The 48985-nt window shown below is 58.3% G+C and carries 45 protein-coding genes, 2 tRNA genes, 1 rRNA gene and 2 pseudogenes (1 of these 50 cut by a window edge); 21 read left to right on the top strand and 29 right to left on the bottom strand.

Annotated features, from left to right (window positions below; all coding sequences use genetic code 11):
- From rrf to ACN1C3_RS21630, 4 genes are all read left to right on the top strand, one after another.
- Window positions 1-103, top strand: a 5S ribosomal RNA gene (rrf, locus tag ACN1C3_RS21645); the annotation flags it as partial.
- A gap of 149 nt (window positions 104-252) precedes the next feature.
- On the top strand, window positions 253-912 hold the full coding sequence (locus ACN1C3_RS21640) for a paraquat-inducible protein A (protein ID WP_419117800.1): 660 nt from the start codon (window positions 253-255) through the stop codon (window positions 910-912).
- Window positions 899-1522: a paraquat-inducible protein A gene (locus ACN1C3_RS21635; RefSeq protein ID WP_419117791.1), complete on the top strand. Its 624-nt coding sequence runs from the start codon at window positions 899-901 to the stop codon at window positions 1520-1522. The genes ACN1C3_RS21640 and ACN1C3_RS21635 overlap by 14 nt, the downstream gene beginning before the upstream one ends.
- On the top strand, window positions 1515-3818 hold the full coding sequence (locus ACN1C3_RS21630) for an MlaD family protein (protein WP_419117790.1): 2304 nt from the start codon (window positions 1515-1517) through the stop codon (window positions 3816-3818). The genes ACN1C3_RS21635 and ACN1C3_RS21630 overlap by 8 nt, the downstream gene beginning before the upstream one ends.
- Window positions 3819-3899: 81 nt before the next feature.
- Here ACN1C3_RS21630 and mksF read toward each other — a convergent pair whose 3' ends face one another.
- From mksF to mksB, 3 genes are read right to left on the bottom strand one after another with little or no spacing between them, the layout of a single operon-like run.
- Window positions 3900-6740 (bottom strand): Mks condensin complex protein MksF, encoded by a 2841-nt coding sequence (gene mksF, locus ACN1C3_RS21625; RefSeq protein ID WP_419117789.1) that lies wholly within the window; start codon window positions 6738-6740, stop codon window positions 3900-3902.
- Window positions 6737-7450: an Mks condensin complex protein MksE gene (mksE, locus tag ACN1C3_RS21620; protein ID WP_419117788.1), complete on the bottom strand. Its 714-nt coding sequence runs from the start codon at window positions 7448-7450 to the stop codon at window positions 6737-6739. The genes mksF and mksE overlap by 4 nt, the downstream gene beginning before the upstream one ends.
- Entirely contained in the window at window positions 7440-8717 is a 1278-nt protein-coding gene (mksB, locus tag ACN1C3_RS21615; protein WP_419117799.1) for an Mks condensin complex protein MksB, read from the bottom strand. The genes mksE and mksB overlap by 11 nt, the downstream gene beginning before the upstream one ends.
- Before the next feature lie 217 nt (window positions 8718-8934).
- On the opposite strand from mksB, the gene ACN1C3_RS21610 reads away from it, so the two are divergent.
- Together ACN1C3_RS21610 and rimI are read left to right on the top strand one after the other, a co-directional pair.
- Window positions 8935-9669, top strand: a complete 735-nt coding sequence (locus ACN1C3_RS21610; RefSeq protein WP_419117798.1) for an energy transducer TonB — start codon at window positions 8935-8937, stop codon at window positions 9667-9669.
- On the top strand, window positions 9662-10114 hold the full coding sequence (gene rimI, locus ACN1C3_RS21605; RefSeq protein WP_419117787.1) for a ribosomal protein S18-alanine N-acetyltransferase: 453 nt from the start codon (window positions 9662-9664) through the stop codon (window positions 10112-10114). Before ACN1C3_RS21610 ends, rimI begins: the two co-directional genes overlap by 8 nt.
- Window positions 10115-10161: 47 nt before the next feature.
- Here rimI and ACN1C3_RS21600 read toward each other — a convergent pair whose 3' ends face one another.
- On the bottom strand, window positions 10162-10566 hold the full coding sequence (locus tag ACN1C3_RS21600) for a serine kinase/phosphatase (protein WP_419117786.1): 405 nt from the start codon (window positions 10564-10566) through the stop codon (window positions 10162-10164).
- A gap of 151 nt (window positions 10567-10717) precedes the next feature.
- Between ACN1C3_RS21600 and can the strand changes: the two genes are divergently transcribed.
- Window positions 10718-11362, top strand: a complete 645-nt coding sequence (can, locus tag ACN1C3_RS21595) for a carbonate dehydratase (RefSeq protein WP_419117785.1) — start codon at window positions 10718-10720, stop codon at window positions 11360-11362.
- A gap of 97 nt (window positions 11363-11459) precedes the next feature.
- On the opposite strand, the gene ACN1C3_RS21590 is transcribed toward can, so the two are convergent.
- The 3 genes from ACN1C3_RS21590 to ACN1C3_RS21580 form a co-directional block, all read right to left on the bottom strand.
- The gene (locus ACN1C3_RS21590) at window positions 11460-12626 is read right to left on the bottom strand and encodes a hypothetical protein (RefSeq protein ID WP_419117784.1); all 1167 of its coding nucleotides are present in this window, start codon (window positions 12624-12626) and stop codon (window positions 11460-11462) included.
- 113 nt (window positions 12627-12739) lie between these two features.
- Window positions 12740-14440 (bottom strand): acid phosphatase, encoded by a 1701-nt coding sequence (locus ACN1C3_RS21585; protein WP_419117783.1) that lies wholly within the window; start codon window positions 14438-14440, stop codon window positions 12740-12742.
- A 145-nt stretch (window positions 14441-14585) separates the two neighbouring features.
- Window positions 14586-16004, bottom strand: coding sequence for a short-chain fatty acid transporter (locus ACN1C3_RS21580; protein ID WP_419117782.1), 1419 nt, complete (start codon window positions 16002-16004; stop codon window positions 14586-14588).
- Window positions 16005-16207: 203 nt separating this feature from the next.
- Between ACN1C3_RS21580 and ACN1C3_RS21575 the strand changes: the two genes are divergently transcribed.
- Complete coding sequence (locus ACN1C3_RS21575) at window positions 16208-17521, top strand: MFS transporter (RefSeq protein WP_419117781.1); 1314 nt, start codon at window positions 16208-16210, stop codon at window positions 17519-17521.
- 50 nt (window positions 17522-17571) lie between these two features.
- Here the strand turns inward: ACN1C3_RS21575 and ACN1C3_RS21570 are convergent, their stop codons facing one another.
- The gene (locus ACN1C3_RS21570) at window positions 17572-18603 is read right to left on the bottom strand and encodes an SIS domain-containing protein (protein ID WP_419117780.1); all 1032 of its coding nucleotides are present in this window, start codon (window positions 18601-18603) and stop codon (window positions 17572-17574) included.
- A 20-nt stretch (window positions 18604-18623) separates the two neighbouring features.
- Window positions 18624-18902, bottom strand: coding sequence for a hypothetical protein (locus ACN1C3_RS21565; RefSeq protein ID WP_419117779.1), 279 nt, complete (start codon window positions 18900-18902; stop codon window positions 18624-18626).
- A 68-nt stretch (window positions 18903-18970) separates the two neighbouring features.
- Between ACN1C3_RS21565 and ACN1C3_RS21560 the strand changes: the two are divergent.
- The 3 genes and pseudogenes from ACN1C3_RS21560 to ACN1C3_RS21550 all read left to right on the top strand — a co-directional run.
- Window positions 18971-19933, top strand: a pseudogene (locus tag ACN1C3_RS21560) (PAS domain-containing protein); the annotation flags it as partial.
- Between the two features lie 111 nt (window positions 19934-20044).
- Window positions 20045-20476 (top strand): methyl-accepting chemotaxis protein, encoded by a 432-nt coding sequence (locus tag ACN1C3_RS21555; RefSeq protein WP_419117797.1) that lies wholly within the window; start codon window positions 20045-20047, stop codon window positions 20474-20476.
- Between the two features lie 68 nt (window positions 20477-20544).
- Window positions 20545-21144, top strand: a complete 600-nt coding sequence (locus ACN1C3_RS21550) for a flavin reductase family protein (protein WP_419117778.1) — start codon at window positions 20545-20547, stop codon at window positions 21142-21144.
- 28 nt (window positions 21145-21172) lie between these two features.
- On the opposite strand, the gene ACN1C3_RS21545 is transcribed toward ACN1C3_RS21550, so the two are convergent.
- The 3 genes from ACN1C3_RS21545 to ACN1C3_RS21535 form a co-directional block, all read right to left on the bottom strand.
- Window positions 21173-21541: a cupin domain-containing protein gene (locus ACN1C3_RS21545; RefSeq protein WP_419117777.1), complete on the bottom strand. Its 369-nt coding sequence runs from the start codon at window positions 21539-21541 to the stop codon at window positions 21173-21175.
- Window positions 21542-21617: 76 nt separating this feature from the next.
- Window positions 21618-22427, bottom strand: a complete 810-nt coding sequence (locus ACN1C3_RS21540; protein ID WP_419117776.1) for an AraC family transcriptional regulator — start codon at window positions 22425-22427, stop codon at window positions 21618-21620.
- A gap of 71 nt (window positions 22428-22498) precedes the next feature.
- Window positions 22499-22882: a DUF190 domain-containing protein gene (locus ACN1C3_RS21535; RefSeq protein WP_419117775.1), complete on the bottom strand. Its 384-nt coding sequence runs from the start codon at window positions 22880-22882 to the stop codon at window positions 22499-22501.
- 141 nt (window positions 22883-23023) lie between these two features.
- On the opposite strand from ACN1C3_RS21535, the gene ACN1C3_RS21530 reads away from it, so the two are divergent.
- The 5 genes from ACN1C3_RS21530 to ACN1C3_RS21510 all read left to right on the top strand — a co-directional run bounded on the left by ACN1C3_RS21530 (window position 23024) and on the right by ACN1C3_RS21510 (window position 26874).
- Window positions 23024-23665 carry a LysE family translocator gene (locus tag ACN1C3_RS21530; RefSeq protein WP_419117774.1) on the top strand — a complete coding sequence of 214 codons (642 nt, stop codon included), beginning with the start codon at window positions 23024-23026 and terminating at the stop codon, window positions 23663-23665.
- A 59-nt stretch (window positions 23666-23724) separates the two neighbouring features.
- Window positions 23725-24204: a GNAT family N-acetyltransferase gene (locus ACN1C3_RS21525; RefSeq protein WP_419117773.1), complete on the top strand. Its 480-nt coding sequence runs from the start codon at window positions 23725-23727 to the stop codon at window positions 24202-24204.
- Between the two features lie 60 nt (window positions 24205-24264).
- Window positions 24265-25359, top strand: a complete 1095-nt coding sequence (ddlA, locus tag ACN1C3_RS21520; protein WP_419117796.1) for a D-alanine--D-alanine ligase — start codon at window positions 24265-24267, stop codon at window positions 25357-25359.
- Window positions 25360-26027: 668 nt separating this feature from the next.
- Window positions 26028-26264, top strand: a complete 237-nt coding sequence (locus tag ACN1C3_RS21515; protein ID WP_419117772.1) for a hypothetical protein — start codon at window positions 26028-26030, stop codon at window positions 26262-26264.
- 133 nt (window positions 26265-26397) lie between these two features.
- Window positions 26398-26874 (top strand): hypothetical protein, encoded by a 477-nt coding sequence (locus ACN1C3_RS21510; RefSeq protein WP_419117771.1) that lies wholly within the window; start codon window positions 26398-26400, stop codon window positions 26872-26874.
- Here the strand turns inward: ACN1C3_RS21510 and ACN1C3_RS21505 are convergent.
- The 3 genes and pseudogenes from ACN1C3_RS21505 to ACN1C3_RS21495 form a co-directional block, all read right to left on the bottom strand.
- Window positions 26819-26995, bottom strand: a pseudogene (locus tag ACN1C3_RS21505) (transcriptional regulator); the annotation flags it as partial. The gene ACN1C3_RS21510 and the pseudogene ACN1C3_RS21505 overlap by 56 nt on opposite strands.
- Before the next feature lie 92 nt (window positions 26996-27087).
- On the bottom strand, window positions 27088-28932 hold the full coding sequence (gene ggt / locus ACN1C3_RS21500; RefSeq protein WP_419117770.1) for a gamma-glutamyltransferase: 1845 nt from the start codon (window positions 28930-28932) through the stop codon (window positions 27088-27090).
- A gap of 134 nt (window positions 28933-29066) precedes the next feature.
- Window positions 29067-29849, bottom strand: a complete 783-nt coding sequence (locus ACN1C3_RS21495) for an AraC family transcriptional regulator (protein ID WP_419117769.1) — start codon at window positions 29847-29849, stop codon at window positions 29067-29069.
- A gap of 119 nt (window positions 29850-29968) precedes the next feature.
- Here ACN1C3_RS21495 and ACN1C3_RS21490 point away from each other — a divergent pair, with 119 nt between their 5' ends.
- The 3 genes from ACN1C3_RS21490 (at window position 29969) to ACN1C3_RS21480 (ending at window position 32481) form a co-directional block, all read left to right on the top strand.
- Window positions 29969-30856: an EamA family transporter gene (locus ACN1C3_RS21490; protein WP_419117768.1), complete on the top strand. Its 888-nt coding sequence runs from the start codon at window positions 29969-29971 to the stop codon at window positions 30854-30856.
- A 111-nt stretch (window positions 30857-30967) separates the two neighbouring features.
- Window positions 30968-31279: an isochorismate lyase gene (locus ACN1C3_RS21485; RefSeq protein ID WP_419117767.1), complete on the top strand. Its 312-nt coding sequence runs from the start codon at window positions 30968-30970 to the stop codon at window positions 31277-31279.
- Window positions 31280-31374: 95 nt separating this feature from the next.
- Window positions 31375-32481, top strand: a complete 1107-nt coding sequence (locus tag ACN1C3_RS21480) for a DUF2817 domain-containing protein (protein ID WP_419117766.1) — start codon at window positions 31375-31377, stop codon at window positions 32479-32481.
- A gap of 84 nt (window positions 32482-32565) precedes the next feature.
- Here ACN1C3_RS21480 and ACN1C3_RS21475 read toward each other — a convergent pair whose 3' ends face one another.
- From ACN1C3_RS21475 to ACN1C3_RS21445, 7 genes are all read right to left on the bottom strand, one after another.
- Window positions 32566-34188 (bottom strand): diguanylate cyclase, encoded by a 1623-nt coding sequence (locus tag ACN1C3_RS21475; RefSeq protein WP_419117765.1) that lies wholly within the window; start codon window positions 34186-34188, stop codon window positions 32566-32568.
- Window positions 34189-34428: 240 nt separating this feature from the next.
- Window positions 34429-34505, bottom strand: a tRNA-Met gene (locus ACN1C3_RS21470).
- A gap of 77 nt (window positions 34506-34582) precedes the next feature.
- Window positions 34583-36046: an amidase gene (locus ACN1C3_RS21465; RefSeq protein WP_419117764.1), complete on the bottom strand. Its 1464-nt coding sequence runs from the start codon at window positions 36044-36046 to the stop codon at window positions 34583-34585.
- Between the two features lie 60 nt (window positions 36047-36106).
- Window positions 36107-37147: an extracellular solute-binding protein gene (locus ACN1C3_RS21460; RefSeq protein ID WP_419117763.1), complete on the bottom strand. Its 1041-nt coding sequence runs from the start codon at window positions 37145-37147 to the stop codon at window positions 36107-36109.
- Window positions 37148-37174: 27 nt separating this feature from the next.
- Window positions 37175-37981, bottom strand: a complete 807-nt coding sequence (locus tag ACN1C3_RS21455; RefSeq protein ID WP_419117762.1) for an ABC transporter permease — start codon at window positions 37979-37981, stop codon at window positions 37175-37177.
- Window positions 37981-38901 carry an ABC transporter permease gene (locus ACN1C3_RS21450; RefSeq protein ID WP_419117761.1) on the bottom strand — a complete coding sequence of 307 codons (921 nt, stop codon included), beginning with the start codon at window positions 38899-38901 and terminating at the stop codon, window positions 37981-37983. The genes ACN1C3_RS21455 and ACN1C3_RS21450 overlap by 1 nt, the downstream gene beginning before the upstream one ends.
- Before the next feature lie 13 nt (window positions 38902-38914).
- Complete coding sequence (locus ACN1C3_RS21445) at window positions 38915-40033, bottom strand: ABC transporter ATP-binding protein (RefSeq protein WP_419117760.1); 1119 nt, start codon at window positions 40031-40033, stop codon at window positions 38915-38917.
- A 254-nt stretch (window positions 40034-40287) separates the two neighbouring features.
- Between ACN1C3_RS21445 and ACN1C3_RS21440 the strand changes: the two genes are divergently transcribed.
- Window positions 40288-41193: a LysR substrate-binding domain-containing protein gene (locus ACN1C3_RS21440; RefSeq protein ID WP_419117759.1), complete on the top strand. Its 906-nt coding sequence runs from the start codon at window positions 40288-40290 to the stop codon at window positions 41191-41193.
- Between the two features lie 161 nt (window positions 41194-41354).
- Here the strand turns inward: ACN1C3_RS21440 and ACN1C3_RS21435 are convergent, their stop codons facing one another.
- A complete protein-coding gene (locus ACN1C3_RS21435) occupies window positions 41355-43412 on the bottom strand; it encodes a methyl-accepting chemotaxis protein (protein WP_419117758.1) in 2058 nt (685 codons plus the stop codon).
- A 334-nt stretch (window positions 43413-43746) separates the two neighbouring features.
- On the opposite strand from ACN1C3_RS21435, the gene ACN1C3_RS21430 reads away from it, so the two are divergent.
- Window positions 43747-44964: an MFS transporter gene (locus ACN1C3_RS21430; RefSeq protein ID WP_419117757.1), complete on the top strand. Its 1218-nt coding sequence runs from the start codon at window positions 43747-43749 to the stop codon at window positions 44962-44964.
- Between the two features lie 96 nt (window positions 44965-45060).
- Here ACN1C3_RS21430 and ychF read toward each other — a convergent pair whose 3' ends face one another.
- The 6 genes from ychF to ispE form a co-directional block, all read right to left on the bottom strand.
- A complete protein-coding gene (gene ychF, locus ACN1C3_RS21425) occupies window positions 45061-46161 on the bottom strand; it encodes a redox-regulated ATPase YchF (protein WP_419117756.1) in 1101 nt (366 codons plus the stop codon).
- 22 nt (window positions 46162-46183) lie between these two features.
- Window positions 46184-46768 carry an aminoacyl-tRNA hydrolase gene (gene pth, locus ACN1C3_RS21420; protein ID WP_419117755.1) on the bottom strand — a complete coding sequence of 195 codons (585 nt, stop codon included), beginning with the start codon at window positions 46766-46768 and terminating at the stop codon, window positions 46184-46186.
- 169 nt (window positions 46769-46937) lie between these two features.
- Complete coding sequence (locus ACN1C3_RS21415) at window positions 46938-47534, bottom strand: 50S ribosomal protein L25/general stress protein Ctc (protein WP_419117754.1); 597 nt, start codon at window positions 47532-47534, stop codon at window positions 46938-46940.
- Between the two features lie 141 nt (window positions 47535-47675).
- Window positions 47676-48617 (bottom strand): ribose-phosphate pyrophosphokinase, encoded by a 942-nt coding sequence (locus ACN1C3_RS21410; protein WP_003208392.1) that lies wholly within the window; start codon window positions 48615-48617, stop codon window positions 47676-47678.
- A gap of 46 nt (window positions 48618-48663) precedes the next feature.
- Window positions 48664-48738: transfer RNA gene (locus tag ACN1C3_RS21405), tRNA-Gln, on the bottom strand.
- A gap of 37 nt (window positions 48739-48775) precedes the next feature.
- Window positions 48776-48985, bottom strand: partial view of a 4-(cytidine 5'-diphospho)-2-C-methyl-D-erythritol kinase gene (ispE, locus tag ACN1C3_RS21400; protein ID WP_419117753.1) — the 3' end only. 642 nt of this gene lie beyond the right edge of the window; the window shows 210 of its 852 coding nt (coding positions 643-852); the start codon falls outside the window, past its right edge — the gene reads right to left on this strand; its stop codon occupies window positions 48776-48778.

Below are 48985 nucleotides of genomic sequence, written 5' to 3'. Positions count from 1 at the left end.
GAGCATTGGAACCACCTGATCCCATCCCGAACTCAGCAGTGAAACGATGCATCGCCGATGGTAGTGTGGGGTTTCCCCATGTGAGAGTAGGTCATCGTCAAGATTAACTTCCGAAACCCCTATCTGCATCTGCAGGTAGGGGTTTTGTTTTGCGCGCAAGAAAAGCTGACTCGCTCCTATAAAAATTTGCACAGTTATTTTCGAACCAGAACACTAGAATGGACTCAATATTTTCCCGTGCCAGAGCCTTTTATGCCGGATCCGGTTGACCCCTCTGGGGTGTCAGATTTACCGCTGGACGACTTGGTGGCGTGCCACGAGTGTGATTTGCTGATGCGCAAGCCACAGCTCGCTCATGGTGAGAAAGCCCAATGTCCGCGTTGTGGTTATGAGTTGTATGCCCATCGACACAATGTCGTGGAGCGCAGCCTGGCCTTGGTCGTCACCGCATTGTTGTTGTATGTCCCTGCGAACTTTTTACCCATCATGCAGCTCAATCTCCTGGGGCATTCGTCGCGAGACACCGTCTGGAGTGGCGTTGTCGGTTTGTTCAATACCGGCATGCAAGGTGTAGCAGGCGTGGTGTTTCTTTGCAGTATGGGTATTCCGCTGCTCAAGCTGATCTGTCAGTTAGTCGTGCTGCTGAGTATTCGCTGGAATATCGGTCGCAGCTACGGCTTGTTGCTCTATCGCATTTATCACCATCTACGCGATTGGGGGATGCTCGAGGTCTACTTGATGGGGGTATTAGTGGCCATCGTCAAATTGGCAGACATGGCAGCGATCACCGTCGGCCTCGGCTTGGTGTGCTTTATCAGTTTGCTATTGGTTCAGGTCTGGCTGGAGGTGGTGATGTCGCCTCATCAAATCTGGCAAGCATTATCAGGAGAGGATGCTCATGCGGGCGATTGATGCAGGCATTCTGATTTGTGCCGAATGTCACGAGTTGAATAGGCAGGAGCCGGACAGCGATGAGCAGATCTGCACTCGCTGTGGTGCACTGGTTCATGCACGTCGCCCGAATAGCTTGAAACGCACCTGGGCGTTGCTAATTACAGCCGCGATTCTCTATGTACCGGCGAACCTGTTGCCGATCATGACGGTCACCTCTTTAGGCCAAGGCGATCCCAGTACCATCATGTCCGGTGTGATCCAGCTGGTTCAGCATGGGATGTTTCCGATCGCTGCCGTGGTATTTATCGCCAGCATTCTGGTCCCTACCTTCAAGTTGGTCGGAATCAGTTTGCTGCTGTTCTCGGTGCAACGCCATCAGCCGCTCTCGGCTCGCCAGCGCATCATTATGTATCGGTTTATTGAGTTCATTGGCCGCTGGTCAATGTTGGATATCTTCGTGATCGCCATTCTGGTGGCGGTGGTGAATTTTGGCCGGCTTGCCAGCATCGAGGCTAATCTCGGTGCGGTGGCGTTTTCCAGCGTGGTGATTTTGACAATGCTTGCAGCAGTAACTTTCGATCCCCGACTGATTTGGGATAACACGGAGTCGGACGACGACTATGACTGATTTGCCTAAAGCTAAAACTCGACCGGCTTCTAATTGGTCGGCCATTTGGGTTCTACCCCTCATTGCCTTGCTGATCGGCGGATGGCTGGGCTGGCGTGCCTACAATGAGACTGGTATAGAAATTCAGGTCCGCTTTGAAAGCGGCGAAGGCATTCAGGCGAACAAGACTGAAGTGGTCTACAAAGGCATGCCGGTGGGTAAGGTCAAAAAGCTGGCCCTTGATGACGAAGGCGATAATAAGGGAGTGATCGCCACCGTCGAGATGAACAAGGCTGTCGAGCAATACCTGAGGACCAGCACTCGCTTCTGGCTGGTCAAACCGAGCGTGACCCTGGCCGGGATTACCGGCCTGGAAACGCTGGTTTCGGGTAACTACATTGCTGTTAGTCCAGGGGAAGGTGAGTCGACCCGCAAGTTCAAGGCTTTGGCGAAAGAGCCGCCGTTATCGGATTCCAAACCTGGCCTGCACCTGACCATCAAGGCTGAGCGTCTGGGTTCGCTGAATCGCGGTAGCCCTGTGTTCTACAAGCAGATTCAGGTCGGTCAGGTTAAAAGCTATCTGTTGTCTGAAGACCAGAACACCGTCGAGATTAAAGTCTTTATTGAGCCGACCTACGCTAACCTGGTGCGCAAACACACACGTTTCTGGAATGCCAGCGGGATCAGCATCGATGCCAACCTGTCTGGGGTGAAAGTACACAGTGAGTCTCTGGCCAGCATTGTGGCGGGTGGTATCGCGTTCGCTACTCCGGAAAACCGCAAAGATAGTCCACCCACTGATCCGAGCCTGCCGTTTCGTCTCTATGAGAACTTCGATGCGGCTCAGGCCGGTATCCGGGTCAAGGTGAAGCTCAGCGACTTCGAAGGTTTGCAGGCTGGTCGCACACCCGTCATGTACAAGGGGATTCAGGTCGGTAGCTTAAAAGCCTTGAAGATAGATCCCGATCTGTCCAGCGCGAGTGCCGAATTGACCCTCGACCCGCTGGCCGAGGATTATCTGGTAGCAGGCACCCAATTCTGGGTGGTCAAACCGTCGATCTCGCTGGCCGGTATCACTGGTCTGGAAGCCTTGGTCAAAGGTAACTACATCGCGATCCGACCAGGTGACAAGGGCGGGGCACCGCAACGCGAGTTCGAGGCGCGAGCGAAGGCTCCGCCGCTGGACTTACGCTCTCCTGGCCTGCACATGGTGCTACTGACCGACAACCTGGGTTCATTGGAGGTCGGCAGCCCGATTCTCTACAAGCAGGTTAAAGTCGGTTCGGTGCAGAGTTATCAGTTCTCACGCAAACGCAAACAATTGGTCATTGGCGTCCATATCGAGAAAGAATATGAGGGACTGGTCAACGGCTCGACTCGATTCTGGAATGCTAGTGGCATCACGCTGTCGGGTGGTTTGACGGGCGGTATTCAAGTCAAAAGCGAATCGCTGCAAAGTCTGATGGCCGGCGGTATTGCTTTTGAAACCCCAGAGACGAACGTCCCTCTGAGCAAACGTATTCCACGTTTCCATCTGTATGCCAACCATGAAGAGGCGATGCAGAAGGGCACGCTTGTAACGATCAAGGTCGATCGGGCTGACGGCTTGCGCAGTGGCACGCCGATTCGCTTTAAGGGGCTGGATGTTGGCAAGGTTGAGGATGTCGATCTCAGTGATGATCTGCAGTCGGTATTGTTGACGGCGCGCATCACTGAGGTGCCAGAGCGGATTGCCCGCGTCGGCAGTCAGTTCTGGGTGGTGAAGCCGGAGCTGGGTCTGATCAAAACCTCCAATCTTGAAACGCTGGTCACCGGGCAATACCTGGAAGTTCAGCCGGCCGCGAAAAATCTTGGTCCGCAAAAGAGCTTTGTCGCTTTGGCCCAGCCACCGGAATCAGCAGTGTCCGAGGCTGGTCTGAGTCTGGTGTTGAGCGCCGCTCGTCGTGGGTCACTGAAGATCGGTGTACCGGTGACTTATCGAGAAGTGACCGTGGGTAAGGTGACTGGTTATGAGCTTGGCCAGACTGCGGACAGGGTGCTGATTCATGTTCTGATCGAGCCGAAGTACGCGCCATTGGTGCGCAGCGGCAGCCGATTCTGGAACAGCAGCGGTTTCGGTCTGGACATCGGCCTGTTCAAAGGCGCGACGGTGCGCACTGAATCCCTTGAGACGTTGATCCAGGGTGGTATCGCCTTCGCTACGCCGGAGGGCGAGCGCATGGGCAATCCAGCACGAGCGGAGCAGACCTTCCCGTTGTTCGACAAGTTTGAAGATGAGTGGCTGCTCTGGGCACCGAAAATTTCCCTCGGCAAATAAGTCCCAAACGGCAAGCACAAAAAAGGCCGCGATCATTTGATCGCGGCCTTTTTCGTTCCTGCGGTATCAGTTCAGGTCGAGTTAAGCCTCGTCCAGTTCCGCTTCAGCCGGTTCGACGTTGACGATGGCTTTCACCTCGTCATGCCGACGGATGTACTTCCAGTCCGCCTCATCGATGTAGATCCCGTTCGGTCCGCTGCCACCCTCCAGGTCGATGGCGACATGGGCGGAAACCTGCGGCTTCACGCTGGCCAGAATCGGGACGAAGCCCAGTTGCAGGCTGGTTTCCAGCAATGCAGCCTGGTTCTTCTCGTCGATGTCCGCCGCCTCGTCGAGGTAGTACGGCAGACGCACACGCCCGGCCTGATCGCGATCCATCAGGTGCAGCAACAAGTACATGTTGGTCAGCGCCTTGATGGTCATGGTCGTGCCGTTGGAGGCTGCGCCATCGATGTCGGTGTGAATGACCGGCTGGCCATTGACCTTGGTGATCTCGAACGCGAGCTCAAACAGGTCCTTGAGGCCCAGCTGGTTATGGTTCGCTGCCACCAGACGCGCCAGGTATTCCTTGGCTTCTTCGTTCTTGTTGTCCTGATCGGCGCTTTGGCTCAGATCGAACACCGAGAGGGTTTCGCCTTCTTCATACTGACCGGCGCTGTGGATGATCTGGTCGATATGTTTGAGCGCTTCCTTGTTCGGTGCCAGGACGATGCGGAAGCTTTGCAGGTTGGACACTTGACGCTTGTTGATCTCGCGGTTGAACAGGGCCAACTGGTGTTCGAGGCTGTCGTAGTCGCTGCGAATGTTGCGCAGCGTCCGGGCGATATCGGTGACCGCCGCACGGCGCGCCTTGCCCAGGGTCAGGGCTTCGTCGGTACGGTGCGCATACGCGTTGATCAGCAGCTGCAGGCGCCGCTCCATGTCGTCTTCGCTGTCGAACTTGGCCACGCCCTTGAGGCGCACCTGAGCATACAGCGCTTCGATCTGCCCATCGCTGCGCAGCAGGCCTTGCCAGCTGTCCTGATAGTCATTGAGCAGCGGCAGCAGGTTGTCCATGGAGTCGTCGACCGGCTCCATGAACGGCGTACCGAACGGCAGATTGGCTGGCAACAACTGACGGCGACGCAGGGCATCGTCGAGGGTACGCTGCTTGGCTTCCATGTCACCGATCTGCCGACCGACCAATTGCAGTTTGGCCGACAGTTGCTGGACGCGTTCTGTGAAGGCGTCGCTGGAGCGCTTCAGTTCATCCTGAGCGGCTTCCATCTGCGCCAGGTTCTCCAGCTTCTCGCCTTCCTCGGCGCTTAGTGTCTGTGACCGACGGAAGTCTTCCAGGGCTTTTTGCGCATCCAGCACTTGCTGATACAGCGCTTCGGTCTGGGTCTTGCTGGCTGCGCGGTCCGCCGCGACGGCCGCTTGAGTTTTCAGTTGCTTGAGTTCTTTTTCCAGACGCTCTTTCTGATCGCGCAACGCGGCGCGGTCGGCCAAGGCCTGCAGCGCTGGCGGCTCGATGTGCGACAGATCAATGGACAGGCCCGGCACTTCGAAGCGCTCGCCCTTGAAGCCATCCAGAATCAGCTCCATGGATTTGACCCACTCGCCGTTCTCGTCCAGCGCGATGCCGTGCTCGCCCAGCGGCAAACTGAACAGCGCGCTATTGAACAGGCGCATCAGGCGCTCGACGTCTTGTTGCGAAAATTCCTCGCGCAGACGGGCATAGCTGTTGTTGTCGGCGTGATCGAGTTGCTGCTTGACCGACTTCAGGCGTTTTTCAAGATCCCGCAGACGCTCTTCCAGATCTTCGGCACTGAACTGCCGAGACTGCGCAAGGGCACCGGCCAATTCATCGTGAGCATCCTTGGCGGCCAACAGTTGCTGCTCCAGCACCTTCACGTCATCGACCAGCGCGAAGCGATGCTTGAGCACCGACAGTTCGCCGAGCCAGCGCTGGATGCCGCTGATTTCCCGCTCCAGACGCATCAGTTCCTGAGTGCCGCCGCGCTGGTCGTTTTGTAGGGCGTCCTGCTCATTGCGGTAGTGCTCGGATTGAATTAGCAGTTCTTCCTTGCGCGCACTGGCGTAGTCCGACCAGGTGCCGAGCAACGAGTCGAGCAGTGGCGACAGGCGATGCAGCTTGCCGCGCAGAATGTTGCGCTGCGTGACGCCAGCGGCCAAGGCTTCGACCAAGGGACCTGCGGTGACCAGCGAGTTGTAGTCTTGTTCCATCCGCCGCACGTCACGGAAGGCTTCTTCGCAGGCGGCGATGTAGTCGACGCTACCGGAACGCAGGCTGTGCTCGAAGGCGTCGAGGAACAGTTGCTTGAGCTTGGCTGCAGTGATTTCGCGCATGTGCAGCAGGTTGATGAACAGCGCGCGGAAGGTCTTGAGGCTCTGTTCACTGGTGGAGCGCAGCGGGATCAGCGTCAGGTCCAGCGGAATCGAGGTGTGGCCGCCTACCAGCAATCGACGCAGTTCTTCGGGCTTGAGCTCGTAGGCTTTCAGACCCTGGCGCTCGAGATTGGTGAACAGTTCTTTCTGCCGCAGACAGGTGTCGTCTTTCTGGTAATGCGCCAGGTCCAGTTTGCCAGCGTAAGCAAAAAACTGGTGACCGAAACCACCGCCCGGGCCGCGCCCGACCACGCCGATCACGTGCGGACCGTGGGGCAGGGAGACTTCGACGAGGATGTAGCTGGTGTCCGAAGCAAAATAGAAGCGCCGGGACTGCTCCAGGCTGTACTTGCCGAAGCTCATGTCTGACATGCGGGCCAGAATCGGGAACTGCAAGGCGTTGATCGAAGCGGATTTACCGAGGTTGTTCGCGCCGTACACCGACAGCGGGTGCTCCAGCGGGAACAGCCCTAGACTGTAACCCGCAGTGTTCAGCAGGGCAAAGCGGCGAATGCCATAGCGTTCCTGGCTCATGCGTCGATCTCCTGTTCATCGGCAATGGCGCGGGCCAGTGCGAGTTCTTCGCTTTCTTCCTCGCTCTCCACCTTGAATGCGCTTAGATCCAGCGGATCATCGGTTGTTAACAGTTTTTCGTCGCTGTCGTCATCGATCAGCACCGGTGTCGGCAATGGCAACACGCTGTGTAGGCTGGCGGCCAAATCGCGGTCCTGCTGGACCGACAGGCAGACGTCGAGGAAGCGGTGCATCGGTGGCAGGAAGCGGTAGATGCCGTTTTCTTCGCTGGCGAAGCCGAGCTGGGTCATGCGGCGCATGATTTTCTCTTCCAGCTCTTCCTGGGTCTGCACTTCGGCCTGAATGAACAGGTCGCGGTATTTTTCCAGCAATGACGGCAGTTCATCACGGCCAAGGCTGCCACCATCGAGGACCGCAACCGGGTCGCGGCCCTGATCCGCCAAATGTTCGACGATGATGAAGGTGAACAGTGCCAGACGTTGCGCGGTCTTGTTCACCGCGGCACCAGCCTGGTCCGGTACAAAGTAGTAGAAACCACGGGTGTCGCAGACCAACTCGAAGCCCAACGCCTTGAACAGCGTGCGGTATTGATCCTGGAAGTTCGACAGTTGCGCGTACAGCTCAGGATCGCGGCGGCTGACGTGGTAACCCTTGAGCAGCTCGCGAAAGATCGGTGCCAGCTGGGACAATTCGGATAGATCAAGATGCATGAGGAGTGCTCGCAGAATTCTCGGACGCATCAATGCCGGCCGAGAGCAGGGCGAAGGAGCGCAGGCTGACCTGGTGCTCATGAGTGTGGTAATCGCGGCGCTCGAGGCGCTCGCGTTTAAAGCGTTTCTCCCGCGAGAGGCGCGAGAACCAGTACAGCAATTCGTCGGTGGCGCCGTCCGGTTCCTGCTCCAGCAGCCAGGTCATCAGGTCCGGCATTGGCAGAGCGTCTTCGCAGCGTTCGAGCATTTCGCGAACGGTGCGTGGTGCACGCGGGGCCTCGCCCTTTTGAGTCTTGTGGGCCTTGGGAAAACGCGTCGGTTTGGGCTCGAAACGAGCCAGGGCGTAAACATAGGCTTCGACCTGACTGGCGCTGCCGAGGAAGGTGCTTTGCGGCCGGGTGAACATCGGCATCGCCGCTTGCGGCACCGCATCGATACCTTTGCGACGAATGGCCGACAGCGCAAGAGCTGCACCGCGGGTTACGGCGTTGTGCCGGCGAGCTTCTTCGCGCAACGGCAGCAGCAGTTCCCGGGCGTGACGCAGGGTCAACTGGGCGCTGGTCTGCATTTCAAGGATGCGCGCGTGGGTGCGCAGCAGCATGTCGTCATCGACCAGGTGGCCGAGGCGCTGCTGTTCGCTGAGCATGCGCAGCAGCACGTTCTCGACCTTGCGCACGCCTTGCTCGAAAGCGCCGTCAGCATTGACCAACTGGATCATTGGCTCGACGTATTCGTCCCAGGTCGCCAGAACTTCGGCGTAGCGCTGGCGCAACGGAATCTGCCGGTCGCTGGTTTTGGCCCGCTCGGCGACCGCCACCAGGGCCTGTTCATCGTTGGCGAGTTTCTTCAGGACATCCCGTACGCGCATGTCCAGCAAGCGCAACTGGCGCGCCAGGTCACTGCCGTCGCGGATGTCGAAGGCATCCTGGATATAACCGGCCAACCGCTCCAGATGGCGCAGATAGGCTTCGATTTCCAGGCACAGGCCCAAACGGTGTTCACGTCGCAGGTAGGCGAGGAAGTCGTGGATCTGCGCATTCAGCTCGAAACGGTTCGGGCTTTTCGCCACGGGAACCAGAATATCCAGGCGGATCCACACGTCCAGCAGACTGGTGATGTCCTGTGGCGTGCTGTCCAATTGCTGAGCGGCCAGCTGTGAACGCAGTTCGTTGAGGCTCAAAGTGCCTTGGTCGAAGTGCTCGCACAGTGGCTCCAGAAGTGCCCAGTGTTCGGCGAGGGCGCGCAAGACGCGCTTGGGTTCGATCATGGGAAAGGCCGGCTGGTTGGCGATTAAAAGCGGCGATTGTACTGCATCGGACGGGTCGCGCTTCACCCCCGGTCTCTTGATGAGACGGACAGTCGGTTTTCTATCGATCAACTGCGGGCGATCTTGGGCGAAGGGCGGTAGAATCCCTCATCTTTAGTTATCCACAAGTGGCCGACCTTTGCTTATCGAGTCCCGTCGCCGCGCTTATTTGACCGCCATGCAGGTGGTCAATTGGCTGCCGCGCACCGAATTACCGTTTGCCGCGCCGTCGCGTCCAGAGCTGCTGGTGATGCCTGAGCCGCTGGTCGAGCCGGTTGCGCTTGCTCCGTTCGCTAAAGCGGCCGCCGAACCTGTGGCCAAGCCTGTCGAACGGGCGAAGATCGAAGTGCCAAGGCCGACGGTTGCAGTCGCCAGCAAACCGGTGAAAGAGGCCGAAGCCGCGCCAGCTCCGGTCAAGGCGCCGCACGTGCCGCAACCGCGTTTCGCCTTGCAACTGCTGCGGGCCGGTGCTTGCCTGCTGCTGGTGGAGTTACCCACAGGCGAAGCTTTTCAGACGCGCGATCCGGCCTATTTATTGCTCAAAGACATGCTGCGCGCCGCCGGCCTGCCGGACAGTCCGCAAATCGTTGGTGAGCCGGTGCGCTGGCCATTGCTGGTGCGCGGCACGATGGATCAAGGCCCTGAGGCCGCTCGTGACTTTGTGCAAGGTTTTGTTTCTGCACGCCTCGAGGACGCGCCCTGCGTCTGTCTGTGGCTGATCGGCCTGCCAGCCGTGCGTTTTGCCGGTGAAACGAACGCGCAATCCTACAACCGAGAACTTCAAGTCGAAGGTCTGGGCTCGGTCTGGGCGCTGCCCGGCCTGGAACTATTAATGGAAGAGCCACAGCGTAAGGCTGATATCTGGCAAGCCATGCGTCGGCTGATGGCGCGCTGGAAAAGTAATGATGAGTGATGCTGTAACGTTTCGTCCGATGACCGAGGCGGACCTCGACGCTGTACTGAAAATCGAATACGCGGCGTTCAGCCATCCCTGGACCCGTGGGATTTTTCTTGATGGCTTGGGCAAGTACCAGATCTGGCTGATGTTCGAAGGCGAGCAACAGGTGGGGCACGGCGTTGTTCAGATAATCCTTGATGAAGCGCATCTGCTGAACATTACCGTCAAACCGGAAAGCCAGGGTCGCGGCCTCGGCTTGCAGCTACTGGAGCACTTGATGTCACGCGCTTACGATGCAAGGGCCCGGGAATGCTTCCTCGAGCTTCGCGACAGCAACCGGGCGGCATTCAAGCTGTATGAGCGCTACGGTTTCAATGAAATCGGCCGCCGACGCGATTACTACCCGGCAGTCGGTGGGCGAGAAGATGCCGTGGTCATGGCTTGCACGTTGGTCGACTAGATAAAAATCTCCTACAGGTTGGGCGCTTTTGTGGCGATGCCGGTGGACTACCGATTACCATTCACAGGATCACGTTCCGCCATTTCGGCTTCATCCAGACCATTGCCGCCGCCGATGTCGTCTTCATCGACGATGCTCAGGTCCCAGTCGGCGGGATCGCTTTCACCGGCTTCATTGCCGTCGCGCGCTCCGTCTTCACGGATCATGGTTTCAATGCTGAGGTCGTCATCGGTTGATTCATGATCCAGCGTCGTGGCGCCGCTCATGCCGGCTTCATGGCCGCGCTTGGGCGGTGGGTCCCGCTGACGTTCGCTCTCAGGTGACAGCTCTGCGATGCGGTCGCTGGACTCATCTTCATCGAAGTGCAGCTCCGCCATTGAGCCCATCCGATCTTCGTCATCATCGATCGACTCGGGTTGCGGAGCGCCATAGGGACGTCGTGATTCGGTCATGGCAGTTACTCATAATGTGGGCCTATAGGGTGGACAGGCGCTACCCTTTAAGATTCCACCGTATTTCTCCGTTTGGCTACCTGCACGCTGAACGTGACCCCGACCGGCGGTCGTCTGTCAAAGCAGCACATCATTCTTGAGGCTTCATAGCATGAACGAACTACAAGATCTGATTGATAACAATGAGCGCTGGGCCGATGCGATCAAGCAGGAAGATCCTGACTTCTTTGCCAAGCTGGCTCGCCAGCAAACCCCTGAATATCTATGGATCGGTTGTTCGGACGCCCGCGTGCCGGCCAACGAGATCGTCGGCATGCTGCCCGGTGACCTGTTCGTACACCGCAACGTGGCCAACGTGGTGCTGCACACCGACCTCAACTGCCTGTCGGTGATCCAGTACGCCGTGGATGTACTCAAGGTCAAACATATCCTGGTCACCGGCCACTATGGTTGTGGCGGTGTGCGCGCTTCTATGCAGGATCGTCAGTTGGGCCTGATCGACGGCTGGCTGCGTTCGATTCGCGACCTTTACTACGAACACCGTGAAGCGCTGGCCCTGCTGCCTACAGAAGAAGAGCGGGTCGACCGTCTCTGCGAGCTGAATGTGATCCAGCAAGTGGCCAACGTCGGCCACACCAGCATTGTGCAAAACGCCTGGCATCGCGGGCAGAGCCTGTCGGTCCACGGTTGCATCTATGGCATCAAGGATGGCCGCTGGAAAAGCCTGAACGCGACCATCAGTGGCTTTGAGCAGCTGCCGCCGCAGTATCGACTGCGCCCGGTCGGGGCGATTTAACGTTCGTCGCTCAACAAAGGCTGTGTCTGTGATCCGACAGTAGATATCGGCTCCATCCTGCGGCAGCAAAGGCTGACGCAGGCGTGGACGGCTGGTTTTACAGGTGCGAAGTAGCCACCGAAGGCGCCGGTGCGGGGGCTTTCAGGCTGTTCAGCTGAGATTTGATTGGCGTTGTCGAGCACTTGGCCTGAGCTTGCTCGGGCGTAAGATTGCGGATTGAGGTGTAGAACAGATCGCAGGTTTGCTCTTTCTGGGTCACTTGCCAGGTTTGCGTACAGCTTTTCAACTGCGCATCCGGATTGCTTCCTGGTTTGCTGCCCATCCCGGCCTGCCAGCACGCGGCACTCAAATCCTGTCCCATGACTTTCAAACCGGCGGCATCGGCCTTGGCTTCATCGCCGTCATAGGTCGCAGGGTCTGCCGCGTACCAGATATAGCTTGGGTGATTGGAGCCCAGAACCGGCACCTTCACGCCCTCGGTCGGGCTGATCTCTGCCAGGCCCAGCACACTGACGGTGACGCCATATTGTTGCTTGATCCAGTTACGCACCGGCGCGCCGAAGGCAACCATCGGCAAGGCCGCGCCGCTGGCGTTCTGGCTGACTTCCTTGACCATGGTGGTCTGGTAGTCCTTGAAGTAGTCGTAGACGCCTTCCAGGTCTTTGCCCGCGGTTGAAGGCGCGGCAATCGGTGCGATGTCGATGATGGTCTGGTAGCCCGGCGTCTGCTCGGCGGCAATACCGTTGGCCGTCAACAACGTGGCCCAGCGATCGGTGGTTTTCGATTCCAGATAGTCCTGCGCTTGGGTCAGTGAGTAATCCGGCGGGAAGTGCAGCAACTCGACACTCTTGCGGTTCTCCAGCGCCATTCCCAGCGGCAGGAACAGATACCAGCTATAAGCCCACTTGCCGTCGGCGTTCAGTTTGCTCGCGCCGTTGTAGGCCAGGTCTCCGGCATCCAGCAGCGCCGCAAGAGGCTTTTCATAACCGGCGGGTACGCCGCTGATCGCCGCGTAAAGCTGATCGTTGTCGGTTTTGACGCTTACTTTCGCCGCGCTGTAGCCATCGCGCTGCACGCTTTGGGTCAAGTAGTGCTCGACGGTTTGCTCCAGCGTCCAGTTGCGGAAGCAAATGACATCGCAGTTGTTGGGGTAGGCAAACAGCCGGGTGACGCGCTCGGTGCTGCCCAGCTTCAAATCCACATCGGCGTGGGCGGCGGCACTCAGGGTGAGGGCGGCAAGGGTGAGTCCTGCGAGTTTGAACATGCTCATATCCTTTTCAGCGTGGGCCCTCGGAGGCGGGGCGGATACATACTGAAACCTGTTGTGCCGGGTGGTCCAGTCCCGGCACGAAAAGATCCCAAATCCGCAGTAATCAATCAGCCCGGAAAGTGCAGCGCATTAGTCAAATCCCCCATGGCTTGCTGGCCCCGGGCAATCATTGCCTCATCTCGCAGTTTGATCCCCTCGAGGGTCTCCAGCTGAAACACCCGGGTAATCAGCCGCAGGATCGACGCTGTGTCATAGACCGTGTGATCCACCGTGCCCTTGCGGGAGAAAGGTGAAATCACCAGCGCCGGTATACGCGTTCCCGGCCCCCAACGATCGCCTTTGGGCGGGGCAACGTGGTCCCACCAGCCGCCGTTTTCGTCGACCGTGATCACCACCACCATGTTTTTCCATTGCGGGCTTTGCTGCAGCACTTTCAGCGCCCGGACGATATGCCGGTCGCCAGACGCCACATCGGCATATCCAGCGTGCATGTTCAGGTTGCCCTGGGGTTTGTAGAACGTGACCGCCGGCAGCTTGCCGGCTTCGGCGTCAGCGAAAAACTTGTTGGTGCTCGACTCATCGCCCAAACCGCCATCGCGCAGGCGCTTGCTGCGTTCAATGGGGTTTTCAGGGCCCAGGCTTTTGAAATAGTTGAGCGGCTGGTGGTGATACTGGAAGTTCGGAATCTTCGGAATGCCACCTGAATCCTTGTATGCATCGATCGTTGCTTGCCACGCGCCGCCGTACCAGGCCCAGTCGACGTTTTTCTTCGAGAGCTTGTCGCCGATATGCTCGTGAGTCTGTGGGACGAGGACGCTCGGCAAGTCGGCTTTTGCGTAGTCCGGGCGCTCGGGATCGCGGATCCAGGTTGGCCAGTAGGGTGGCGCCATGGTGTTCACGGCATAACCGTCGGGCGTCAGCAGGCTGGGGCCGAATTGCGGTGGCCCGATCATGGCGCTGGCGGGCGACTGTTCCAATGGTTTGAGGCGTGTGTCCGTCGGGTCATCACTCTGCAGCGTGGCAATCTGTACCTTGGCCACCGAGTTGGCGGCGTCGGGATAAAAAGGCACCTGGGCACTGATCAGATACTGATGGTTCAGGTACGAGCCACCGAAAGCGCCCTGGAAAAAGTTATCGCAGAGCACGAACTCTCTGGCGACATCCCACAAGCGTAATGAGTAGCGGGTCTGGGCGTAATGGCCGAAGGTCAGGCCACCGGAATCTGCCCACGCCACAAAGTGGTCGTTCTTGCCGCCATTGATTTGCATCTGGTTCTGATAGAACACATGCCATAGGTCGCGAGTCACCAGGCCCAGCGGCAAGTCTTCGCCTTGGGGGCCTTTGAGGGCGAATGGTGCATTGGGCAAACTTTCCTGAAATTGCGTGCCGCTGGGGTACGTCACGCCATCGAGGGTTTGCGGGCCGACCTGGGTCACGCCGCCCCAAACCGGTGGCAGGCTCGACAACACACTGCCGTCACGGTCCCGTTGCAGGTACTGCTCCGGCTTGAGCGCGGACAGCGGGCTTTCGACACCGGGAAAATCCGCAAACAGGTTGTTGAAGCTGCGATTTTCACCGTAGATCACCACAACGTTTTTCACCTGATCGTGCAGGGCCTTGTCCAGTTCGGCGGGCGACAATGGCCGTTCGGCAGATTTGCCCGGTGTATCGTCATTACTGCCGCAGGCGCTCAGCGTCGCGCCAACCCCTAGAACTGCAACGCCGCCCAGGAAGCGGCGGCGGCTGGTATCGGTAGGGGCATCTGTTTCAGGAGGTAGCGTGCCATTGCCTTCTTTTTCGTCACTCATTCCAGGTCCCTGCTCGCTAAGTCGTCAATTCGTTACAAAGTATTTCGGTCGCAAGGTAGCAACCGACGATGACGGGAAGACTACAGGGAAGCGTTAGAGCAGTGGACCTGGCGTTCCATTTACGCGCGAATGGTTGCGAAGCGACCTACGGCATCACTGGCGCCACATACACCAGCGTCGTCCCCAGCGCCCATAGCAGAAACAGCACCAGCGGCGTATGGACCAGCAACTGCACGAAGGAAAACCCGATCAAGTCCCGCGCCTTAAGCCCCAGCACGCCGAGTAACGGCAACATGTAGAACGGGTTGATCAGGTTCGGCAATGCTTCGGCGGCGTTGTAGATCTGTACGGCCCAGCCGAGGTGGTACTTCAGGTCGTTGGCGACTTGCATCACATACGGTGCTTCGATGATCCACTTGCCGCCACCCGACGGGATGAAGAACCCCAGTATCGCCGAGTACACGCCCATCAGCAGGGCGTAGGTGTCGTGGGAGGCGATCTGTACGAAGAAGGTCGATATGTGGTGCGCCAGGGTCTGGCCGTCGCTGCCTTTGACCACGGTCATCAGTGCGGCGATGGAGCCGTAAAGCGGGAACTGGATCAGCACGCCGGTGGTGGTCGGCACCGCGCGGGCCACCGCGTCGAGGAAGCTGCGTGGGCGCCAATGCAGCAGCGCGCCGAGCATCAGGAACAGGAAGTTGTAAGTGTTCAGGCCGGAGATCGCGCTGATCGCAGGTTTGGTCGAGAACTCGTGAAACAACCAGCCTGCCGCCAACAGCACCAGCAAAATCGTCAGCACCGGACTGTATTCCAGCCATTCGCCGGGGCGTGTGCGCGGCTGCGGTTCAGGGATGTTGAAACTCGGATCGACCCCGCAGGCCTTGGCATCACGGGCACTGGCCGGACCCGGCGCGGTGGCGTAGGCGATGATCAGCGAGACCACGATCAACGCCAACAGCAGGGCGCCGGACTGCCAAAGGAAAATGGTTTGAGTGAACGGAATCATGCCCGTGATCGACAGAATCGATGGCGGCAGGCTGGCCGGGTTGGCCTGTAATTGTGCGGCGGACGAAGACAGCCCCAGTGCCCAGACTGCGCCGAGCCCCAGGTAGGCTGCGGCACCGGCAGCGCGATAGTCCATACGCAAATCAGTGCGACGGGCCAAGGCACGAACCAGTAACCCGCCGAACACCAGCGACAAGCCCCAGTTCAACAGCGACGCAACCATGGAAATCAGCGCCACCCAGGCCACGGCGGAGCGGCCGTTTTTCGGGATGCGCGCTAGACGATCGATGAGCTTCACCGCTGGCGGTGAACTGGCGACCACATAGCCACCGATCACTACGAAGGCCATCTGCATGGTGAACGGAATCAGGCTCCAGAACCCGTCACCGAAGGCCATGGCGGCATCGGTCGGTTTCGCGCCCATGGTCATGGTTGCCACGCAGACGACGATCACCGCCAGTGCAGCAAATACCCAGGAATCGGGAAACCAGCGCTCGGCAAAACTGGAGCAACGCAGGGCAAAGCGGGCATAGCGGCTATCTTCGATATCAGCGGCCACGGAAATACCTCGAGAATTTTTATGTTTATTGTGGTGTCCGCAGAGTAGCAGCGGCTCTTTTGGTCAGGTGCCAACAGTAAAACAATCAGTCTGGTATTGCCGAAGCTGTTTTGCGTACATAGGACTATGGTCTAACGGGTTGTTCCCCCGGGCATTTGCGTAGACCATTAGCGCCGTGGTTTTGCCTATCCAGAGTTTGTTTTATGACTGTCATTACCGATTTGCGACCGGCGCCATTCTCCCGGTCTGACTACAAAACCCTTGGGCTGGCGGCCCTCGGCGGTGCGCTGGAAATCTACGATTTCATCATCTTCGTATTTTTCGCGCTGACCCTCAGCCAGCTGTTCTTCCCACCGGAAATGCCCGAATGGCTGCGTTTGCTGCAAAGCTTCGGGATCTTCGTCACGGGCTACCTGGCGCGCCCGTTGGGTGGAATTTTGATGGCGCATTTTGCCGATCAGCTGGGGCGCAAGAAGGTCTTCAGCCTGAGCATCCTGATGATGGCGCTGCCGTGTCTGCTGATCGGGATCATGCCGACCTACGCCCAGATCGGCTATTTCGCGCCGTTGCTGTTGCTGGCGTTGCGAGTGCTGCAAGGCGCGGCGGTGGGCGGTGAAGTGCCGAGCGCCTGGGTGTTCGTCGCCGAGCATGCGCCGGTCGGCCACCGGGGTTATGCCTTGGGCTTTTTACAGGCCGGACTGACCTTCGGTTATCTGATCGGCGCGCTGACCGCGACATTGCTGGCGCAGGTTTTCACCCCGGCAGAAATCCTCGATTACGCCTGGCGCTACCCGTTTCTGCTGGGCGGAGTGTTCGGTGTGATCGGCGTCTGGCTGCGTCGCTGGTTGAGCGAAACACCGGTATTCATGGCCATGCAGGCCCGTCGCGAAGCCGATGCCGAACTGCCGCTGCGCACCGTGTTGCGTGATCATCGTCAGGCGATGCTGCCGGCAATGCTCCTGACCTGCGTGTTGACCTCGGCGGTGGTGGTGTTTGTGGTCATTACCCCGACCATGATGCAAAAAACCTTCGGCATGACCGCCAGCCATACTTTTGCCCTGAGCAGCCTGGGCATCGTTTTCCTGAACATCGGTTGCGTACTGGCCGGTCTGATCGTCGACCGCATCGGCGCCTGGCGCACGGTCATGCTCTACAGTCTGCTGCTGCCACTGGGCATTGCAGTGCTCTATACCTGCCTGATCGCCGGCGGCAGCTGGATCGGCGTTGCCTACGCGGTCGCCGGCCTGAGCTGTGGAGTGGTCGGCGCGGTGCCGTCGGTGATGGTCAGCCTGTTTCCGGCGCGGATCCGTGTCTCCGGGATCTCTTTTACCTACAACATTGCCTACGCACTTTGGGCAAGTATCACACCGCTGCTATTGATCGGTCTGATGCCGTGGAGCCCGTGGATATGTGTGATCTATTGCGCGGTAATGGGCGCAGTCGGAGTCGGTAGCGCGGCGTATTTTGGTTCGCGTGTGCCTGGCATGGGTTGTGGCGCGGTGGCTTCTGGCGTTTAGGGGACAAGGTTATTCGCGATGTCTGTCGTTACGGACATCGCGGTTCTGAATCAACGCGTCTGCGTCACTTTCTTCAAAAATCTCGGCTGATCAGGGTTGCGCCCGCGAGCAACAGCCAGTTGTGCGGCGATCAGGTAAAAACCCTGAATCATCGTGAACGGCTCCAGCAGCGGATGCACGGTCGGCACGCTCGGTAACAAATGAGCGCAAGCCGTGCCACGCGGTGCCACGATCAGCACCTGAGCACCGCGGGCGCGCATGTCTTCGGCGAAGATCAGCGTGCCGGCCTGCTCCGGGCCAGAAGCGGCGAACACCAGCACCGGATACCCTTTCTCGATGATTTCCATTGGTCCATGGCGAACCTCGGCGCTGGAAAACGCTTCGGCTTGAATGCCGGAGGTTTCCTTGAGTTTGAGCGCAGCTTCCTGGGCAATCGGCAAGGCTGCTCCGCGCCCGATGACAATCATTTTGTCGGCGCGGGCCAGTACCTTGAGTGCCGGCGACCAATCCTCGGCCGCGGCTTCGTCCATTTGTTGTGGTAGCTGCTGCAATGCGGCAGTCAGCCCATTGCCGATGCCCAGTGCGTCGGCCAGATAGGCGACCGTTTGCGCAGCAGCCATCAACATGGCCACGTAACTCTTGGTCGCGGCCACACTTTGTTCGAGCCCGGCCGGCAGCAGAATTTGCGCGTCGGTGACGGCGGCCAGTGGCGAATGGGCAGTGTTGACCAGCGCTGCCGAGGTCGCGCCGCGTTGTTGCAGGTAACGAACGCTGTCGATCAAGTCCGGGCTTTTTCCAGACTGGGAAAACGCCGCCACCCAGCACTTTTTCAAGCGCAGCGGCGGCTGTTGCAGGCTGACCAGCGACAACGGAATCGACAGGCTGGGCACGCCAATCTGGCTCATCATCGCGTAGCTGAAGTAGGCGGCGGCATGGTCCGAACTGCCGCGGGCGACGGTGATCATCAGCTCTGGCAGATCGTCAGCCAACCGTTGGCTCAGGGCACGAACTGCCGCGTCATCGTCGAGCATGCGTTGCAGGATCGCCGGGATGGACAGGGTTTCACTCAACATCAATGACATAACGAAATACCTGATGGTCCTCAGCCACGCGGGCTGCCGGAAGCGGAAAGAACATCGCCGGCGGCGATGAGTTGTTGTGCGATAGCATTCAGCCCGGCCGCTTCCATGGCCATGCTCAGCGCGCCCCACAGCGGCGCGTCGTGGGTGAAATGCGCGGCGACGATTTGCGGTGGAAACGGCACCACTCGACGGATCAGTTGTTCTATCACCGGCGCCAAGGTCGAGGCCTGGCGATACATACCACCGCCAATCGCGATCCGTCCGACGTCCAGCGCTACCGCCAGATTAGCAACCTGCACCGCCGGCCACGACGCCGTTACGCTGGGAGCGGCGGCATTGATGATCCTGGCCGAAATCAGCCCGGACTATGAGGCGTTGCTCAAGCCGGAGTGAGGTTGGATGCAATGTCCGGATTGAAACCATTCGCGGGCCTGCGGCAGAGGCAAACTGCTACTATTTTTGCAGGGCAAGCTTGAGTTGCTCTTCAGAAAAATTTTCCGTGGCCGATGGCTTGGCTGAATGCCGCTCTCAACCCTGTCCATCGGTGCATCCCCCCATGTTTAACAAACGCTTGAAGCAGGAGCTGTCGGCTCTTCGCGAAGAACTCTCCAGCCTTGTGCAAGTGAAAGAAAGCCTGGAAAGCGAGATGCTCGTCATCACCCTTGATCCCGATGGGCGCATTCAATCGGTGAATCAGAACTTCACCGCAGAGATGTTCTACAAGAGCAGCGACGTGCTCGGGCGACACATTGAAGATATCGTCCCGGTTCATGTGAAGGCGGATGAGTTTCACCATCGCTTCAAAACCGCGCTGACCCGCGGTGAGCACTTTGCCGGAACGGTTCGCTTGCTCAGAGGCAATGGCCAGGAGGCCTGGCTGCGCTCGATCGTGCAACCGGTTCGATCCTCGGACGGACGGATCAAGAATTTTTCGATCTACTCCAGCGACCTGACCCGTACCATTGAAGCTTCCCGTGAACACGAAAACCTGATCGGTGCGTTGGTGCGTTCAACGGCGGTGATTGAGTTCGATATGGGCGGCATCGTGCTGGCGGCCAACGACCGGTTTCTCAGCGGTATGGGTTACAGCCTGGCGCAGATCAAAGGTAAACATCACCGCGCGTTCTGCGAGCCCGAGGATTACAACAGCGCAGAGTATCAGGGGTTCTGGAAGCGCTTGAACGCTGGCGAGTTCGTTGCAGGCCGCTTCAAACGCATTGACAGCCATGGTCGTGTGGTCTGGCTTGAGGCCTCTTATAACCCGGTGACCGACGCCAATGACAAACTCTACAAAGTCGTCAAATTTGCCACGGTGATCACTGATCAGGTGAATCAGGAACACGCCGTCGCCGAAGCCGCGAATATTGCCTACAGCACCTCATTGCAGACCGACAGCAGCGCCCAACGCGGTACGACGGTGGTCACTCAGGCGGTGAATGTAATGCGCGATCTGGCCAGGCACATGCAACAGGCCGGCGAAGGCATCGAAGCGCTGAACGAGCAATCTCTGGTGATCGGTACCATCGTCAAAACCATCAGCGGTATCGCCGAACAAACCAACCTGCTGGCGCTCAACGCCGCGATCGAGGCGGCCCGTGCTGGCGAGCAAGGTCGAGGTTTTGCGGTGGTAGCGGACGAGGTTCGACAGCTGGCCTCGCGCACCAGCAAAGCCACTGACGAAATCGTCGGTGTGGTGCGTCAGAACCAGGACATGGCTCGCGACGCAGTGGCCTTGATGAGTGACGGCAAACTCCAGGCTGAGCAAGGTCTGGCGCTGGCTGCCGAAGCAGGCACGGTGATTGTCGAGATTCAGGACGGCGCGCAGAAAGTGGTCAGTGCTGTGGGGCAGTTTGCCAATCAGTTGTCGGCGTAAACACCGCACACATGGGAGCGCTTGCCGTAAATGGCTACAATCGGCTCTTTTCTCAGGAGCAGACCGCCATGAGCGTTTCCCACCGTCGTCCGGTTCCCTTGTCCAAGGCCTATCGTCTGCTCAACCACGGGCCGACCGTTCTGGTCAGCGCCGCCCACGCCGGACAACGCAATATCATGGCTGCCGCCTGGGCCATGCCACTGGATTTCGAACCACCGAAGGTTGCGGTGGTCCTCGATAAATCCACCTGGACCCGACAACTGCTCGAAGCCTCGGGCACCTTCGTACTCAACGTACCCTGCGCGGCTCAGGCCGATATCGTGCAAACCGTAGGTTCGACCTCCGGGCTCGAGCTGTCTCAGGGCGAAGGTCGCGACAAGTTCCAGGCCTATGACCTGCAAACCTTTGCCGGCGATGTCGTCGACGCGCCAATGCTCGAAGGCTGTGTGGCGTGGCTGGAATGCCGACTGTTGCCGGAGCCCCACAACCATCAACAATACGACCTGTTTCTGGCTGAAGTGATATCCGCCCAGGCAGACGAACGAGTCTTCAGCGAAGGCCGCTGGCACTTCGAAGGGCAGGATGCATTACGTACGTTGCACCACGTCGCGGGCGGACACTTTCTGAAAATCGGCGACCCGGTGGATGGGAAGACGTTGCAGGATTGAGGCCCCCAGCATTAGTGCAATCCGGGTTTCAGATCCACACATCATTCACCGCAGTCCGTACTCCACCTTCGTGCCCGGTGTTTAAAACGCCCTTGGGCTCGATCAGCAGCAGCTTAACCTCATGCTCGGCATACGGTTTGTGCTCGACGCCTTTGGGCACGACAAACATTTCGCCCTGAGACACAGACACCTGGCCATCGCGAAAGTCGATGCGCAGCTGACCTTCAAGCACGATGAAGGTCTCGTCTGTATCGGCATGGTCATGCCAGATGAAATCCCCTTGCAGCTTCACTACCTTGAACTGGTAGTCGTTCATTTCGGCGATGACCTTGGGTGTCCACTGCTCATCGAACAGGCTGAGTTTTTGCGCAAAGTTCAGGCTTTGATAATGTTTCATGAGGTTCATCCGCTGGTTGATCGTGAGCCGACGATAGCCACGGCCGCAGCGTGTTTCTTGTACGATTGTGCAGCCTTCAGCGCCCGTGCATTTTCAACCAGCGTGCAGGCGACAGGCCGTAGGTTTTGCTGAACTGTCGGGTCATGTGGCTTTGATCGGTGAAACCGGCGATCAGCGCGGCGCTGACCAGCGGTTGTCCCTGTATCAGCAATGAGCGGACCAGATCGAGTCGGCGCATGGTCAGGTATCGATAAGGGCTGGTGCCGAACAGCAGGCGAAAGTCCCGCGACAGGCCCCAGCGATCCCGGCCGCTCTGCTCGGCCAGTTCATCCAGCGTCACGGTGCGGTCCAGGGCACTGTGCATGAATTCCCGCGCCCGTTCCGCCGCCAGGTAATCGAAGCTCTGGCGAGTCGCAGGCACACCGGACACGGCACTCAGGGCATTCGCCAGATCGAACAGCGCGTCCTGCTCTTCCAGCGGATCAAGAGGGCAGTCCAGGCTTTGCAGCAACACGTTGGTTGCCGCGTATAGCCGTGGATCAGCAGACAGGCCGGTCTTGATAAAAGGCAAAGGCTTGCCACCGAGCATCTGCTGAATCAGCGCGGGCTCGATATACATCATTCGGTACTTGAAGCCATCCTCGGTGCCGGCCTCGCCGTCATGGACTTCATCCGGGTGCAGCACCATGGTCCCGCCCGGCAGGCTATGACGCCACTCGCCGCGATACTGAAAGCTTTGCACGCCAGAAAGGGTGCGACCTATCGCATAAGTGTCGTGACGGTGCAGGTCATAACCGTGACTCGAAAAATACGCCTCGATGCGCTCCAGACTGCTGGTGTGGGGCGCGCGGTGGAGCCAGTCGGTGCGGTTGTTGTGTTTGCCCATGGGGGGCTGTCCTTGCTGTGTGCGCAATGACAAGTACGGTAACGCACAGCGAACAGGCTGTCTTCATCGGGTCAAAGGCGCCTTGGGGGGCGATCCCCTCTCCTTGCACTGTTATCGGAGGAGGGAGGGGACTTCTCGGCGTTCTTACCGACCGTTCCAAACTCGATCGGGGTCTTGATGTAGAACAAGGAAATGTCTTCGGTCTCCAGACGCTCGAACAGGCGCACGGACTCCTCTTCGGTAATCGCCAGACGAATCTCGAGGGGCTGATCGGCAAGATCGAAAAAATGCGCGGAGTGCAGGCGGCCCGTATGGCCAAAACCTTCGATGCCGGTGGACAGTGTGGCGCCGTGTAGACCCATATCTTTCGCCAAATCGACGATCCAGTCACCGAGCATTTTTCCGTGGTGACGACGATTTTGCTGAGTAAAAAAAATCACCAGGAAACCATTCATGATCAATCTCCCGTGGCATGCGCTGATCAGTTGAAACGATAGAGAACGATGACCTGCATGATTTCAGCATAGCTGCTTGCCTCCAGCGCGGTTACCCTTGCGTCAGGACCTCACCACAACAAACTAAGGACGGTTTATCCGATGGAACTACAACACCTGATGTACGCCGGCCCGTTGCTGTCGCTGGCGCTGCTGTGGACTGTCGCGGTGGTTACGCCGGGGCCAAACTTCTTCACCACGGCGCAACTGGCGGCCAGTTGCTCCCGTCGTCATGGAGTGTTTGCCGCGTTGGGCGTGGCGACGGGTACCGTGTTGTGGGGCCTGGCCGGTGGCTTGGGCATCAAGTCACTGTTTGCCGCCGCGCCGACGCTGTACCTGACCTTCAAAATCGTTGGAGGCTGTTACCTGATCTACCTGGGCCTGAAGCTGTTTAAGCGTCAACCGGTGACGGCGAGCAGCGACAGCGACCTGTTGAACGAGCCCAAGCGCACGCTGTTCTCGGCCTGGCGTTTGGGTTTTCTGGGCAACATGACCAACCCCAAATCTGCGCTGTTCGTCGCCACCATCTTTGCCACTGCCATGCCCGCTTCACCACCGCCTCTGCTGCTGGCGCTGGCGGTCATGACCATGTCGACGTTGTCGTTCTGCTGGTATTGCAGCGTGGCGACGCTCTTCGCCAGCAGCCGTGTCGCGGGCGTCTATAGTCGTTCTCGCAAATGGCTGGATCGGTTTGCCGGCAGCTGTTACGTGCTGTTTGGCGGGCATTTGTTGGCCAATCGCTGAAGAACAGGTTCGCGGCGAAGAACCGCGACGACACGAGCAAAATGTCAGGAGACTGCAAAATGAATCTTAGCTACCGGCCGGTAGAGGAACAGGACATCCCACGGATTTGCAGCTTTCCCCAGAACGAGGAGGAGCTGTTTTTCTTCTTTCCTGCGGCCACCTGGCCGTTGACCCATGAGCAACTGCGCAACTCGATTGCTCAGCGATCAGATTCGACAGTTATTGAACAGGACGGCCAGGTTGTCGGTTTCGCCAACTTCTACCATTGGGCAACCGAGGGAACCTGCACCATTGGCAACGTCATCATCGATCCCGAGGCGCGAGCGGGTGGGATTGGCGGGCACTTGATCAAGCACATGATCGGGATCGCCCTGAGCAAACACCGCGCCGCCGAGGTGACGCTCTCCTGCTTCAATCAGAACGTGGCGGGGCTGCTGTTCTATCCAAAGTTGGGGTTCACGCCTTACGCCATCGACGAGCGCAAAAACAAGCAGGGCGAGCGGGTGGCACTGATTCATATGCGCTATACGAGGGCCTGAGTTTTTCACCCGATTCGGTTGCCGTATCAAGAAACTGTACGTTCACAATGAGGCCAGATGATGAGCAAGTTGCGGGTTGGGATTATTTTTGGTGGTCGCTCGGCAGAGCATGAAGTCTCGCTGCAATCGGCGAAAAACATTGTCGACGCGCTGGACCGTTCGCGCTTCGAACCGTTGCTGATCGGTATCGACAAGCAAGGGCGCTGGCACCTGAATGACACCTCAAACTTCCTGATCAACCAGGAAAACCCGGCGCTGATCGCCCTCAACCAGTCAAACCGCGAACTGGCCGTGGTGCCAGGCAAGTCTAGCCAGCAATTGGTCGAGACTTCCAGCCAGGAGTTGTTGGGGCATGTCGATGTGATCTTCCCCATCGTCCACGGCACCTTGGGCGAGGACGGGTGCTTGCAGGGTTTGCTGCGCATGGCGGACCTGCCCTTTGTCGGTTCCGACGTGCTCGGCTCGGCGGTCTGCATGGACAAGGACATCAGTAAACGCCTTCTGCGTGATGCCGGCCTGGCGATCACGCCGTTCATCACCCTGACCCGCGCGAGCGCCGCTCGCACCAGTTTTGCTGAAGCGCAACGCAAGCTCGGCCTGCCAATGTTCGTCAAGCCAGCGAACCAGGGCTCCTCGGTGGGCGTCAGCAAAGTCAACGATGAAGCGCAGTACACGGCGGCTGTTGAACTAGCGCTGAGCTTTGACGAAAAAATCTTGATTGAGTCCGCCGTCAGCGGCCGCGAAATCGAATGCGCGGTGCTCGGCAATGACCAGCCGATCGCCAGCGGATGCGGCGAGATCGTGGTGCGCAACGGGTTCTACTCCTACGACAGCAAATACATTGATGACCAGGCCGCAGAAGTCGTGGTGCCGGCAAACATCAGCGTTAATGCCAGTGAACGCATTCGCGCCCTCGCCATCGAGGCGTTTCAGGTCCTTGGCTGTTCCGGTCTGGCCCGTGTCGACGTGTTCCTCACCGATAGTGGCGAAGTGCTGATCAACGAACTCAACTCGCTGCCGGGCTTCACCCGCATCAGCATGTACCCCAAACTCTGGCAGGCTGCCGGCATGAGCTACAGCGAACTGGTCAGTCGCCTGATCGATCTGGCGCTGGAGCGCCACGCATCACGTCAGGCGTTGAAGTACAGTCGCTAAACAGGGGGGAGACTCGGGTAAGCGTTACCGCGGTGATCAAAGCGTCGGACATTATTTTGGGGGTGCCGGCCTGACTCGACGAATCCTGAGCTACGTTGGAGCGTTGGTTTGTAGAACGTCTCCAGCGTGTGGGTTTTCTTTGGTAGTACTCATTCAGAACTTTCATACGCATAAAAAGGACTTCGGTGGCAGCGGAGTGCGGGCCGAAAAGCATATCAAGCAGGAGTTCTAGGTAGATCGCCTCAGAACTTCCTATTCCTGCTTGGAAATGCACATGAAGCGCTTGGTCCCCCGTAGCGAGATAAAAAAATTATCGTCTGACCCAAATCGAAAGCCCATTTTTTGCAGTTTGCTACGTTGAGCGGGCATTAGCCCGGCCGATGGACATTTGGGGATTAACCGATCTGCTCAGAGAGTGCGGCTCATCGATTAGGGGTAGTTCATGTCTACACAATAAGAAATCAATCCTCGAAAAAGTTGAGCGTGGCGACTGGCTTTTGATTTCAAGTGAGCCATTCAGTCCTCTAAGTGACGATACGTTTGGAAAGTATTCAGACCTTACAGGCAGATCGTTCTCCCTGGACAGTTTCTCCATCCGCAAGCCAGAACCAGTACACAAATCTCTGTCAGACGGCGAACCACTTACCTTGCCGAAAGGACTAGAGTCAGTGCGTGAGAAACTGAAACCTGAAGAAGGCGCCGGTAAATGGGTTCTAAAGGAAATTGATTACGATGGCGTAAAAAATACGTTCGTCATGTTGGCTAACAGACTCGGATCATTAGGCGACGAAGGGCGAATGCTTGGGTCCGACGGAAAGGATTACACAAACACCACGCGTACCTTGATTCAGGAATGGTTGCCTCTTGCGGAAATGAGAGCCATTTTTCATCAAGGTCCGCGGTGAATCGTTACGGGGAGCTGCGTTACATAAAACAGCAGTATCAGGAGGGTGAGGATAGTTGGCATGTATCGGGTAATTCGTGGCACTGGCAACCCGTAACGGCGGACACGGTGTATGAGTATAAAGAGGAGAAACAATGACTGTGCGAAACAGGCTAGAGGCCTCCTCGGTATGGTGGATATGGGGAATTCTGGATGCTCTGTCTGTCGCGTGGTACGTCGTCAGCAGCGTGAGGCATAACCGGGTTCCCTATTTGACTGACATGTTTGACGCGTTTGAACTGCTGCAGGATCAGGGACCCGTTCAGGCAGTTATCGTCGCAGTGAGTTGGGCGCTTCAACTGTCGATTATTGTCAGCGCTCTGTTGTTTTTGACTCGCCGTAGCGAAGCGAAGTGGCTTGGATTTGCACAAATACCGTTGCGCCTGATTTTTCTGGTGCCCTCTATTTCAGTTGTATTACTCGGTGCACAGATCTTTCCAGGCTATAGCCCGATGTTGATGATGGCTCTGATCGTCGGCTCGGAAATAGTCAAAGGCGGGACCCTGTGGATGTCCAAGGGGTGGGCAGGTCGACCGGAAATTGCTTCGACTCATAGACCTGGACGAGGGTAATCATGATGTCGAAGGAGTCACCTGCCGGGGTGTCTGGCTCTGGTTCGTTGTCGAACAACGCAGACACATCCTTGAGTGCTGCGCGGTAGTCTTGATCTGTGTGAATCGGGCGAATATTCATGATGTTTATTCCATTTCGACGGTAGCGATCAATCGCGCATTCCCATAAAAGGGCCTACCTCCCAGTAAGCCCTTTGTCATATCCACAACCGATCAATCCCCCAGCGCTTCACCCTCACGCCGTGGATCAGCACCGCCGGCCCATGTGGCTTTGCCCTGGGCATCCCGGACGCGAACGATGGCTTGGGTGCCGCTGGTCATGTCGATTTCGTTTACGACGTGCCCTTTGTCTTTTAGGGCTTGCACCAGCGTGGGTGTGAATTGCCCTTGCTCGAGTTCGGTCGGGCCATTGCGGCTGCCGAAGTTGGGCAGGCTGATGGCGGCTTGCGGGTCCATGTTCCAGTCGAGCATGGCGACCACTGACTTGGCGACGTATTCGATGATTTGCGAACCGCCCGGTGAGCCAACGGTCGCTACCAGCTCGCCACTCTGGCGGTCGAAGATCAGTGTCGGGGCCATGGAAGAGCGGGGGCGTTTGCCGGGTTCGACGCGGTTGGCGACGGGCTGGCCATTTTCTTCGGGGATGAACGAGAAGTCGGTCATCTGGTTGTTGAGCATGAAGCCCTGGACCATGAGGTGAGAGCCGAAGGCAGCTTCCACGGTGGTTGTCATCGACACAGCGCCGCCCAGGTCGTCTACCGCGACAACCTGCGAGGTGGAAATCCGCATCGGCGAGCGGTCTGGGGCGTAGGCCACCCGGATGCCGTCCGGGTGGCCTGGCTTGGCGGTACCCATGCTGCGCTCACCAATTAAGGCTGCTCGGTCTGCCAGATAGCGGGGGGCGATCAAGCCTGCGACCGGAACGGGGACGAAATCGGAGTCAGCCACATAGAGCCCGCGGTCGGCATAGGCCAGGCGCTCTGCTTCGGCAATCAGGTGAACGGCTTGCGGTGCAGGCTCCATCCCGGCCGGGGTCGTGGTTTTGACGGGTTTGAGGGGCGGCAGGGCGAAGCGGCTATCCTGTGCTTCCAGCGCCTGCAAGGTGCCGAGGATTTGCGCAACGGCAATCCCGCCCGAAGACGGCGGCGGCATGCCGCAGACTTGCCAGCGTTTGTAGTCGGTACACAGCGGCGTACGCTCCTTGGCGGCGTAGCCTTGCAGATCGGTCATCGACAGGCTACCGGGGTTGGCATTGCCCTGAACCTTGGCGGTGATCTCCTGGGCGATCGAGCCTCGATAAAGCGCATCGGGGCCTTCTTTGGCGATCCGTTTCAGTACAGCTGCCAATGCCGGATTTTTCAGCAGGGTACCGACGGCTTTCGGGCTGCCATTGGTATTGAGGAAATAGCTGGCCATGTCAGGCGAGCGGGGCAGGAACGGATCGGAGGCGATCATCGTGTGCAGTCGTGGCGAGATCGGGAAGCCTTGCTCTGCCAGGCGAATGGCCGGCTCGAACAGCTGTGCCCACGGTAGTCGCCCATGCTTTTGGTGGGCCAACTCAAGAGCGCGCAATACGCCCGGTGTCCCCACCGAGCGACCGCCAATTTGCGCCTGGGTGAACGGCATTGGCTTGCCGTCAGGTTGCAGGAAGAGTTTTTCGGTCGCACCTGCCGGCGCGGTTTCGCGTCCGTCATAGGCCTGCACGGTTTTGCCGTCCCAGAGCATGATCAGTGCGCCGCCGCCAATGCCTGAGGATTGCGGTTCCACCAAGGTCAGCACCGCTTGCATCGCGATCGCGGCATCGATCGCCGAGCCACCCTGACGCAACATCTCACGCCCAGCCTCGGCTGCCAGCGGGTTGGCGGCCGCTGCCATGTGATGAGTGGCGCTCTGGGTACGCATATCGGTGCGGTAACCCGAGGCGACTTCCGGGGCGACTGGTAGTGCGGTGACGGAAGGTGCAGAAGGCGGGGCGTTGCAAGCGGCGAGGGTTAAAGCGGCGGCTATCAGCGAAAGGGCAGATAGGCGGTAGTGGCTCAAGTTGAAGGCTGAGAACACGCGGGGAACTCCGTCCGTGGGAAAAAAGAGGTGTCTAGTGCGGGGGAATGTATCGGCCGAGAGCGGCAGGCGCAACGCACAGGGCGATTTCGCTGGCCGCTCAGGCGAGCATCTTCAATGCTGCCCTTATCTGTTCAGAGCAAGGCTTTGGAAAAGTATCGGCTGGGCGTCTCGCCGAGTACCTTGCGAAATACCGTGGTGAAAGCGCTTGGGCTGCTGTAGCCCAGATCCATCGCCACTCGCGTAATCGGTTCTGCGTTACCCAAGCGAACCACGGCCGCCAGCAAGCAGGCCTGCTGACGCCACTCGACAAAGCTGATGCCGGTTTGCTGGCGAAATAGCCGCGTAAAGGAACGACGACTCATTGCGACCTGATCGGCCATGTCGTCGATGCTCATTTCCAGCGAAGGCAGATTCAGCAGATTGCGACAGGCTTTCGCCAGTCGAGGTTCAGTGGGTAACGGTGCGTTCAGTGAGAGTGTCGGCATTGCCGCGATTTCGTGCAGCAATAAGGCCATCAAGTGGCCGTCCCGATGTTCCTCAGCGTAAAGGGCGGGGATGTCGATGGCTCGTACGAGGAGATGGCGAAGCAAGTCCGACACACCGAACACCTGGCAGTGCGCAGGCAGGCCGAGTCGCGCTACTGCGGGGTTACGAATGTAAGTGTTGAGCATGGTCACAGGCCCGCTCATCAGCATCTCGTGGGGAACGCCGGCGGGTACCCATATGGCCCGCTGCGGTGGCACGACCCAGTTGCCCTCGTTGGTGAAGACGCTAATCACACCGTTGGCGGCATAGGCGAATTGTCCGCGTTGGTGCGTATGCAGAGCGAAACGCAGCCCATTGGGGTAGTCATGGGCGGTGACTACGGCATCGCGTGGCGTGTTTTCGTAGGAATCGATGTGGATTTGGCGCATGGCCCAAATTTAATGATTTATGGCCTGGCATTGCAAGCAGGCCACCCCTGTACCTGGTCATAGTGATGCCCTGGCCGGAGCGTCCTGTCGCCGGCACCGGGCTCCTGGAAATATCTACGATGCAGAAGAAGCACCTGATCCTGGCTGTGTTGGTGACGGCTGTCTGGGGTTTGAATTTTCCGATCACCAAGCTTGGCCTGGCCGCCATTGATCCGCTCCTGCTGACTGCACTTCGCTTCACGCTGGCGGCATTACCTTGGGTCTTCTTTGTCCGGCGTCCGCAGGTCGCTTTTCAATGGTTGGTAGCTTACGGACTGATTTTTGGTGTGGCGATGTGGGCGCTGATCAATATAGGGATTGAACAGGGAGTGCCTCCGGGAACCGCCGCTCTGTTGATTCAGTTCAGCGCGTTTTTCACCCTGGGCTGGGGAGTATTGCTGTTTCGCGAGAGCCTGAGCCTGGGGCAGGTCTTGGGCATGGTGCTCGCGGCTTTGGGGTTGTTCAGTATTGTTCAGGGAAGCCCGGGCGAGGCCACGACGGTAGGCTTTGTTTTGTTGATGGTGAGCGCATTCAGTTGGAGCGTCGGTAACGTCATCATCAAGCAATCCAGGGTGCGAGAAATGTTTGCCTTCGTGGTGTGGGCCAGTCTGTTCCCGCCGATACCGCTGTTCCTACTGACCTGGTTAGCCCACGGGGCAGCGCCGTTCACAGCGTTGGCAACGCATGTTGATCGAGTGACAGTGTTCTCGCTCTTGTTCCAGGTCTATGCCGCCACGCACTTCTGCTATTGGGGTTGGAATCTGTTGCTACGTGAGTATCCGGTTTCCCGAGTGGCGCCGTTATCTTTGCTGATCCCGGTGTTTGGTGTAATCGGCTCGATAGTGATTCTTGGGCATAGGGTCGATGTCAGCGAAGGTTTGTCCATCGCGCTGATCCTGTCGGCACTTTCGGTTGGCTTGATAAAGGGCCGGCCCCTGTTCATGGGCACTACCCGGCCGGGCCAATAGAGAGTGCCTGCGCAGTGTTCTTACTGTGCAATGACGGAGCCGATCTTGCGTGTTTAAATCGGGCAGGCAGCATCAACCTACGTTTTTTCTCGATAAGCCGGAGCTATCTACATGGAAGTGATTAATCAAATGCGCCCTGACGAGTGCGAAGGGATGGAAGACATTCGGCGCGAGATCGATTTGCTTGATCGGGCCGTCATCAACCTGCTTGGCGCGCGCTTCAAATACGTCTTGGCCGCGTCGAAATTCAAAACCTCTGAAACCTCTGTGCGGGCACCGGAGCGCTTCAATGCGATGCTGGCCAAGCGTCGTGAATGGGCGGAAATCGAGGGACTGAGTCCCGAGGCGATCGAAAAGCTCTACACCGACCTGGTGAATCACTTCATCGAAGAGGAAATGAAGTGCTGGAAGGCTCATCACTGATGGAAAATCGCCTCAAAGGCGGTTTCTAATGTCGGTCTACTGAGCTTCCAGGGTCGATTGAAATAGACGTGCTCACAGAACAATAAGAGGCAGATATGCACACAGACTTTCCAACACAGATGAGTTACCGCGCACAACGCGAACAATTTCTGGCTGCGGCGACTGCGGCTGGCGCGAGCGTGACCGAGTACGTGCATCCACTCGTCGGGCCGTTCGGTGAGCCGCTGAGTACCGATGTTGCGGTACTCGGCAATCCTGATGCAAAGCGCCTGTTGGTGGCGCTTAGCGGCACCCATGGGGTTGAAGGGTTCTACGGTTCGAGTTGTCAGATCAAATGGCTGCAAACGTTCGCAAAGCGTTCTTTGCCCGCCGATACTGCGGTGGTGATGATTCACTTGATCAATCCATGGGGCACTGCCTGGCTGCGCCGCGTCAACGAAGACAATATCGATCTGAATCGTAACCACCTGAACTTCGATCTTCCGCTACCGAACAACGAGCCCTATGCGGCGCTTCATGAGATTTATGCGTGCACCCAGTTGCAGGGGCCGCAGCGGGACCGGGCCGACGCGCTGCTCAACGAACAGATTCGCGAGCATGGCTGGCCCACTGTGATGTCGATTGTCGAGGGCGGCCAGCACAGCCATCCCGACGGTCTGTTTTACGGTGGGCTGGCGCCGAGTTGGTCGAACCTGACGCTGCACAAAATCATTCAGGAGCATGTGTCGCGGTCCGAAGTCGCCATGTGCTTTGACTTGCACACCGGCGCGGGGGAGTACGGTCACCCAATGCTCTTGACCATTGCCCAGACCGCCTATCCGGCATTGGCGGATGCCCGTGCAGTGTATGGCCCTTGGCTGTACACCCTGCTGACCGGAGCGAACAGCCTGAGTGATACCGGTGTTGCCGCGACGGCCACCGGATACACGTCACAGGCGCTGATCGATGCGCTGCCACAGGTACACCTGATGCCTTTCGTCATCGAGTGCGGCACCTATCCAGGGGCAGAGGTTCACCGTCATCTACGCGATGATCACTGGCTGCACCTGCACGGTGACCCCAGCGATACAGTTGGGCGGCAAATCAAACTGGGTCTTCTCGAACAGTTCTATCCTGCCGACAGTGACTGGCAGGAGATGGTCTGGTTACGCACCCGGCAGATATGGGATCGAGCGTTGTCAGCGTTGCCGACGATTGGCTAATGGGATCGGATCTCTCGGCGTTTTCACTCAGGCGGTTCGCATAACTGTCACAAAGCCAAGGAAGAACATGATTCGGATTAAGGATCAGTTGGCAATAACGCTCATGTTTCTTCCACTGGCTTTGGCGACATAGAGTGCCTTGTCGGAAGCGCCGATCAAGTCGTCGATTGATTGTTGCGATGTAGGGCTGCACCCACTAACGCCCAGGCTGACCGTGGCGGTGCCTTCAGTGCTGTCGCTGTGCTCGATTCCAGCTTGTTGAACTGCACGCCGAATTTTCTCTGCAACCAGAAATGCACCGACATAGTCAGTCCCAGGCAACACCACGGCAAACTCCTCGCCGCCATAGCGCGCAGCGAGATCACCGGGACGCTTGATGTTTTCCTTTATGATCGTGCTGATGGTGCGTAAACATTCGTCCCCGGCCAAATGACCGTATTGATCATTGAAGCGCTTGAAGTGATCGACATCGATCATCAGGAGAGCAAGGCTCCCCAGGTTACGCTTGGCACGTCCCATTTCTGCTTGAATGAAAAGGTCGAACTGGCGCCGGTTCGCAAGCCCTGTCAGTGAGTCCTCCAAGGCTAACAACTCGAGGGTTCGATTAACCTCGATCAATTTATCCTGAGCGCCCAGCAACTCGTTCTGAATATGATTTTGTTGCCTGATAAGCCTGATCAGCCGATAGCCGAGCACGATCAGAATAACCAACAGCAAAGAAACTATCCCCGCGCTCAGCAGCGACTCCTGTCGCCAGCCCGTCAGGACTTCGTCCTTGTTGAGTGCTGCAAATATGATGAGTGGATAATCAGCGACTCGCCGAAAACCCACCACTCGCTCCACACCATCCACATAGGATTTAACGGTTGCGGTACCAGAGTTCCCTTTAGGCAAGAGTTGCGTGAATAGCGGACCATTGGCGATGCTGGTACCAATTTCAGCTTCGTTGAAGGGGCGGCGTACGACGATCCTGGCGTCGGTTGATATCAGATTGATAACTCCGTTACCACCGATATCGATGCTGTTGTAGAGCTGAAGAAAATGATCGAGGTAGAGGGTTGCCAGCACCACGCCGGCAAAACTGCCATCAGGATGATTGATCCTGCGCGACACGGGCATGACCCATTCGCCCGTGGAGCGGCTTTGTATCGAGGGCCCAATATGCGGGCCGCGGTCCGGATGCTCGCGATGAAAAATAAAATATTCACGGTCGGAGTTGTTGGCATTCGGCGGCATGATCCCGCTCGAATTCGCTATCCACTCACCTTTTTCGTCATAGATGAACAGGCCGTGTAACTGAGTCAGTTCGTTGCGCTGGGCATTCAGCAAACGCTGTAATCTGGGTAACTGATTGTGGCCCATCCCATCGATTTCGAGGCGCTCCACCAGACTGAACAAGACGGTGTCAGCTTGCTTGATCGACGCTTGCGCTTGCGACGCCAAGGTCTGCGCAAGGTTTGACATCGCTATTTCTTTGTCATGCAAATGATACTGGCGCGAGCTCCAGCTTTCCCAGATAACCACTGCCACCAGTGACAGACATACCGCCATCAGAAAAAGAATTGCATATCGAACCTTGAACTTGGTCTCAGGCTTTTCAAACGTTAGAGGTTCGGGCCTGGCGATAGGATTTTTAAAAGTTTGTTGTGGCATGACGCTCCCTGAAACCTGATGAATGGCGACATTCCCTTCGCCATTTTTAGCCACCTGCCTCGCCCGCTTGTTGCGTTTGGGTGGTGTGCAACTGTGCATCGTCAGAGGTGATGATAGGGGGATTTACACGAGAAGTGTTCCGGATGAGTAATTAGCTATAAATCACGACATTCTCAGGTGTGCATAGATAGCGCGACGCCCTGGCGTAATGGCTGAGATAGACTCTTTCTGGAGCGGTATTTTTCTTCAGGCATAAAAAAACGGCCTACCTTTCGGTAAGCCGTTTTTAGTACTTGGTGGCTACACAGGGACTTGAACCCCGGACCCCAGCATTATGAATGCTATGCTCTAACCAACTGAGCTATGTAGCCAAGTGGCGCGCATTATTCGCCGATAACGGAAAAGCGTCAAGCGATTTTATTGAAAATTTATCTACGCTATCAACTGTTTATCGAAAACCCTCTGTCAGCAGGGGTGATGGGCACCGGTGAAACCACTGGCTGGCCTGTTCATAGGCATGGGCCAGTTGCAGTACGGCGAAGTCAGCGTGATGGCGGCCGATGATTTGCAGACCCATGGGCAGGCCGTTTTGGCTGAAGCCAACCTGCACGTTTGCCACCGGGCAGCCCGAGAGGGTGCCGGGGATGACCACTTCCATCCAGCGGTGATAGGTGTCCATGGTCACGCCTTCGATAGCGGTCGGCCAAGGGGTGGTTTTATCGAACGGGAAGACCTGGGCGCTGGGCAGCAGCAGGTAGTCGTAGCGTTCGAACAGTTGGCTGATGGCGCGATACCAGTTGCTTCGGGTCACCGAGGCGGCGTAGACGTCGCTGGCGGAGAGCTTCAAGCCATTTTCGATTTCCCAGCAGGCTTCCGGTTTTAACTGCGCGCGCTTTTGCGGGTCGGCATAGGCTGCGCCAAGGGAGCCGGCGACCATCCAGTGGCGCAAGCTGCGCCAACTGTCCCAGAGTTGTTGTGGAGAGAAGTCCGCCTGCGCGGCTTCAACGCTGCAGCCGATGGCTTCAAAGTCGGCTAAGGAGCGCTGGCAAAGCTCGAGGATGCCTTTTTCCATCGGCAGATAGCCGTTGAAGTCGCCGAGCCAGCCGAGGCGCGTGCCTTTGAAGTCGCGCTCCAGCGGTGCGGCGAAGGCGCTACCGGACTCAGCGATAGACAGCGGTGCTCGCGCATCCGCGCCGGCCTGTATCGAGAGCAGCAGCGCGGCGTCGCGTACGCTGCGCCCCATGGGGCCTTCGTAGCCGAGTTGGTCGATGAACAGTTCGGCGCTGTCATCGAACGGCACCCGCCCCTGGGACGGACGAAAGCCAAACACGTTGTTGAACGCCGCCGGGTTGCGCAGTGAACCCATCATGTCGCTGCCGTCGGCCACCGGCACCAGGTGCATGGCCAGGGCTGCGGCGGCGCCACCGCTGCTGCCGCCAGCGGTTTTGCTCGGGTCGTAGGCGCAGCCGGTGGCGCCGAATAACGGATTGTAGGTTTGCGAGCCGAGGCCGAATTCCGGCGTGTTGGTTTTGCCGATGATGATCGCCCCGGCGGCCTTGATCCGTTCGGTCATGATGCCGTCGCGTTCGGGCACAAAATCCTTGTACAGCGGTGAGCCAAGGGTGGTGCGGATGCCACGGGTCAGCGACAGGTCCTTGATCGCATGGGGCAGACCATGCATCCAGCCACGGTAGAGACCGCGAGCCAGTTCCGCATCGCGAAGGTCAGCCTGGGCCAGCAGTTCATCGACCGGTTGCAGGCTGATCAACGCGTTGACCAACGGGTTGAAACGCTCTATGTGGGCAAGATAAGCCTGCATTACCTCCCGACACGACACGTGGTGCAGGCGAATGCGTTCGGCGAGTTCGTGGGCCTGCAGCAGGACCAGTTCGCTGATGGTAGTAGAAGTCATTAAAACGCTGCCTTTTAGACGGCTGGAAAAACGCCCCGACGCACTGGCGGGGCGGTCGGGTCAACGCATCAGGTTGGTCCACAGACGGTCGGCAAGACGGATCGCGCCTTCGCCGCAGGTCTTGCTGAACACTACGTGGGTGCCGTCCGGGATGTGCAGTTCGGGGGCGTCCTTGAGGCTGGCGTCGAGGAACGGTTCCACGCCCTTGATCGGGCTCTGATGCTTGAGGAAGTTCTGGGTCATCGCGGCGTTTTCCGGCTGGCTGAGGAAGGCGATGAAGGTCTTGGCATTAGTCGGGTTTTTGCTGCCCTTGGGAATGACCATGTTGTCGACCCAGGCCAGTACGCCTTCTTTCGGGTAGAGGTAGCGCAGGCTCGGTTTCATCTCACGGGCGCGCATCGACGAACCACCCCAGAAGGTCGACATGTCGATTTCGCCCGAGGCCAGGTTCTCGCGGATCGAGCCGGCCTTGGAGCTGTAGGTTTTGACGAAAGGTTTTTGCGCCTTGAGCAGGGTCAGCACTTGTTGCATCTGTTTCGGGTCTTCGCTGCACAGCGGGATGTTCAGGTACAGGCTGGCCATGTCGACCACGTCACTCACCGAGTCGAACATGTTGACCCGCCCTTGCAGCTCCGCTGGCGGCTCGTAGAGAACTTTGTAGCTGTCCGTCGGGCCTTTGTAGCGCTCGGTGTTCAGTACCACGCTGGTGGTGCCCCAGATGAACGGCACGGAGTACGCGCCTTCCGGGTCCCAGGTGGGTTTTTTCAGGTTGTCGGCGATGCTGGCGTAGTAGGGCTGGTTGACCGGATCGAAGCGCTCGAGCAACTGTTCCTTGATCAGGATCGGGATGAACTGGTGCGACGGAATCGCCACGTCATAACCTGCGCCGCCCTGTTTGAGCTTGGCCAGCAGGGTCTCGTTGGAGTCGTAGGAATCGACGGTGACTTCGATACCGGTCTGTTTCTGAAACTTAGCGAGAATCTCCGGCGAGAAATAGCCGCTCCAGCTCACCACGTTCAACTTTTCGGCCGCCTGAACACTGCCGAGCAGAGGCAATGTCAGTAACAAAGAGGTGCTGAAGCGTGCGATCAACGTGCTCATGGTATTTCCCCAAAGTGGTTGGCGTGTTCAGGTTTTCTTTTTGCCCAGCAGCGAGGAGAGGCTGACGAGCAGCACCGAAACGGCCAGGATTAAAGTCGAGACGGCGTTGACGTCGGGTGTCACGCCCATTCGCAGCAAGCCGAAGATGAAGATCGGCAACGTGGTGGTGCCCGCCTGGGAGACCATCATCGAGATCACGAAGTTATCCAGCGAGACGATGAAGGCCAGCATCAGCCCGGAGACGATCCCCGGCATCAGCAGCGGCAGGGTGACCTTGCGAAAGGTCCGCCAGGGACCTGCGTAGAGGTCGGCCGAGGCGTGTTCCAGGGACAGGTCCATGTCGTTGAGCCGCGCGCGGATCGGCAGGTAGGCGAAGGGAATGCAGAACACCGTGTGGGCGATGATCAGGTTGCCGTAGCCGAGCGACAGGCCGATGGTCGAAAACAGTGCCAGCGTGGCGACGCCAACGACGATTTCCGGTAGCACCAGCGGCAACATGATTGCGCCCATGGACAGTTGCATCCCTTTGAATTTGGCGCCGCGTGAGGTGCCGAGTGCCGCCAGTGTGGCAATCGCGGTGGCGATCATGCTGGCGCACACGGCGATCAGCAGGCTGTTGCTGGCGGCCTGGCGCAACGCCTGATTGGCGAACGCCGCGCGGTACCAGTCGAGGCTGAAACCGGTCCAGACCGTGGCCGATTGGTTGGCGTTGAAGGAGAACACCACCAGCACCACGATCGGCGCATAGAGGTACAGATAGAACAGGAAGCTGAAGCCGTCGAAGCCCGGGAAGTCCTGCACGCTGAGCCCGTTTCGTTTGAGCAGACGCAACATTACTCACCTCCTTTGGCGAGGCGCTGGCGCTCTGCGCGCAGGGCGTAAAGGGTCAGTACCAGCATCACTGCCGCCATCAGCACCAGGGACAGGGCCGCACCGAACGGCCAGTTACGGGCGTCACTGAATTGCCGGAAGATCAGGTTGCCGAGCATCATTTTGGTCCCGCCACCCAGCAGTTCCGGGGCAATCATCGCGCCCAGGCATGGGACGAAGGTCAGGATCGCGCCAGCGAAAATCCCCGGTTTGGCGATCGGCAGCACCACTTTTATCAGCGTCCGCCAACGCCCGGCATACAGGTCTTGCGCGGCTTCCAGCAGTCGGATGTCCATTTTTTCCAGGGTGGCGTAGATCGGCAGCACCACGAATGGCGCGTAGGTGTAAACCAGCCCCAGCAGCACTGCGCCGTCGGTGTAGAGCAGTTGCAACGGTTGATCGATCACGCCGAGCCCCATCAGGCTGTTGTTGATCACCCCGGTGTTGCGCAGCAGCAGAATCCAGGCGTAGGTGCGGATCAGCAGGTTGGCCCAGAACGGCACGGTGATCAGAAAGATCAGCAGCCCGCGACGATGGGCCGGCTGCATGGCTAGCCAGACCGCCACCGGAAAACCGATCAACAGTGTGATGACCGTGGTCAGCCCGGCGATGCCAACGGAGCGCAGGGCAATGATCAGGTACGAATCGGCAAAGGCCAGGCTGTCGTCCAGTTGCCGCTCGAACAGCAACGAGGTGTAGGCGTCGGTGCTGAAGACTTTGTTCACCCCGCCGTAGGGGTTGGCTTCCATTAGCGAATAGCCGATTACGATCAGAATCGGCACGAGCAAAAACAGGCCAATGGCGAGCAGCGCGGGAGTGACCCCGAGAAAACTGCCGAAGGCCTTGCGCCGTGCCAGGGTGGTGGATATCGGTAAAGCGTGCATGGGAATCCCTCGCTCAATCCAGCAAAACGCTGGCACTGCCTCGATCGAACAGCAGGCCGGCCCGGCTGTTGACCGGGAAGCGCTGGCTCAGGTCGACGCTGTTGGGCGTACGCACGGTGAGGCGCGAACCGTCAGCCAGGCTCACCTGATACTGCAGGTCGGTGCCCAGATAGATTTGCGCTTCGATCCGGCAGGGCAGCGCACCGGGACTGCCTTCCGGCAACAGGTGCAGGCGTTCCGGACGCACCGAGAGCGCCACGCTGTCGCCGATGGCTACGTCGCTGCAGGGCTGAGCCGGCAAGGGATGACCGGCAGGCCCGTCGAACCAGGCCAGCCCGGCCTCGACCCGCGTGACCCGACCTTCGATGAAGTTGGTTTCGCCGATAAAGTCGGCGACGAAGCGATTGTGCGGGCGCTCGTAAATGTCTTCCGGGCGACCGACCTGCTGCACTTCGCCTTCGGACAACACGGCGATGCGGTCAGACATGGTCAGCGCTTCTTCCTGATCATGGGTGACGAAGATGAAGGTGATGCCGGTCTTGGCCTGAATGGTTTTCAGCTCTTCGCGCATCGCCTGACGCAACTTGAGGTCCAGGGCCGAGAGTGGTTCGTCAAGCAGCAGCACCTTGGGATGCGGCGCCAGTGCCCGGGCCAGAGCAACCCGTTGCTGCTGGCCACCGGACAATTGTGCAGGGCGGCGCGTGGCGAAGCGTTCCATCTGCACCAGGGCGAGCATTTCCCGTACGCGTTCGGCGATCTGCGTCTTGCTCAGGCTTTTGCCCATGGGCTGCGATTCGAGGCCGAAGGCCAGGTTCTCGGCGATGGTCATGTGCGGGAACAGCGCGTAGTGCTGGAATACGGTATTGACCGGACGCTTGAACGGCGGGCGGTCGGCGATATTTTCGCCAAAGAGCAGGATCTCGCCCTGGGTCGGAAACTCGAACCCGGCGATCATCCGCAAAAGGGTGGTTTTGCCACAGCCGGAAGGGCCGAGGAGGGTGAAGAACTCGTTGTCGCGGATATCCAGGTCGATGCTTTTCAGCGCCACCGGACCGGTTTGCGGATCACCGTAAACCTTGCGTACTGAGCGAATGGACACAGCCAGCGTTTGCAGCGAATGCAGGGCATTCATGCGTTACCTCCGATTCCCCCATCGCCCGTTCGAATACTGCTCTGTATAGAGCCGCGTCTTCAGGCCATGGATATTATTTTTGTGGGCAGGATCGAGATGCTTTCGGGTGTGTAGCGAGCCGCGTCGGCGGGCTCTTTGTTGTGTTCTTGTTGTTCTGTTGTGGCTTGATTATCAGTGAGGGGTTGCGGGCGCGAAACTTCAATTTTAACATAGGAGCTGTTAAATAATTTAATAGCTAAAGGCGGTCAACCCCAATGCCTAACCATCGTTTGCCGCCACTCAATGCCGTACGTGCTTTTGATGCGGCGGCACGCTTGGGGAGCTATGTTGAGGCCTCTAAAGCGCTGCACGTGACCCAGCCAGCGATTGGCCGGCATGTAAAGTTGCTTGAGGAGTGGCTGGGCGTGCAGCTATTCGAGCGGACCTCACGGGGGGTTGTGCTGACAGTCGCCGGGCAGAAATACCATCACAAGATTTCCGCGGCTTTGCAGTTGATCGTTGAGGCCGGGCAGGAGTTGCAGCCCAAGGATTCCGAACGCTGGCTGCGGATCATGGTGGTACCGGGCTTCGCCAAGCGCTGGCTGACGCCCAGACTTGAGGCGATGCGGCATCTGCGACCGGGTTTGAAGTTCGCCATCGAACCCAACTCGACCTTTACCGACGTAGACGGCAAGAGCGCAGATCTGGGTATTGCTTATGGCCTGGATGGGCAATACGCCAACTCCCGCGCGACCTTGATCTGCCCGCGAGTTTTTCCGATTTGTACGCCGGGCTATCTGGCGAGCATCGAGCCGATCCACAGCCCGGTCGATCTGGTGAAACATAACCTGATCCACTTTGATGACGGTGAGTGGTGGAACATGTGGTTTGCCGCCAACGGTCTGGATATTCACCTGAATTCCGACGTGTTGTACGTCAACAATGACCACGCCTTGTCGGTGGCTGAAAGCGGCCAGGGCATTGCTCTGGCCAACGAAGTGCTGGTGCGCGATGAACTCGAGGCCGGCACTTTAGTGCGAGCAGTCGAGGCCCAGGTGAAACTCGAAAGCTATCGCGTACTGACGCCGTCGGCTGCGCTTTCGGCCGATGTGGAATGGTTTATCCAGTGGCTGGCGACGTCGCTGGAGCAAGAGTTTCCAGAGGCGTTGGTTGACGCATGATGGTGAAGCGAGCGCAACTCCTGTGGGAGCGTGGCTTGCCCGCGATCGAGCGCGAAGCGGTCGCAATTCATTCAACGCAATCTATCTGAAAATACGCGGTTGAACATTTTGCGACCGCTTTGCGCTCGAACGCCGCGTTCGGCAGCTGCTACGGGGGCCCCTCAACTCAACCGAAACCTCCCCGTATTCTCGCTCAGCGCCTTACTGCCCTGACTCAAGGTGTCCGCCGCGCGGTTCACTGCTCGCGCGCCCTCGAGCAGGCGCACGGCCGCTTGATCGACCTGTTGAATATTGCCGCTGACTTCATCGGCGGTGCTGGCTTGCTCATCAACAGCCGTAGCGATCTGTGCCAGCGTATTGGTGACGCTTTGCACCGCGTTGGCAATTTCCCCCAGGCGTTCGCCAAGCCCGGTCACGGCCAGGGCATCGGTTTGCGCTTGACCGCACGCGGCCTCCATCAGGGTCACGGCTTCGTTCACCGTGGCCCGCAGGCTATCGACGGTGCCGGCGATTTGCGCGGTAGAGGATTGAGTGCGCTGTGACAGGCTGCGCACTTCATCGGCCACCACCGCAAATCCACGGCCTTGCTCACCGGCCCGAGCCGCTTCGATGGCGGCGTTCAGCGCCAGCAGGTTGGTTTGCTCGGCGACCCCGCGAATGGTGTCGACCACCAACTGGATTTGCTGCCCCTGCTCGCTGACCCGGCCAAGGGCTGCTGCGGTGTCGTTCAGGCGCTGGTTGAGTTGCTGGATGCTGGCAGTGGTCCGCTGGCTGTCACGGCTGCTGTCGGCGGCGATGCGCTGGGTGTGCTGGGCGCTGCCGGAGGCTTGTTCGCAACTCTGCGCAACGCCTTGTGAGGTGGCGGCCAATTGGGTCGCCGCCGCGGCGATCTGACTGATCTGCAATTGCTGCGCTTCGACCTCGCCCAGCGCGCCGCTGGAGTGGTCGTTGAGGGTCCGTACCGCGTTGCTCAGCTGCAGGGTTTCGTGATCGACCCCGAGCATACTGGTGCGCAACTGCACCACGGCAACGTTGAGCGCAGTGCTGATGGCGGCCAGCTCATCGCGCCCGTGTACCGGTACTTGCAGGGACAGGTTACCGTCACGCAGGGCTTCGGCCAGCAGGGTGATGCCGCTGGCACTGCGGCGGATCGATGCCTGCAAGCAGATGAACAGATACAGCGCCGCCAACAGCAGGCAACCGAAGATCGTCGCCACCAGGATGAATTGGCGAATGGCTGAGCTGTGGTAGTCATCCAGGCGGTTGTCCAGCGACACCAGTGACTGTTGACGCAACGACGCCAAATCAGTGAGGAGGGCGTCGAGGCTGCGCTCGAAGTCTTCCGGCTTGAGGTTGATGCTGCCACCGAACACACCGTCATCCAGAACTTTGAGGCCCGCGTCGAGGTGTTTGAGGCTGTCGTGGTATTGCCCGGCCCACGACTGCAAGGCGCTGGGCAGTCGGGCTTCGAGCAGACTGCCGGTTTTCATCAGCTGTTCGCGGGCATCACCGATGCGGCTGCGCAGGTCCCGCAGTTGCAAGCGGCTTTGCAGGGTGAATTGTCCGGATACCACGGAAGCCTGGCCGACGCTGGCGAGGCGGCCGACCCGTTCGATCAAGTCCGGAGCGTGTTGAGTGGAGATCTGCGTCAGCAGGTAGGTTTCCAGCCACGGGGCGAGGATGAGCCGGTTGTCCATGGCGATCTGCTCGCGCAGGGCTTGCAGCGCGCTCAGCGCGGTGGTGAAACGCTCATAGCCATCTGGCCACCAGCCGACACTGCTCAGGCTTTTGGAATCCAGGCCATTGAGGGCCGCTTGTAGCGCTTGATAGCGACTCAAGGTGTCACCGACCGCGCCTTCGGTTTGCAGGGTAGTGCCGAGGTCGTTGGCGGCCTGGTTAAGGGCGGGCTGAACCGCATCGAACGCAGCCACGGCGGCGAGCGTCGCGGGCGTTGGTTGACGGTTGGTTTCCGTGGCTCGCCAGCGAGCGGCACGATCACGCTGAGCGGCGAGCAGGTTGTCCAGCGTGTCGAGGGCCAGCAACTGGCGAACCCCGGCACGCTCACCGGAAATCAGGCTCAGCTTGTCGCCATAGTCCTGGCCGATCATCCACAGGCTGCCCATCAGCGGCAGAATGAACAGCAGGAACAACAGCTGAAACTTGCGGGCAAAACCGAAGCGCCCCAGCAGTCCAATTCCCGGTGATAGAAAAGCCTGCATGCCCGACTACTCCTCTGGGCACCACGCACTAATGGCGTGCAGTCCTGGCGGTGTGGCCTGGACCTGTGCCCTCATAAAAGGCCTCGAAAGTTCACCCGCGCAGGCGCCTGTAGGGCCCGCCCTGTAGCGAAACTTCCCATTATCGGTTCCCTTTGTAAGGGGCCGCGTTGAAGCGGATAAGCAAGGCAAGATTCAGACCATGGCTTTGAGCTATCACTTAACGGGTTCTGAAACTTGAAGTCGTTAGCAGGCTAAGGGGATGGCTTTGCTGCACCGAAAAATGGCACATTGGTGCACCTGCAAGTCTGCACCCATCTGCTGTATGGAAACTCTCATGGCAATCAGTAACCTTCAGACCTCCACGAGCCCGGCTTCAGCCGCCCCGCAAACCAGCCCTTTGGTCATGCGCATCATCGGCGCCGTGGCCCTGGCGCATTTGATCAATGACCTGATTCAGGCAGTACTGCCGTCGATCTATCCGATGCTCAAGGCCAACTACGGGCTGACCTTCACTCAGGTCGGTCTGATCACACTGACCTTTCAGCTCACCGCTTCGCTGTTGCAGCCCTGGGTTGGGTATTACACCGATCGCCACCCCAAGCCCTACCTGCTACCGCTGGGGATGGTCAGCACGTTGATTGGCATCTTGATGTTGTCTCAAGTCGGCAGCTTCCCACTGATTCTGTTGGCCTCGGCGTTGATCGGCATCGGCTCTTCGACCTTTCACCCGGAAGCGTCCCGGGTTGCGCGATTGGCATCGGGCGGGCGTTATGGCTTGGCGCAGTCGACATTCCAGGTCGGCGGTAATGCCGGTTCAGCGTTCGGGCCGTTGTTGGCGGCAGCGATCATCATCCCATTCGGCCAGGGCAATGTTGCCTGGTTCGGATTGTTCGCGGTGTTCGCCCTGGGCGTTCTGTATGCGATCAGCCGTTGGTACGCCAATCACCTGAACCTGTTCAAGCTCAAGCAAGGCCAGGCCGCGACCCATGGTCTGTCCAAAGGTCGGGTGTTGAGTGCATTAGTGGTGCTCGGGTTGCTGGTTTTTTCCAAGTACTTCTACATGGCCAGCTTCACCAGCTACTTCACCTTTTACCTGATAGAGAAATTCGACCTGTCGGTGGCCAGCTCGCAGCTGCATTTGTTCCTGTTTCTGGGCGCGGTAGCGGCGGGAACCTTCTTCGGCGGCCCAATCGGCGACAAGATAGGCCGTAAGGCCGTGATCTGGTTTTCGATCCTCGGCGTGGCGCCGTTCACACTGCTGCTGCCGCATGTGGACCTGTTCTGGACCAGCGTGCTGAGCGTGGTGATCGGCTTCATCCTGGCCTCGGCATTCTCCGCCATTGTGGTTTACGCACAGGAACTGGTGCCGGGTAACGTTGGGATGATTGCCGGGGTGTTCTTCGGTCTGATGTTTGGTTTCGGCGGGATTGGTGCGGCGCTGCTTGGGCATCTGGCCGACCTTCACGGCATTGAGTACGTGTACATGTTGTGCTCGTTTCTGCCGTTGTTTGGAGTGTTGGCGATCTTTCTGCCGAGAACCAGGAAGGCCTGATTCAGTACAAAAAACACTGGATTGGTGGTGAGTCCAGCCACTTTTTTCAGACACAAAAAAGCCGCGTCGAGACGCGGCTTATTCTTGGGTGTTTCTTTACACGTTGAAACGGAAGTGCATCACGTCGCCGTCTTTGACGATGTAGTCCTTGCCTTCCAGGCGCCATTTACCGGCTTCTTTGGTGCCGGCTTCGCCTTTGTACTGAATGAAGTCGTTGTAGGCGATGACTTCGGCGCGGATGAAGCCTTTTTCGAAGTCGGTGTGGATAACACCGGCCGCTTGTGGTGCGGTAGCACCGACTTTTACGGTCCAAGCGCGAACTTCTTCGACACCGGCTGTGAAGTAGGTCTGCAGGTGAAGCATCTCGTAACCGGCGCGGATCACGCGGTTCAGGCCAGGCTCTTCGAGGCCAAGGGCTTCGAGGAACATGTCTTTTTCTTCACCGTCTTCGAGCTCGGCGATTTCCGCTTCGATCTTGTTGCAGACCGGTACCACGATCGCGCCTTCTTCTTCGGCAATGGCCTTGACCACGTCCAACAGCGGATTGTTTTCGAAGCCGTCTTCAGCGACGTTGGCGATGTACATGACCGGTTTGGTGGTCAGCAGGTGGAAGCCACGGATCACAGCCTTCTCGTCAGCGCTCATGCTCTTCATCAGGCTGCGCGCAGGCTTGCCTTCGGTGAAGTGAGAGATCAGTTGTTCCAGCAGGCCTTTCTGGACCACTGCGTCCTTGTCACCGCCCTTGGCGTTGCGGGTGACTTTCTGCAGTTGCTTTTCGCAGCTGTCGAGGTCGGCGAAGATCAGCTCGAGGTCGATGATCTCGATGTCGCGTTTCGGGTCGACGCTGTTGGAGACGTGAATCACGTTCTCGTCTTCGAAGCAGCGGACCACGTGGGCGATGGCATCGGTTTCGCGGATGTTGGCCAGGAACTTGTTGCCCAAACCTTCACCTTTCGAGGCGCCGGCTACGAGGCCCGCGATGTCGACGAATTCCATGGTGGTCGGCAGGATGCGCTTGGGATTGACGATGGCCGCCAACGCGTCCAGACGCTTATCCGGCATCGGCACGATACCGGTGTTCGGTTCGATGGTGCAGAAGGGGAAGTTCTCGGCCGCGATACCGGACTTGGTCAGGGCGTTGAACAGGGTGGACTTGCCGACGTTAGGCAGGCCGACGATGCCGCAGTTGAATCCCATGGTGTTTCCCCTCGGATAAGAGTCAGGCCTTCTGGCTGTGCAGGTTTTTCATCGCACGGTTCCATTCACCGGCGAGGATATCCGGCAGCACGCCGAGGGCAAAATCGATGCTGGCATCCAGCTTTTCCTGTTCTGCGCGTGGCGCTCGACCCAGGACAAAATTGGAAACCATGCTGGCGACGCCTGGGTGGCCGATGCCAAGCCGCAAGCGGTGAAAAGTATTCTGATTGCCGAGCTGCGCGATGATGTCGCGCAGGCCGTTATGACCGCCATGCCCGCCGCCCTGTTTGAGCTTGGCTACGCCGGGTGGCAAGTCGAGTTCGTCGTGAGCTACCAATATCGCTTCCGGTGGGATGCGGTAAAAACCGGCAAGCGCCGCTACGGCCTGACCACTTCGGTTCATGAACGTGGTGGGAATCAGCAGACGAACATCCTGACCCTGGTGTGTGTAACGCCCGGTCAGGCCAAAAAATTTGCGCTCGGGCACCAAATTGATGCGTTGGGCCGAGGCGATGCGCTCAACAAAAAAGGCCCCTGCGTTATGCCGGGTCTGTTCGTATTCGGCGCCTGGATTTCCCAGGCCAACGATCAGTTGTATGGCAGTCACGTCAAGGGCCCTTCCTTGGAGTTGTGGATAACATCGCCGCGTTGAGATTGTGCGGCGAAAGTGGACGAAAAATGCTCATTTACCATTATGTAAACTCCGCGTTCTCGCCCGCTTTCTCGCTACGCTCTAGTCCGCGATGTTTCCAACAATCTCCGGCGTACAGAGTGAATTACTCTGCAGCGCCTTCTGCAGCTGGAGCAACACGTGGAGCGTGAACGTTGGCAACAGCCAGGTCGTTACCGTGTGCCAGAGCTACGAACTCAACGCCGTTAGGGGCTTTGAGGTCAGACAGGTGAATGATCGAGCCAACTTCGGCATCAGCCAGGTCGACTTCGATGAATTCAGGCAAGTCTTTTGGCAGGCAAGAAACTTCGACTTCAGCAACAACGTGCGAAATTTCGCCGCCTTTCTTGATCGGAGCTTCTTCGCCAACGAAGTGTACTGGTACGTGAGCGGTCAGTTTCTGGCCAGCTACAACGCGTACGAAGTCAGCGTGCAGCACATGGCCTTTGGCCGGGTGACGTTGCAGAGCTTTGATCACGACGTTTTGCTTGGTGCCGCCAACGTTCAGCTCGATGATGTGGCTGTAAGCCGCTTCGTTTTCGAGCAGTTTGGCAACTTCTTTGGCCAGCATGCTGATGGATTCAGGGGCTTTTTCGCCACCGTAAACTACAGCTGGAACCAGGCTTGCGAGACGACGCAGGCGGCGGCTCGCACCTTTCCCCAGGTCGGAACGCACTTCAGCATTCAGAGTAAAATCGTTCATGTTGTATCTCCAAAATAACCACATTCGCCCCAGCGTTTGCGACCAGCGCTAAAGGCGATATGGGCAAAAAAGCCCCGCCCCGGCAAGAATGCCGGGGCGGGGCGCTTTTCGTCATTACGATGAGTGCGAAGGGCAGGGCCCTTAGCGGAACATCGCGCTGATCGATTCTTCGTTGCTGATGCGGCGAACCGCTTCGGCAACTACCGGTGCGATATCCAGTTGACGGATACGCGAACAGGCTTGTGCTGCAGCGGACAGCGGGATGGTGTTAGTCACCACCAGCTCGTCCAGCATGGAATTTTCAATGTTTTCGATCGCTCGACCCGACAGCACAGGGTGTGTGCAGTAGGCAAAGACCTTGGCAGCGCCATGCTCTTTCAGGGCTTTAGCCGCGTGGCACAAGGTGCCGGCGGTATCAACCATGTCATCGACCAGAATACAGGTACGCCCTTCGACATCACCGATGATATGCATCACTTCAGAGTGATTGGCTTTCTCACGGCGCTTGTCGATGATCCCGAGATCTACGCCCAGGGATTTGGCAACAGCACGTGCACGCACGACGCCGCCAATGTCCGGGGACACGATCATCAGGTTTTCGAAGCGTTGGTCTTCGATGTCATCCACCAATACTGGGGAGCCGTAGATGTTATCTACCGGAATATCGAAGAAGCCCTGGATCTGGTCAGCATGCAAATCAACCGTGAGAACACGATCGATGCCGACTACGGTAAGCATGTCAGCGACGACTTTCGCGCTGATAGCCACACGTGCGGAACGCGGACGGCGATCCTGACGGGCATAACCAAAGTAGGGGATCACCGCAGTGATTCGAGTTGCTGAGGAGCGACGGAAGGCATCAGCCATCACGACGAGTTCCATCAGGTTATCGTTGGTCGGAGCGCAAGTCGGCTGAATAATGAAGACGTCTTTACCGCGGACGTTTTCATTGATCTCAGCGGTAATCTCGCCGTCGGAGAACTTACCGACAGAAATGTCACCGAGAGGGATATGCAGCTGACGTACGACACGTCGAGCCAGATCGGGGTTGGCGTTCCCCGTAAAGACCATCATCTTGGACACGCGCAGTACCTGAAGGCTGAGGGTAACCTGGATGAGTATAGGAAAATGGCAGGGGCGGCTGGATTCGAACCAACGCATGGCAGGATCAAAACCTGCTGCCTTACCGCTTGGCGACGCCCCTGTATCTGTTGCAACGAGTACCCAGTACCCGGTTCCTTTTAGAGCAGACTTTGCAGCTTGCGATGCAACATCGAAACGTTGCTTCCCTTTGCTACAAACCCTGTAAGGGTCTCTGTAAGAAGGGCCGAGACTTTATCAGCTTCAGCTTTGCTTGGGAAGCCCCCAAACACACAACTTCCAGTTCCGGTGAGTTTTGCTTCGGTAAATTTACCTAACAAATTCAATGCGTTACGTACATCTGGATAACG

The sequence above is a fragment of the Pseudomonas sp. H11T01 genome (assembly GCF_048515765.1).
Lineage (GTDB): Bacteria > Pseudomonadota > Gammaproteobacteria > Pseudomonadales > Pseudomonadaceae > Aquipseudomonas.
The sequence above is the reverse complement of the archived record's forward strand: the minus strand, read 5'-3'. Positions and strand labels throughout refer to the sequence as shown.

Coding starts and splice junctions, on each gene's coding strand:
- ACN1C3_RS21440 (WP_419117759.1), top strand. CDS start 40,288: ATGCCTAACCATCGTTTGCCGCCACTCAATGCCGTACGTGCTTTTGAT.
- ACN1C3_RS21575 (WP_419117781.1), top strand. CDS start 16,208: ATGACTGTCATTACCGATTTGCGACCGGCGCCATTCTCCCGGTCTGAC.
- ACN1C3_RS21640 (WP_419117800.1), top strand. CDS start 253: ATGCCGGATCCGGTTGACCCCTCTGGGGTGTCAGATTTACCGCTGGAC.
- ACN1C3_RS21485 (WP_419117767.1), top strand. CDS start 30,968: ATGGAAGTGATTAATCAAATGCGCCCTGACGAGTGCGAAGGGATGGAA.
- ychF (WP_419117756.1), bottom strand. CDS start 46,161: ATGGGATTCAACTGCGGCATCGTCGGCCTGCCTAACGTCGGCAAGTCC.
- ACN1C3_RS21415 (WP_419117754.1), bottom strand. CDS start 47,534: ATGAACGATTTTACTCTGAATGCTGAAGTGCGTTCCGACCTGGGGAAA.
- ACN1C3_RS21460 (WP_419117763.1), bottom strand. CDS start 37,147: ATGAGCACGTTGATCGCACGCTTCAGCACCTCTTTGTTACTGACATTG.
- ACN1C3_RS21450 (WP_419117761.1), bottom strand. CDS start 38,901: ATGCACGCTTTACCGATATCCACCACCCTGGCACGGCGCAAGGCCTTC.
- ACN1C3_RS21430 (WP_419117757.1), top strand. CDS start 43,747: ATGGCAATCAGTAACCTTCAGACCTCCACGAGCCCGGCTTCAGCCGCC.
- mksF (WP_419117789.1), bottom strand. CDS start 6,740: ATGAGCCAGGAACGCTATGGCATTCGCCGCTTTGCCCTGCTGAACACT.
- ACN1C3_RS21530 (WP_419117774.1), top strand. CDS start 23,024: ATGGAACTACAACACCTGATGTACGCCGGCCCGTTGCTGTCGCTGGCG.
- ACN1C3_RS21590 (WP_419117784.1), bottom strand. CDS start 12,626: ATGTTCAAACTCGCAGGACTCACCCTTGCCGCCCTCACCCTGAGTGCC.
- ACN1C3_RS21600 (WP_419117786.1), bottom strand. CDS start 10,566: ATGACCGAATCACGACGTCCCTATGGCGCTCCGCAACCCGAGTCGATC.
- ddlA (WP_419117796.1), top strand. CDS start 24,265: ATGAGCAAGTTGCGGGTTGGGATTATTTTTGGTGGTCGCTCGGCAGAG.
- ACN1C3_RS21445 (WP_419117760.1), bottom strand. CDS start 40,033: ATGAATGCCCTGCATTCGCTGCAAACGCTGGCTGTGTCCATTCGCTCA.
- ACN1C3_RS21465 (WP_419117764.1), bottom strand. CDS start 36,046: ATGACTTCTACTACCATCAGCGAACTGGTCCTGCTGCAGGCCCACGAA.
- ACN1C3_RS21555 (WP_419117797.1), top strand. CDS start 20,045: ATGCGCGATCTGGCCAGGCACATGCAACAGGCCGGCGAAGGCATCGAA.
- mksE (WP_419117788.1), bottom strand. CDS start 7,450: ATGCATCTTGATCTATCCGAATTGTCCCAGCTGGCACCGATCTTTCGC.
- ACN1C3_RS21550 (WP_419117778.1), top strand. CDS start 20,545: ATGAGCGTTTCCCACCGTCGTCCGGTTCCCTTGTCCAAGGCCTATCGT.
- ACN1C3_RS21525 (WP_419117773.1), top strand. CDS start 23,725: ATGAATCTTAGCTACCGGCCGGTAGAGGAACAGGACATCCCACGGATT.
- ACN1C3_RS21570 (WP_419117780.1), bottom strand. CDS start 18,603: ATGTCATTGATGTTGAGTGAAACCCTGTCCATCCCGGCGATCCTGCAA.
- can (WP_419117785.1), top strand. CDS start 10,718: ATGAACGAACTACAAGATCTGATTGATAACAATGAGCGCTGGGCCGAT.
- ACN1C3_RS21455 (WP_419117762.1), bottom strand. CDS start 37,981: ATGTTGCGTCTGCTCAAACGAAACGGGCTCAGCGTGCAGGACTTCCCG.
- ACN1C3_RS21495 (WP_419117769.1), bottom strand. CDS start 29,849: ATGCGCCAAATCCACATCGATTCCTACGAAAACACGCCACGCGATGCC.
- ACN1C3_RS21535 (WP_419117775.1), bottom strand. CDS start 22,882: ATGAATGGTTTCCTGGTGATTTTTTTTACTCAGCAAAATCGTCGTCAC.
- ACN1C3_RS21610 (WP_419117798.1), top strand. CDS start 8,935: ATGCAGGTGGTCAATTGGCTGCCGCGCACCGAATTACCGTTTGCCGCG.
- rimI (WP_419117787.1), top strand. CDS start 9,662: ATGAGTGATGCTGTAACGTTTCGTCCGATGACCGAGGCGGACCTCGAC.
- ACN1C3_RS21480 (WP_419117766.1), top strand. CDS start 31,375: ATGCACACAGACTTTCCAACACAGATGAGTTACCGCGCACAACGCGAA.
- ACN1C3_RS21635 (WP_419117791.1), top strand. CDS start 899: ATGCGGGCGATTGATGCAGGCATTCTGATTTGTGCCGAATGTCACGAG.
- ACN1C3_RS21510 (WP_419117771.1), top strand. CDS start 26,398: ATGACTGTGCGAAACAGGCTAGAGGCCTCCTCGGTATGGTGGATATGG.
- ACN1C3_RS21630 (WP_419117790.1), top strand. CDS start 1,515: ATGACTGATTTGCCTAAAGCTAAAACTCGACCGGCTTCTAATTGGTCG.
- ACN1C3_RS21540 (WP_419117776.1), bottom strand. CDS start 22,427: ATGGGCAAACACAACAACCGCACCGACTGGCTCCACCGCGCGCCCCAC.
- ACN1C3_RS21585 (WP_419117783.1), bottom strand. CDS start 14,440: ATGAGTGACGAAAAAGAAGGCAATGGCACGCTACCTCCTGAAACAGAT.
- mksB (WP_419117799.1), bottom strand. CDS start 8,717: ATGATCGAACCCAAGCGCGTCTTGCGCGCCCTCGCCGAACACTGGGCA.
- ACN1C3_RS21545 (WP_419117777.1), bottom strand. CDS start 21,541: ATGAAACATTATCAAAGCCTGAACTTTGCGCAAAAACTCAGCCTGTTC.
- ACN1C3_RS21435 (WP_419117758.1), bottom strand. CDS start 43,412: ATGCAGGCTTTTCTATCACCGGGAATTGGACTGCTGGGGCGCTTCGGT.
- ACN1C3_RS21490 (WP_419117768.1), top strand. CDS start 29,969: ATGCAGAAGAAGCACCTGATCCTGGCTGTGTTGGTGACGGCTGTCTGG.